The following is a 49,387-nucleotide window of genomic DNA, read 5'->3' as shown; positions in this document are numbered from 1 at the left end:
CCACATTATTGGCGTTCCCGAATTTGAGGAGGTCGTGCATCGCCAGGGCATGAACATCGTCGCTCTGGGCCCTAAGAAGATTCTGATGCCAGCTGGATGTCTCAAACTCAGGGAACTCTACAAGAGTCATAACATTAAAATTGCATCCGAGACTCCTATCAATGAATATATAAATGCCGCAGGGGGTATAGCATGCGCAACGGCAATTCTCTCCCGGCAGTTGCGATAGGAAGGCCTGAAGGATAACCTTATTGCATATTGAAAACTCGAGAGATTAAATCTACAACCGAAAATTGCAGAAACTGCCCAGTCTGGAAGCAGAGTTTGTTTTCATCTCTCAGCAACGAAGCCTTGGACGATCTCTCGCAGTCCAAGACCTCTGAAATCCATAAAAAAGGTGAGCACTTTTTTGAAAAAGGTGAAACAGCGGGTTACATCCATTGTTTGCAGAGTGGCAGCGCGAAAGTAAGCCTTTCTCCGGCCACGTCAAAAACACAAAGTATCGTGAGAATAGCCGGGCCAGGAGAAGTTCTTGGTTACAGATGCGTCTTTTCTTCCCCAACTTTTCGAGGAACAACAACAGCTCTCAGCGAATCTGTTTCCTGTCGGATCAGCACCAACACCATCATTAGACTTATCGAAATCGATTCAAAATTCTCCCTTGAAATTCTACGTAGAATGGGATTGGAGATCGCAAGAGCTGAACGGCATCTTCAGTCCTTTTGCCAGAAAAGTGTTCGAGAGCGCCTGGCTGAGGCCCTCCTGATCCTAAAGGATAAATTTGGCGAAGAAACTTCTCAAGGATGGCGAATCAGTATTCAAATGACAAGAACTGACCTCTCTAACTGGATAGGTGCCGCCAAGGAAACCATCATTCGGTGTCTCAAAGATTTTACTGATGAACGTTTGATCAAAAAGAAAAACCGGTCTCTTTACCTAAAAGACCTCTCGGCACTGACTGAAATCAGTGGCTCTCCGCCGGAGGGCTGACTGACGGAACTTAAACTGGCCTGCTTGATTGTTGTTCCAAACTCCAAGGAGTCCCTAGCTGAACCAAATCTCAGGAGTCCAGGATCTTCAAACATGCGTCCGGCAGCAGCGCTCCCTTTGTGAGCACTGCACCAAGCCGAACTCGATCCTGAACCCCTGAGATTTAGTTCAGCTAGCTCCCTATGTCTTTTGGACATAACAGAATCACCGAAGGCTTGCAGGCCAGCCGCTGTATTAATGTCGGATGGACGCCGAATCAAGAGACGGATCTCTGAACTTCCCACCGTCATTCGGAAGTTTCATTAGCAATGTTTCATCTAAGAGGGATCATATTGATCTCTATTTGGATTTTTACAATCACCAGATCATTTCACAGTGAAAGCTTCGAAAAGAAAGATCTAGATTTTTATACAGCGGCTGGCCCGCAAGCCTTCGGTGAATCTGTTGTATCCAAGACACACGGAGCTGGCTGAACTAAATGTTAGGAATTCAGGATCGAGTTCGGCTTGGTGCAGTGCTCACAAAGGGAGCGCTGCTGCCGGACGCATGTTTGAAGATCCTGGACTCCTGAGATTTGGTTCAGCTAGGGACTCCTTGGAGTTTGGAACAACAATCAAGCAGGCCAGTTTATACCGAGCTAATAAACGCCAGGTATCAGCCGATATTTCACTCGCTCACGATAAGCTCGATATTCCTCAAACTGCATCAAAAATCTTTCTTCGCAATAGGTTCGGGAAAGATATATGCCCGTCCAAAGTAGGTAGGCAAAAACATTGATCAGTGTGTAAGCCTCCGAGAATTTGAAACAAACAACACCAAAAAAACCAATTTTACAAAGAGTGGCTGGGTGACGAACAATGCTGTATAGTCCCCGAGTTTGAATGGCCTTATAGGATAAGTTTGAAGTTGAAAAATAAAGCGAGGTCCCCGCGCAAAGATAGCCAATCAAGAAAACCAGACCGATCAGGTCCGTTGTCACCTCAAACCACCTGCTCTCTACAACATGAAAGACTGCTGAATTGTAATCCATTAAGCTCGGAACAAAGGTCGATGTTCAAAAAGTAAAGGGCACATAACAGCTCAGGGTAATGATCCAATGGAGAGGATAGGAGTCCATCATCTTGAAACGCGTCTTGGTAAAGTTCGATTCCCAGAAATATCCAATTGACGCATTGTTGGCGTCAATGGCCCACACCAGAGTTGTCAGAAAAGAGATGATAACGGCGTAATCCCAGGAATTTTCAATGAGAGCGTTCGCGGTTTTTTCCTGGGCATAGATGAGTTGCCCCAACATGACCGGTAGAAAGTGCAGTCGCAATAAGCTTGAGATAAGTAGACTTCGGTAGGATCTGTGGTGAAGGAACCTTCTCAAGGAGTTCCGAAACCGACCTCGACCCAGCTGACGAAAAAAACTGAGCGTTCTCAAATACGGATCAGAAAAAACATTTCTAAAAGAATAGCGATATTTTTCGGATAAAATAAAATAGGGAAGGCCCGCAATCAAATGGCATTTAAGATAAAACTCAAAGAATGGGACCACGCTCTGAAAATTCTGTACATAAAAGGAATGATTCCGATAAAGAAGGATTGGCGCATAGGAAATGGCCGACCAGAAAATATACTTTCCCAAAATTTTAAGGGGCTGCTCGAGCCATTTCCTATTCTGATAGGTCGCATTGTCTCTTAAGATGGCAATAAAACTGTAAATTCCGATCAGAAAAAAAACTGAGATGAAATAATAGTCTGTCGCAGGAAGAGAGCTAAAGACAAAAATGCTATCGCTAATGAAAAATGTCAGTGCAACGCACAAGAACCCAACCCAAGGATCAATCATTGTCTTCCACCCGCCCGTGCCCGCTATTGTATGCATCCAGAGCACCAGAAGCCAGTATTACCACTTTTAAGCCTGGTCTAAAGTTTGGAAAGACAAAGGCCACGTGATCAAAATACAAAGCCCTGCCGTGGCGTAGGGATTTTTAGTAGGTCAATGTGCAGGAGTCCCCCATAACGTGCTTATTTTTTCCAACGCCAACCCCCATCTGTGAGGAGTACCGCATAATTTTTGCCATAATAATCTGAGTTTAAAACACCATTGGGCCAAAATATACTGGGAGGAGAGGGGTTGGTCAATCCTGGCAAAATAAATTGAGCCCCAAGTTCTGCCCCAATTTCCCAGACGTCGTAAAGGTAACTGCTTGTCTCCAAGCCCTCTTCAATCGCCTGCAATTTTAAAAAAATTTTTGATAGATTTATCCTCGCCGACGCTTTCCCTCCTAACTCTTCGCCAAAGCAATTTATATGAAACACTTGCGTAGGAAGTTCCTCAAAGGATCGGTTATCAGGAGAAAAAATTAACTCGTTATCCCCTTCTAGTTTCGGGCTGTGATCCTGCAATAATTGGTGTCAAGAATTTCACCGATTTGATACACTTCATCAAGCAATTTCACATTGTTTGAGTCAAAAATGCCCTTTCCGCGAAAACGCACGGTAATGGCACTTGCGTCACTTGAATGAGTGGTCTTTTCCTCATAATCGTCCGGAAAAAAATAGGATTCTATCGTCAAGACCCCATCTAGAGATAACGTCATTGCCCCTCTATTGGTATATGAATAAAGAGTTTCGTTTTGCAAATCTACTGCTTTAATTGAAAATTCTCGAGAAAAACTAGGGCGTGTCTGGATTTTGGCTGAGCGCGTTTAGTCGTTGAAATTTCTGGCGATCGTTGGAAAATCTTTGTGTGAAAGCACGGAGGTTTTTTATGGCTCGAAGGGTTTTAACGGACGAGATTTGGTTCCAGTTGCTGGCTGTGATGGAGTCAAAGGGATGCTACGACTCGAAAAATGCCCGCGAGGTGATGGAAGCCATCATCTGGAAACTACGCGTGGGAGGTCCTTGGCGAGATATTCCGAAAGAATTTTGCCCTTGGCAAACCGCCTTTGACCGGTTTAACCGCTGGGCCAAGAAAGGCCTTTGGACAAATTTTTTTTCTGCATACGAGGCGAAATTGATACGGAGTGGGTATTCGCCGACGGAAGCTACGTCCGCGCTCACCAGCATGCAAGTGGAGCTCGGGCTGGGGAAGAGCGAGCCATTGGACAATCTCGCGGAGGACCTACAACCAAGATCCACATGGTCTGTGATGCGCATGGAAACCCGATCGATTTTGAAATCACTGGGGGTGGAACTCATGACTCTCAAGCAGCCCCCAAAATTATTCGTAAAGTCGGCAAGGCCGAAAACTTCATCGCCGACAAAGGCTACGACTCGGAAAGCATCCGCGAAGAAGCGCGCGGCCAGGGAATGAATCCGGTCATTCCGAGAAGATCCAATAGCAAAAAGCCCAATCCTGAGTTCGATTCTTTTCTCTATAAAATGCGCCACTTGGTCGAGAATCTTTTTGCTCGCCTGAAGCATTTTCGGAGTATTGCGACTCGATTCGAGAAACTTGCACGCAATTTCAAAGCACTCGTTTATCTTGCCTGCTCGATCGTTTGGCTCAGGATCGGCAAATGACTTCGGTGCGCTCAGCCAAAATCAAGACACGCCCTAGAATTCGGCGAATCGAACTCTCCCTGCTGGCTTGGAACTTGACTACTAGAATCGGTAAACTTCTGATCAGAACAATTTTGAAATAAAAATGCTACAATTGCAGCACTTAACAAAAACCCCATGATTTTGGCAAAATTTAAAAAAACAAATTTTATTCTATACGCTTGCATTGAATTATCCCCCGTATCAATACGACTTAATTAGAACTATATCTGACTCGCTTGCAATCTGAGTGCCGTAAAAATTCTTCTAATGCAGTCAGGTCATTCAAATAGTTAGAAGAAAAATCTGTCTCACTCAGTGAGTGTCTCATGGGTTCTTTCCCAGTAACGCCGGAGGTTAGGACCAAAGTAAAGAATTAAAAACCAATAATTTTTGGAGCGACTGCGCGGAGAAGGTCGGTTGTTCCTGTCCTGGCCAGGAGCCGCTTGTAACCCTCGAAAACTTTCGTTTTCGAGGGTCCAAGAAGAAAGAGAAATCTCGCATCCAAGCTGTGCTGATGGTTTAATTTTGTTGTGAAACCAAAAACTTCAACCACGGAGCAACAGCATGGATGCGCAACCTTCAATATACATTCCCCAAGTTTTTCGATCTTTTCAAGGATTTATTGTCAGAGACATAAAAGAGTGGACCAAAGATCAACGGTTGGAGATTCATTTAGAGAAGGTTAAGGACAAGGAGCATTTCTGTTGTAAATGCGGGTGCCAGTTGGGCCGGCAAGATGGTCGTTATTGGGTGACAGCACAGCATATGAGGATTATGAGTTGGTCCGTGACGGTCAGTTTTTGGCGGGAAAAACGGCACTGTTCAAGTTGTAAAAAGATCCGTTCTGAAGCCATTGATTTTATCTCAGATACGACGCCCCATGTGACAAAGGATTTAGCGTTTTGGATCAATCGGCTCAGCGAGATCACGTCAGTTCTACAAGTTTCAATTCTAGAAAGTCTTGATAAGAAAACTTGCTACAAGGTAGACAAGCATTTGCTGATGAGATTTTTACAGGGCTATAAGATACCAAACGTCACGCAGATCTCAGTTGATGAGGTCTATGCGAGAGGCCGCAAGCAGCTTGAAGTGGGCGAGACAAGGGATGATTTGTTTTTGACGATTATAGTGGACATAAAAACCCATAAGGTTGTTTGGGTTTCCCAAAGTCGAAGACGGGAGGCCCTTGATCAGTTTTTTGTTTTGCTTGGAAAAGAACAGTGCTCAAAAATTGAGGTGGTGGCAACGGATCAGCACGAGGGATACGGGGCAAGCGTCAGAGAGCATTGTCCGAACGCAACCCTTGTGTGGGATCGCTTTCACTTGGTTCAAAAGTTCAATGAGGCTCTCAATGAGGATCGAAAAGTCGAGCTCCAGAACGTGGACACGGAGGGCCAGATGGGTGATTTGATGAATGGGAAATACCGCTATATCTTTCTCACGAAGTCGAAGAACCGCACCTCGAAGGATCAGTTGCATATTGATGAGGTGATGAAGCGCAATGAAAAGATGGCCAAGATGGAGCTCATCAAAGAGAGGTTCCATCAGTTTTTCGACTGCAATTCAAAAGAAGAAGCCGAGATTTTAATAGCGGAAATCTACCAGTGGTCACAAGACTGCAACGCCGGGAATATTTTCAAGTGGATCAAAGATATCCGGGAAAAGCAGACGTTTTGGAACTATTTCAAGTTCAAGGTCACCACGGGCCTCTCAGAGGGGATTAACCGAGCCATTAAGGGGGTTAAATGGCAAGCCTATGGGTACAAGGATATGGCCTATTTTGCCCTCAAAATCATGCAGAAGTGTGGCTACCTCAATAGCCGTTTTATCTGGGCCTCCGTTTAAAAAGGGAAAGAAGGTGTCTCATGTAAAAAAGGTGATCATCTGTATCGATTATGATGTCCCAAGGGCTCTGCAAACATCTTAACAGGTTTCTGGCTGGCAATGTTCTTGCTCCATATTCGTCAAAAGAACATCTGTTCAGATTTGAACATCTTTCGGAGGTCTCTCAGTCGTTGCCATTGGTGTGATGACCTTTCAGAATTGTGGCAAGATGAAAGCAATTGATTTATCCTCTCAGGGAAACCCGAGCGGAATGCCACGAGGAAGTGACGGCTTTTTTAGTGATTTAGTGGATGTGGAACGCTTAAGTTTTCCCGGAAATCCCAACTTTAGTTTGCCTGCAGTGAGTGCCAACGGCCATAGCTTTGGGATGGTCGAGTTTTTATTGGCACTTCCATCGTTCGATCTAGGGTTCCCTCATCTTTAAGTTCTCTCAGTCCCATCAAAGAAGTGGCAGTCGGAGCTTTGTATTCCGGAGAAAGTCTTCAGTTTTCTGGATTTACTCTGGTTATGCAGGGAGACGGAAATTTAGTTCTCTATCAGGACGGCCAGGGAGGAGGTGCTAAATGGGCAACGGGTACAAACGGAAAATGCACGAGATGTTTAGCTGCTTTTCAAGGAGACGGAAATCTTGTAATTTATGAAACCGATCTGAAAGGTTCTCCATTGAAGGATGTTTTCAGCTCCCGCACGGGGGGGACGCCCGGTGCGAGATTTTTCTTCTATTCTGCTCACCCCTATTTTGCAATTATGAATGAAAGTGGTAAGGCCGTCTATTGGGGTGGCAGTGAGTCAACGTCCGGTTGGGCAGCAAAAATTTTTCGCCCAGAGTCGTTAAGCAAGTCTATTCCAAAGGACGATGGCGAGGTAGCTGCCAAAATGCAGGAGGCGTTTTCACCTCCTTACGAATGGGCCGTTGCAGGCAACAGTCTCAGCAATCCAAATGCATTTGAGGACAAAGAGATCCTGCCAACCTCGGATCTCAATGCCTTGGCTCTCATGCCGAATTCGAACTACACGGAAAACCCCTTTCGATCTGACGAGTCTGGGAGTTCAGTCGATAATGGTCCTTATTTGACCTACAAAGCGTTTATTATTTCTCAAAATGATCCACAAAAAAGTGGCAACTACCGCTTGGGGCTGACTGACTTAACTATTGTTGTGAAGAATCCCTACTCAGAATCAGCGAGCATTCATCGTATGATGACAAATCGACGGTTTTATGATCTTTATCTTGAAATGTCAGAAGGTCTCAATCAAGGTGGCGACTATGATCTCGGAGTGACTCCAGATGTTTCGGGTAAGTTCTTTGTTCCAAATCTGAATAGCGGAGTCAAGTACGCGGAGGAGCATTTTTCTGATTGCACGAATCGAATTTGTCCTCAAAATGATTTTCAGAATCCGTCGGTTCCATTGTTTTCAGGAAAGGCCATCTATTTCAAAGGCGACGGGCTCATTACGATTAACAACCCCTCCGTCACCGGATTTGAACTTCTAAAAGACGCCGAAGATCTGACGATTTCTTTGGCTGTACGTCCAATAAAAAATCTTAACAATGGCGCGGAGAGCAGCAACGATTATAGATATCTTATTGATAAAACAAACTCATTTAATATTATCCTAGAAGAAACTCGACAAATCCAAACATCCATTTTTTTAAGAAACCCGACAACACTGTGATCCAGATTCGCTCTGAAGCTATCGGACCAATTTTACCGCCGCCAGCCGCTACACCTGTCAGAATTCAGTTTTTTTCAATTTTGACTTCGGAAATTTCAAAAACTCTTTCAAACAGTGATTTCGTGGAGAATTTATATCGGGGGTTACTCGGACGAGAGTCAGATAAGGGTGGTTTGGACTTTCACAAAGGAAAGCTCGATCGCAAAACTCAATCAAGGGAAGACTTGTGACTCGAATTTGTCAAATCTAATGAATTCGTAACAAATGTTTTCAAAAAGGAGAATCGTGCATGGGTTAAACACGTTTATCGCTCAATTCTAAGAAGAGACGCCGATCCACGAGGTGAAAATGCCTATACGAATGTTCTTGATTTAGGTCACATGACCCGATCTCAAGTAATTTCTGAACTTTTGAAATCCGCTGAGTATAATAATCTAAAAAATAAAGACTGAGGATACTTTAACTCCCCCCAAGGCGTATTGCGTTTCAGGCAAAATAGCTGGCTTTCTTCGGCAGCCCGCACGCCTACCAGTATCCAAACCAAAGGCCGGACTGGAAACCGCAAATTGAGTCACCTTGTTAATATTTCAGTCAGGCTCAAAAAAAACCTCTTTTCATATAATTACTCGATCCCTCGACTTGTATTTCCTATAGAGGACCGCTCATCTGAGATTCTGCTGAGAATCAGTTCTGAATAGAAGCACCCATCTCGCTTATAAAAAGTAACTTTTTGCCTTGCTGATGAGACTCCAACCTTCTGAAATGACGCCCCTATTTTCCCGTCTCCCCCAGATCCTCGACGAATAAGACAAATAACAGGAGTACCTTGGTACAGTCCTTGCTGAGTCTACTGTAACGCTATAACAGAGGTTTCCTCATGCTTAATCCTTACCGGTTCTTCGCTATATTTTGTTGCTTTGCGGTTGGCACGGGCGCCCTTGCAACCCCTAGACAAATCGTCGATGTGCGCCCCTTCCTGCGCGGCGAAATCAATTCACAACAAAGATCTGAAAAGTTAACTGAAATGGGAGAGAAGTTACTGATCTCCTATTCCTTTATGTACGCAGACAGAATTTTTGATTTGGCGCTGTCATTTGATCAAAAAAACCGAAAGGCACAGTTTTACAAGCACCTTGTCTCTGTTTACACCCCCTTTAAAGGATTCTTTGCTCGGATTAAGCCGATTATCGATACCTACAAAGGAACTAATAACTACGGCACAATCCAATCTGAAATAGAGCGATTTGGAAAGGGCAATCTGTTTCGCTATTTGACTGAAAATCCTGACGCCCTCCCTCTCGTCAAAAACGAATTGGGTTTTCAAAGAATTGCTGAGGCCCACCAGCAATCACTTCTGGAAGTCAGACGATTTCTCGCCAATAATATGGATCTAAAATTTTCCATGGCGATCCCGTCGCTTGTTGCAGAAGTCGATGATAATCCTTTTCAAGGCAAATTGCTTGATGGCACCAGTGCGCTTTGGCGTCTATGCGATGTAAAGGTTTTGGGAGAGAATATCTATCAATTGGACGAGTGCCCTCTTCTAGAGGTAAAATCAGTCCAAGTAGATCGAGTGGACCTAGAAATTTTGCGCATTCTGATTACCAATCAACTATTAAAAACGGTGCTGACCACCTCCTACCAACTCAATGGATACTTTAACATAAACCAACGTCGGCATCGGCTGGATAAAGTAATGTCAGATCAGGAATATGTTCGATATTTTAACTCCATTCCTGAGTTCGGAATATTAAAATCAAGCCAAAAATTACATTTAATCAAAGAATTGGGAGTGGACCTTTATTCAGCATTGTCATGGTTAACTTCGAATACAAGGCATTCCTGCCCTGATGGCGGATTTACGCAAAACCGGGCGGTGAGGCCGAATCAATATTTTGGCATGGGTATCTTTTGTATTGATGGGAGCCAAACGGTTCAGTCAATTGATCGGCCAAATATTACCGAGATCTCTATGAGTGAACTCTTATCCAGCTCCTGGAAAATTCTCAATGGTGGCTCTTTTTACGTGGGAGGACAAAACGAAACCGGACAAATTGTCACGACAAAAGCCCAACTCATACCATTTTTAAAAAATCCCCCTTCAAACATCAAATCGCTCCTACCAATCAATTTCAATGCCTGTGGCAACGGCATGAAGGTAGACGAGGAGGCTTGGAACATACTACTTCCAGATCGCAAAACGACAGATTTTCTCTCTGAAATAGGAAGGCTTGGTTTAAAATGCGACGCCAATTAAAAATGATATTTGGAATTTTCCTCATGGCATTTTCAATTCAAGCCAGAGGTGCGACTGAATTTATAAATGGAGCAAAGTTCATCAGGTGCAACAAGGCCAATCAGTGCATCGAGTTGTCTTCGGATCAAATGCAAAGAACCTCAATGTTTCCGATTCTCGCGTTTGGCATGAGTCAGTTAAAAATATACGAAATGAAGGAAGGTACGAAATCTTCCAATTTGATTCGCACTTGGAAAGCGAACGAAGGCTATATTGATTTATCGCTCAACAGAATTGTTTTGCGCCAATTGCAGCAAGTAAATGATCGTCAAGAACAATTGGAATTGATCTATTTTATTGATTCAGGAAAGACCCTTTTGCTTTAGATTTCGATGGAGTTAAAATGAAAAGACACTCGTGTTTCAATTTTTATTTCGCTGTTGTTTTTATTTTTGTGCTCTTAACTGAGGATCACATTCACGCACTTGAGCTCTCATCTGATCAAAAGTTGAACATAGAAATGACGGCCGCTTATCTCAATTCGCTCTCGGCAGGACAAACAAGAAATAGAAACGGCCAAGGTCTATCGATTGAAAATTCTGTCATCAGTAAAGGAATTGATCGGATGAAATTCCTCGGACTAAAAGTCGTCGTCGACACTTCAAACATCGCTCCAGAAGTTTCTGTGTTAGGCGAAGATTTGAATTCCCACGTAGAAGAGCTTTATATCCAGGAATTTCTTCGTGCTCGCCCAAAAGGAATGCCCTGGCTGCCTCTGAGCTGGACAACAATGGGTCGATCCGATGTTGAGAGCAGCTTTCGAACAAACAGCAGAAATCTTGAGTTGATTCTGGCAAAAATGTACAAACAATCTCCGGTTCATCAAGACTATTTACTCAGAGGATACCTCTTTACCGGCCTTGTCCCTCACGGCAATAGCAACGATCTTATCAATAGATTGCGTATCGGAGCTCTTGAACTCGCAGATCTTGATCCTACATTTTTTGATACCAGGGCCGAAATACATCAGGACCCGAGTTATGGGACGACGACAAAGGTACGCAATTACCTAGCGAAGGTGACTAACCCTGAATTCAAACGAAGAGGGGAGCAAGTCTTAGCAGATCTATTGACCCTTTTTGGCGATGCGGGAGTCAATGAGTTTTTGACTACTTACGATTTAGAATCCAACACAGCATCTGCGGAATTCAGACGCCTGTCAACCACACTTAGATCAATAAGTGAACTCAAAGAAGTCCTTCGAACTGCCACCAGTCCAGCCACAGTTGAAGGAATCGTTGAAAGAACTTTGAATATACTTGATGGATTGAGCCGGCAGTCTATCCATAACGCAGAACAGATTCACTCCATTGGTGAAAAGACAGGAAACAACCAGACCGATTTTGCCGATTGTGCAATTGATCGGACGATCAATTGCATCTACGAATTCTTCGACCTTTCTCGACTTCTCCAAAGGGAAATATTCAGTCTGGGATTTTTGCTTCAACAGCAGATTTCAAAACATGGGATACCCTTCACTGTCGTGCAAACTGTCCGCCTACTGAAATCCTACTTCTCTGCAAACGTCTCATTAGGGCTCTCTTCGCCAGAGGCTATCGCCGAATTTGAAGAATCTATCGCTCAATTGATGGCTTCCACCAAAATCCAGACGAGTCAGTTCAATATTGCAGTCTCCATTATTGAAAGCGAAACACGAAGTGCCCAGCAAAGAATTAGGGATATCTTCAATCCCTTGATCGAAAAATACACCCAATTTGTCGAAAAATCAGAAGCTGAACTCGTCGTTGATGAGATCCTAAGATCGAGTACGATTCAACCAATGGAAAATATTCTTCTTAATTTGAGTTCGAAGATTGCCCAGTCCTCAGGAATCCGATTTACACTTAATAAGGAAAATTTAAGCGTGCCATTTAGAATCCTAAACCAAGGAATCTCCAAAGGTGTCGTTTATTATCCATCAGAATCTGAGCTCGACGATCCTGATTTTTATTGGAATCCAAATGGTATCTACTTGCTTCGAAAGACTTCAGCACAAATTCATAAGGTGGCTGGCATCATCATCTCGCATTCAGGTTCACTCATTTCACATGTGCAGTTGATCACATCAAATTTGGGAATTCCCAACGTTTACATGCCATTTTCGACTTTAGAAAAAATCGCACGTGAGGTCAATGGAAAACAGATTCTGTTATTTACTTTAGAAAATGGCGAAGCGTCTATCAAGAATCTCGATATTGTCAATACAACAGAAACCGAGGTCTACCATAAGTACAATCAAGTGAAATTTCAGGAGAAAATTAAACTACAATTGCCCACTATGGAAGTCTTTCACCCCGTCACCCTAGATGCGCTTCGCTATGACGACAAGATTGCTGGTGGAAAAGCCAAAGGACAGGGTGAGTTGGCGCAACTATTTACCAATACGGTGCCGCGCGGAATCGTACTTCCGTTTAGCGTCTATTGGCATCATATCAACCGTAAATACCTGGACCCAAAAACCAAAAAAGAGTACAGCCTCTACGATTATATCAAGGCCTTACTTGCTGACAGCAGACTAAAGGGTGATTCAAAGGAAGCCAGCGAATTTCGCCGAGATGTCTTTTTGAAGATTCGCCGAGCCATCAGCCGAATCAAGCTCGCTCCTGAACTCGAATCCTACATCATCACCAAGTTCACCACTCGAGCCCCTAAGGGCCAGGTCGATTTTTATGAACGTGGTGTTTTTGTTCGCAGCGATACGAATGCGGAAGATCTTGCGACCTTTGTTGGCGCGGGTCTCAACGACACTGTTCCAAACGTGCAAGCAATCAACCCAGGACAGCGAGTTTCTCAGGAAGATTTGCACTTACAGCATGCCTACAATGTAATGGAGGCGATTAAATCCGTTTGGGCGTCTCCATTCACAGAGAAGGCCTATTCCTGGCGCAAAGAACTCATTGAAAATCCCTGGGATGTCGTCCCCTCTGTTCTCATCCAAGTGGGAATAAATTCTGAAAAGGCCGGAGTTATGATCGTGGGCGATCCTCAGTCCACAGACTTCGGTGACTTGATTTACATCGCGGCCAATGAAGGAATAGGCGTCACCACGGTCAATGGAGAGAAATCACCCGAGGTTGTCACAGTTTCTCGTACTACCGGGAGAGTTCAAACAGCCCGAACAACAAATGCAAAAGAGAAGTGGGCGCTTAAGGCCTGGCCCCACTCTGGTCTTATGAAGGTTTCTGCCGGAGTTATCAAACCTATTATTACTGAAGATGTCGCCAGACAACTCGCCAAAATGGGTGATGGGATACAAAAGCAAATGGCTTCAAAGTATGGTTACAAAAATATGAAATGGGATCTTGAGTTCTGTGTCTTAGGAAACAAAGCCTTTCTCGTTCAAGTGCGACCTTTCATGGGCAACCAAGTCTTTCGAAACCTCGCTTTGCTAAAAACATTGGAATCTAAAGATGAGACTCGCCGGGCGGAGAATGACCGATCCATTTCCGCAAACGACATAGTCGTCGAGTTAAACCAATAGGGACATTTTATGATTATTTTAAATTATACATTTATCTTGTTTTTTATTTGCGTCGAATTCGGCACCTCCTTTGATATTGCCAAGGCTGCGGAATCGACCACGAAAGTTCCGAGCGGATCCAATTATGTCTTTAATTCAATACTTGTCGATCCGACAGCAACGGATGATCCTGCGGGGTATGAAGTACGCCCTTTTTATATTTCAATCTTTGAGGCGAGTTGTCGAGATAAACGAGCTGTTCTAGGCGAAGGCACCTCTTGCTTTAACCAGTACCCTCCGGAGTTGGCCTCTTTCATTTCAAGCGACTGGAAATCCTTTCCTGATGAAAAAGTGGATCTGGATTACCCAGCCTATTTTGGAGTTGAGAATAGGAAACCATTGGAGGCTATTGAATTTTGTAGATTGCAGGGCGGACGCTTACCGACCCCAATAGAGTGGACCCTCGCGGCATTGAACATCCATGAAAATAAAAATGCCACTCACTATTCTGATCGCCTCTTTGACTTCCGAGGAGTTCCAACCAGCAATATTGGCGGAAGGGTCAATAGGCCCTCCAATGACGATAATTATAAATATTTTATTCCTGCGCCCGCTGTTGTCACTGATTTTAAAGCACTTGGGATAGATATCAGTGGCACTGTCGGAATGACGGGCAACTTTCCTGAATTAGCCATCAACCCAGAGGCAACTCAAAACCAAAACTCCAGCTCTCCCATGTTTTCTTGTGGGTTTTCCTACGACGCAGACCACGCCCAAATAACTCAGGCACTTCAAATAGGGGGACTTTGCCAAGATGCCTGGGGAAGACCCCAGGGTGTGCGTTGCGTATTTGATTATTCTTCAGAAGAGACGATCCAGGTTTTTGATACCACAAAGGTCAAGGGACATCTTCGGGACTATATCGAAAAAAGGCAATCACGATTGAAAGAGAAAATTTTAAAGGGGGAAAATAATGGTTCGGTCGTTGGATTTTTTCCCGGACTTTTTGTTGATCTGAGAGGCAGCTCACAGCCCCAGAAACTCGAACTGCCACGACTTTCTCATTCTCCAGAACTGGCCTCCGAATTCGTAAAGAAAGTACTCAATTATCAGCACTCATCTCCAACTCCGTCCCAACAAACACAGGACGATGCTGAAGCATTCACCATCAAATCTGATGGCTCTTCTTCGGACACAATCGTGCCTCCAAGAGAGCGGCTCATAGAGCCGCCGGGATACAGAAAATGAGAGAATTGTCTTTTTTATTTCTCATTTCCTCCGCTTTCTGCGCAACTGGTGCAACGGCGCAAGAATCCGCCATCGCCTACTCTCTAGGATCCGGTACAGCAGACAGCTCTATCCAAATCAAGGCAGAAATGTCGAAACAGTCTTTGATGCCTCATCAAGAGATAATCTATCTGCGGGAGGCGATTGAAAGAGCGCGGACTGTAATAGGTCACTCCCCTGGAGTGTACGTGTTCTCTACCTCTAAAAAACTTAAGCCTCATGAGATCGACTTTCTCAATCGTTTGAGCAATCAGAGTATCCACTATCAGATTGTGGTGCCAGAAGCTCAATCCGTCGCTATATCAACCGGCAATGGTGATTTTCGCTCGGATCTCCAAACCTTGCCATCAGCAGATTCAAAACTGGAGGACTTAAAAGTGAGGCTTGCTGCCCAGGTAGCGAGTGAGGCAAAAGTACCGACGGGGCTGGAGTCTTGGTGGAAATCAGTTTATTCCCGTCCCACCAAGGGAGAGCTATACCAAGGTGTGACTCTCGCCGCTTCGAACGGACTGATTGCCGGAAGCATCTGGCTTTCCCTTGATGGAGTGAGCCCTTGGGTCGCTTCAGCCATGACGGCTGGAATTACCTTTTATGAGTTAATTTTTGCGACCCATATTCGGACTTATGATAATATTGTAGGGCGTTTTCGCAATACTCAGACACGCCATCAATTTAATTTTGAAGATCGCCACTCATGGAACGAAATTGCAATTCGCTTTGCACACTCCACATTTATGTCTTATGTCTGGAGAGCTCTGGGCGGAGCAGTCGGCTCCGCCCATTCTCTTCTCACTCTACAAGGAAATATAGAAGTCTTAGTCAATGGAATAGCGAAATTTCCAGGTTATTGGCTCGGAGCTGCAAAAAGTCACAATTTGAGTAGAAAAGCCTCGGCATGGGTGGGCTTCCCATTATTTTTGTTAGGACCAGTGTTGTCCAAACTCGATCTATTTGGAGTGAAAATGCTGGATCTCGTTCACTTTGACCCCATAGCCATAGGCAATGTTGTCATTTATCAACCGAGCCTCCCAATTATTGGACTAGCCGTTCTCTATGGAGGCACAGCCGCGCTCATTCACTGGGGTCCCAATCAGGCATTTGAGTCCTTTGCAAATCGAATGAATAACCTATCTGCCAGAGGTGAAGCCGCGCTGAAATCAGTGGTGGGGATGTTTCATTTTAGAAGCCCTCTGACCTCATGGACTGGTCGCCTTGTTAAAAGCTGCAAATCTCTCCTTTTAAATCAATCTATCCCTGCTGGAATGAAGGAAAATATATGAATAAGATATCCATCCTCCTTGTCGTCGGAATGGCCCTTGCATTTGATGCATCCGCGAAACGCCAGATGATGTCAACCAACGAAGGTATTGTTTTGATTGAGGGCAATTCCATAAAGTTCGGTGTCCTCGGCAAAATTCTTCACGCAAACTCGCCGTCCTCGACTGAGCCCCAATTCAAGCGGTCCTCAGAGTTATTAAATAATCCCTCTGTGAAGGAAGAGACGATCATAAGTGCCCTGGATCGAATTTCCGAATTCCATCCCATTCTAGCAAAAAAATTGATGGATGAATTTCAGAAGGAGAACTACCCTATTAAATATATCGAACTTTATGACGATCCATTGCCCCTCCCAGAAGAATTGAAAGCCTCGAAAGCAAGTCGCTTGTTTATGTGGAGCGATATTACAAATTCCTACCTCGTCGATAATCACCTCTACGTTCGCCTGTCTAGCCTGGAGCAGGCAAAAGTATCACTGTATATTTTTCTTGAACAGCTTGGCTTTATGACTTCAACTGAACGTCTCGAAGCCTTTGTTGATTTCGTTTACTCATCAAAAGCGAGAACAATGGACAAAATCTCCTCTGTGGCCATCGCCGAAGAGGCTCTTAACCTAAGACTGGGCGAACTTCCTTCCGATATAAACGAGGCTTTAAACAAAAACTGGCTAAAAGCTGATCGATCAATCCACATCGACTCAAAAACTGAGTGTTTAATTGCCGCTGACTTAAGCAAAGACAAACAAATCGAAGGAGAAAAAGACAGATTTATTTCACTTCTTGACCAACAGGGGAATCAGAAAGCACTTGTGATCCCCGCTTATGAGCTTGCCTATGTTTACCCTCTCGCGGAGGCCATCGGAACTTTATCCTCCGCCCACCAGTACCAAAATTTGTATGGCAAAGGTCTCGAGGGAACCGTTGAAAAAGCAAAAAATCGAACAGATAGAATCTGTTTCAAAAGAGTCCCCTCACCTAAAAGAAAAGAGTTTGTAAAATTAGAAGCTCTTGTTTTTGATTTTTCCGGACAAATTGATGAACTCCCTCAGGCTCTAGATAATTCGATTGCGCAATACACAAATTATCGAAACAAGCTGGCCGCGAATTCTCTTCTTTCTGAATACGGGCAAACCAACAAAGAATATCTCAAATCTGAAAACCCGGATGAGCGAGAAAAATTGGGCGAATTTCTCAATGGTCTTAATATACAAATATTAGGTGTTGAATCCGGCCTTGCAGGATCAATATTGAACATTGATTCTAGCAGAATCAAAAAGGCTTTCGAATCAAAAGGCAATAGATTTAACTATAAGATAGTCATATCATTTGCAAACAAAAGTGGACCTACACTTGAGCTAAAGGACTCTCCAGCTGAAGAGAGGAAGACGCAATTGCCCCATCCCTAACCCTTGCCGCTACTTTATAACATGACTCTCAAGGCTAACTTCGTTGAAGAGCTCCCCTCCCGCCTCAAAGTCACTGATATTTTGAAGAGTTGTCTGCGCAATATTGGCAAGGGCCTCTTCTGTTAAAAAAGCTTGGTGGGAGGTTAGAAGTGCATTGGGAAAGGTCAACAAACGGGCCAGTTGATCATCTTGAAGAATCTGATCCGACAGGTTCTTAAAAAAGACTCCTTCTTCTTCCTCATAAACGTCAAGACCCGCATAGCCAATGTGTCCAGATTTTAAAAACTGAACCAGCGCTGGAGTGTCAACCAATGCGCCACGACTCGTATTGATGACCATCACGCCCTGCTTCATCAAAGAAAAAGATTTTTCATTCAAAACATGCCGTGTCTTTGGAGTCAATGGAACATGCAAGGAAATGATATCAGACCTTTTCAAGACCTCATCAAGATCCAAATACTGAACACCCATTTCTAGAAGATCAGCATTTTTGTTCTGATCATAGGCAAGCACTTCGCAACCAAATCCACTCATGATCTTTGCCATCACCGAACCAATACGGCCCGTACCAATGATACCAACAGACTTCTTATACATATCAAATCCAACCAATCCTTCGAGCGAAAAATTGCCCTCTCTCACTCGATTGTAGGCCCGATGAATTTTTCTGTTGAGAGACAAAATCAGCGCCACAGCATGCTCAGCAACCGCATATGGCGAATATTCTGGCACCCGCACGACCCGAAGACCAAAATCGCGAGCTGCCTCAAGGTCAACGTGATTGAATCCAGCCGATCTCAAGGCAATCAATCGAGTCCCCCCTTTTGAAACCGCCTGGAGAGTTCCTCTGTTCAAACGATCATTCACAAAGGCACAGACACAAGGATAACCTGCTGCCAGAGTCGCGGAGGTCTCAGTCAAACGCGCTTCAAAATAGGTTAGGTCATGTTTCTCTCTGAGTCTTTCATTTTCTGCCATAAAACTGGACTTTTCAAATCCGTGACAATCAAAGAAAGCAATTTTCATGAATTAACGCCTTTCAAAAGATACATTTGAGATCTTCGCTCTGCATCTCTCTGTTAAAAAAATCTTGAGCGAGCGCCGCTCTCGAAAGCAGTACCGCATTGAACCTCATTTGAAAACCCTCAAATGCGAGGCTTGAAATTTCTGGAATACCAAGGACGTATTTACTTCCCAGGCATATTGATCGAGGGGCCGGCGGGCGGGGATTTGACGACTTCTGGATTTTTTCGTTACTCTTCTTCATGATAGGGGAAGGCTGCTTGGTCACTCCTGGAGAAACAACCTTGATCACCACACGACGGTTTTTTTCTTGATTTTTTGCAATAGGCTCCCCCGCACTATTTCGATTCACGTAGGCCGGCCTCGACTCCCCATAGCCCATTGCCACAAGTAAGTGAGAAGGATAATGACTCGCCTCGAATTCTTTTACGACTGTGGCCGCTCTTGCAGCACTCAACTCCCAGTTGGATGGATACACGACCGTCTTAATTGGGGAATCATCGGTGTGTCCAGCAACCATGATTTCAGCGCCTTGAACATTGGTCCTGACAATATCGACCAGAACCTTCATTGAGTGCTTTGCGTTATCAAGCATGGTGGCTCTTCCTTGTGGAAAGAGCAAAGCGCTCCGAAATGTTATTTCCAAGCCATCCTCCGGCTGAGTGACTTCTATTTGGCCCAAGCCAGGGATGTCCTTTATTTTTTCGGCTAATTTCTTAATCTCATCTGCGACTTCATTATCAGGTGGAACATAACTTCCTGCAAAACTCTTTGAAATGCCCTCTTTCATCTCTTCCTTAGAGGATTGATCGGCTTTAGCAAAGACATACAAGAGAACAAAAAAACCAAACAAAAGTGTCATCAAATCCGAATAGGAAATCAACCAAATCTCATCTCCTTCGGATTCGCCCTCATGACTGAGGCCTTCAAAATCATCCTCTTCAAAACTATTCTTTTCCAATATCAACACCTTCAAAATAGATTCATCTCACCTAAAAATTCCAATTGTCACTCATTATGGCTAGGCTGATCGACTCACCGCCTTCCAATCCACCCGTTCCTGCGGCAATAGAAATGAATTCAACTGCTCCGCAAACAGAATCCGATTTTTCTTCTCAAGAATGAGCTTAATTCCTTCCACAATAATTCGATTTTTAAGATGAATCTCACGGGCGCCATCGGCCAGATTTTCACCTATGGGCAGTATGATCAAGTTGGCAACGGCTATTCCGTAAAGAGTGGCAACCAGGGCAACAGACATGGCGGGACCCACATTTTCTTCAGCTCCCGGCTTCCCAAGTGTCTGCAACAGAGCAATCATTCCTAACACCGCACCCATCAATCCCATAGCGGGTGGAAACTTGCCAATGGCCTTAAACTTCCTTGCGTCCTCCGAATATCGAATGAAAATGGTTCTGGCCCTCAAACTGAGCAGGTGATAAATTTCATCTGGGCTCAAGAAATCCTCAATCAATACATCAATTGACTCCCTCAAAAAGGGATCACTGAGTCGTGCCCGAAGCCCCTGCAATTCGGCTGGATTTTTACGGTACACTTCTGAAACTCTGATTAAATCCTGAATGACAACAGAGTAGGCGATTTTTTTTCCACGAATTACCCGGAGATAAAATACCTTTAACATGAGAAATATTCGATCCATTTGAAACGAAATCGCAGTTACCGCAACGGTCCCACCCAATACGATAAGAGCGGCATGGGGATCCAAAAAACTTCGACTATTATCTGTCGAGGTAGCAACGCCAACCACGAAAACAAGGGCCGCAAGCGTAAAGGATAATATCGAATAAATATTCATGACAACCTCAATTGATGGTTAAGCCAATCGTAAACTTGACAACCGTACCGTTGACTGCGACCGTTGAAATTCCAAATCCTCGAGAAAAGGATCCATTGACCTGCATTCCGATATTTGTACTCAACTTGTGAGTCCATCCAGCTGTAATACCACCTTCTAACAAGGTTGACTGAATACTGAGAGAACTGGTCAATTGATCAATTGTTAACTGAGCCGCCCCAAACTCCCAACCAAGATAGTACTTATTCCTCGTTGCGACGTTGACCTTGTCAAAGCCAGATCGGAGTTCATAGTCCCTCGAGCGAGAAAGAAAGTAATATTTGCTTCCTAAACCCGCGTACATATATCGAATAATGGAGGTCTCCGGTTCGACCGTAATAATTGACCTGACGATCAAGGAATGTCGAGCATCATCTGCATACTCCGCCTCGGCATCCACCCCAGTTACCACGCTAAACTCACCGGTTTCGGCCCCTCCAAAAGTTCCATTCACCATACCCATTCGCAAGTTATAGGTTAAGTCATTGGCAACCGCCTGATTCCAGTTCAAAATGGATATGAAACCAAATACAATCAGGACCCAATTATTGACCAACCTAAGCCGCACGAATGACCCCCTGTGCTTCTGTCTGAATAGCGAGGGCCCATCGATCAAGTATTTTGCTGATCTGCTCTTCGTACTCAGAGCTCTGAGTAATCAAAGCACGCGTTTGCACAACGAAATTTTTCAAATACACTTTTCCGTTTCTCTTCAACTCTCTCATCCGATTGTCCTGCTCTCTGATAACAGTCAGCTCCTCCTCCAATATCTCTCTCGTTTTGCCCCCACCAAATAATTCAAGAAGCTTATCGGCATGGACTTCATCAGATGCGGCAATCAATTCGGCCCGACTTGAAATTGACATTTGATCGAGGGACCGACGAAGCAAATCGGTCGGCAGAGAAAAAATTAGCTCAGCAGGAAAATATTGCAGAGCGAGCGATTTGATCTCTTCCAAACCATTTTGACTCGCGTACGCAATAAATAGAGACCGCTCCTTATCCAAGCTCATCTCTGACATCAGAGCCGGGATTTTCCCAACGAAGGGAGACACTATCTGTTGTTCTTTTCTTACCTGCATAACCAAGAGATACAACTTTCCTACACTATCGAGCATTTTGGCTTTTGAGAGTTGGATACCCCTCGCAGACAGTTGTGTGACCACTTCTGGACTCAAATGATCAATAATACGAGCAATTTGTGCAGATTGCATAAAAGTGATCAAAGTTGCACCAAGAGAGACATCGCGACGAATGCATTCGATCGCCTCTGCCAATGTCACACTGTATAGAACTGCTTTCACAGACGGATCTATGTTTTCTTCAGGGGCTAACATATTCGAAAACAACTCTCTTTCAATGAATCTCAATGCCTTCACTTTGCCACTTTCAGAATCATCAGATAATAGTTGTAAACTCCATAGGCTTCTTTCTTCATCAGTTAAGCTCTGAAGCAACAGGGCAATCTGAGATACATCAATATTTCTTGAAATAAAATTGAGCGCATCGGCAGCTCCATCAGATTGGAAGCGAATCCATTTCTTAACCAGCAAACTCGTCAATTCCGGTCTGGATACCATCACTTCCTTGAACTTGCCCAAAACCTCCAAATGAAGTCGGTCAGTCATTTCTGGATTTTGAACCTCTGCTTTTTTGACAACCGCTGCTTCTTCTTCCTTATTATAAGTTGCTCTTAGCATGGTCTCTTCGCGTTTAGACTGCTCAGAGAGGAGATTTAAGCGTTTTGTTTCGATACTTTGATAACTTCTCGAAGCGAGAAAAATGGCCAAAAGAAATATAAGAGCGCAAAATACAATTGCCAAAGGCAATTTTAGCAGCATCAGCTTATCCGAAAGCGTCTCTTGCGGCTCATTCTTGTCATTCTCACTTTTGTCCTTCTCTGCACTTCCAGGTTCTCGTTCCAGCTTCTCGCTCTTTTCATCCTTTTGAACCTTCAAAAAGGCAATTTTACTCACTCGAACATTGACACGCGGCCGCACTGAGGAATCAGAAAAGTCTCGCAAAATTTTTCGAGCGGCCCTTTCTTGTTCGGCGCTCACTGACTGGTCCAACATCAATCGCAATTCAATCGTGGCCAGAAGGTCCCTAAAATTAAAGGCCCTCTCTCCCTTACCGCTCTCAAGATCATTCGCCCGGGTCAGATTTTTGTTGAGTGGTCCGTTTTTTACTTGCCACATTCCTAGCTTTGTTAAGGGGAGCACATACTCATCTGCCTCTGGGGCGCGATCAGAGAAATTTGCCAGCGGATTCTCTGTGAAATCTTGATCACGATCGTTTACTTCTTTTTTCGAATCCGTCTGCTCAGGCGGGTGAATCAATTTGTCAATTATTTCAGAAGATTTCAAGATCACATCCACTTCGAGAGCGTAAGATGTTCCTACCAATATCGAGTCTAGGTTCTTTCGAAAGCGATCTTCCAATCGCTTCTCATAGGCAAATCTGTAGGACTCAATGCTACTGTTTTCCATGGCGTGAAGACTGAAAGTACAAGCAGAGAAAAATCCAAGACAAATGGAGGCCATAATCCAAGATGGAGTGGTTCTTCTTCGGAAACCTCCAAGTTCGGATATTTCATTGTCATTCGATTCACTCACTTTCAACTCTCCTCTTTATTCTATCGAATTCGAAGTGTTAGCTTCGTTGGTCTTTGTCAAATTTTCTAAGTAGCGCTTCATATTCAGGGTCTCTGAGTTCTCCGGATTTAGCCTCACAGCCTTTGTGTATGCATCCAGGGCTTTTGGAATATCCTTCTGGATGAAAAATATTCCCCCTTGCATCTCGTGAACCGCGGCAATATTTGGCTGACTTGCTTGCAGAAGTTTAATCATTTCCAGAGCATCCTCAAGTCGTCCCACCTTTACAAGACGCTGGACTTCAAACAGGCTATCGACTGTTTGATTGATTGGCCGACTTTCATCTTGATCCTTGCTCGGCTCTTTCAGTTCAATCGAAAAATTGATGTCGAAATTTCGAGGAGATTCAGAAACAATGATTTCCTTCTGAGCGAATCCTTCCTTAGAAATTTCAATCTGAATGGGTCCATCACCACCGAGCCGACCAGAGAGTTCTTTGCCAGAGATCCTTAAAGGCGACTTTCCGATAGACTCGTAATTCTGACCTGATCCGGTCCTAGCCCTTATGTCGGCTTGCGGAGGAGTGGTGGAAATCACCAATTCTCCTGTTGAACAGGACTGCCCAGCCATGACTGCCAAAAGAAATAGAGCAATCGTGAATTCATTCCACGACTCTTTCAAATGTGAATTTTTCTTCAATATTGAACTCATCTCATGTTTCTTCCATGCAACAAATCATTGAACATTGCAGATACCGATTCTGATCGGCTCTTTGATTGCTCATTTTTAGACAGAATCTAAAATTGGACCTTTTCTGTGCTAGACTGATCGAAGGCCCACTCGCAAGACCAAGGCTCAGTTATAGTTTGACGCTTCACTGCCGATAAAAACAATGAGGGGAAGGAGTTGCTATTACTGCCGTCAAAGCAAAACAAATATTTGAGATTTCCGTTTTGGCTCTTCTTGCCACTATCGTTATTCTATTCAGCTTTCTTTACATAAAATATGAAGACATAGTGCTCGAACCAAGAGTCAGAGAGGCCATACAACGAGAAAAGGTTGGCATCGCGCTAAGAAATACAAACGTCTCAAAAAGAAGGTACTCTGGGTCTTTGACGTATTTCAATTTGCCAAAAGGTGGAAATATTAACAACGGGGATACGCTCTTTACGCAACAGCAAGCAAGTGTGGATATTCAACTTCAAGGTGGATCCATCATTCGCGTCAATCAGCTGTCACTCCTAATTGTCGGCAAGCGTGGTCGTTTTTCCAAAATCTTTCTTGGGGACGGAGAGCTCACTGGAACCTTCGCTGAGAACGATCGTCTTCTTTTCGATGTGGACGAGCAGGAAATTGAGGTTTTTGGTCAACAAGGTGATCAGTTTTGGATCAGTAAGAAGGGCAACGAGATCCCCTTTGTGGCCGGTATCAAGGGTCACCCAAAAGTTAAACTCAATGGCGTGACGTATTCAATCGAGAACTCAAAATTAAACATGGGCTCCAAGCCTGAAAAAAAGGATCTAGACAATTCAAAGGGCAAAAGTAATACGGCTTCAACTGACAAATCCCCCACCACCATTCCTTCGAAGAAAGACCTTGTTGCAAAGCAAATAGACAGTAACAAATTGGACAGCAGCGACCTTCCATTTGATATCCCAACTCCCTACCCTCCGAACGATCAACTCTTTTTTCTGAGAAGTCGCGGTGAAATACTTCTTCTGCCAAAGTCCAAATGCCTATCGAGTTGCAAACTTAGCCTGATCAAAGACAAGTTGAGTTTATCGAAGTGGGAATTTGATCCAAATCAATCTCCAGCGATCAAACTCTTTCTGCTGCCATCAGGCCAGGGCCGATATCAGTGGGAGCTTCAAGATGGAAAGGATGCGACTTTGGGCGAGTTCGAGGTCCTTGTTTTCACCCAAGAGTCTGTTGCGCAAGCCCTCAATCAAGGGCGAAATTTTGAGCTGCTAGACTGAAGTGTCTCCGTTTTTATGAAAGATCATCGTCTGTGGCAGCAACCTGGCTAATCGTCGGAACTATTCTGAACACACTGTTTTGTAAATTATTTGTTAATTATTGAAATGCGATTCTAAATTCAATTTTCTGTGGTAATATTTTATCATGTTGTTGAGGCTTGAACTTCTTTGCATTACTCTCATTTCATTTTTGACGTTGTACCTTTGCATATTTTTTTACCACTCACAACAGCAGTTGGGTTTTATACTATTAGCAATAGGCTTTCTTGGTTCTGTTGTTTATTTGATCCGGATAATTTTTGAATATTTTGGACTCAGTCAAAAGGGGATCCCATCCATCGAGGCTTCAAACGCAGAAGCCAACACCGTGACAGTTCCTTCTGCTCCCGCCCCCACTCCCGCCCGAATGATGCTTGAGATAGGACCAAACAAGTTCCATTCACTTTCTGGAAGCTTGGCTAAGGGAACAGATTTCATTGACCAACATGAATTGATTAAATCGAGCCTTTCGGCTGAATTTCAGGTCAGACCTCCAACGACAGTGGTTCAAAGCGATTTGCAGAGCTTGGATTTGCTGATTCAGTCCATGGGTCCCCAAACGCACAAAACACTTATCATTGCCAATTTTGCCAAAAGCGAAAAAAAGGACCATTTGATTGCTCACCTCGACGATCTCAGGTGGGTCAAAACTCGTCTGACCTGTCATGAAATTTATTCGAATGTCGATCTGATTCCACATTTTGGTCCCATTCCACTCGGCCTGAAATTAGACGATTTCAAATCCTTTCTCTGTTACCTTTTTGTCGAGTACTCCAAAGTTGTGTTTTACTTAAACGCTGAAGACAGCCAATGCTTGAGAATGAAGCTGAAGACCCAATTTAACAGGGTCAGTGAACCCTCGTCACCTCTGGTCGAACCAAAGGTCGAGCAATCTTGGCTGTAGCATATTTCAATAAATGTGAAAATTTGCGTTGCGCAATTTGAACTCGATCAAGGTACAGGCGTACATTAGCTGCGTAAAGCTGACTCAACCATATTCCCCATTGTGTCGATAAATTTCTTGTATGAATTTCTCCTTGCGAACAAAGATTCTATTTTCCATTATGTTGATACCTTGTTTGGGCTTGGCTTTTCTCGTCTTTGTTACTTTAAGGTCCTTCTATGAGGATCGGCTCGCCTATATCTTCGATGCTTCTCTGACTCAAACGCGCCTCCAATCAGAAATGACACATTCCCTGATTCAGAAGGTCTCTCTCCAGATCAACAAGACAATGGAGAATCACAGTTCTTTAGAAACCGGTGAGATTAAGACTTTAGAAGGAAAATTTGTCAAAATAATGGGAGAGTCTCCTCTTCGCGCGATCGATTTATTTTATGTGGGCAAAGAAAGTAAAAATGTCCGTCGCATTCTCTCTGCGCGGGGAACAATTTCAGCCGATACAGCGCCTCAGGAAACTCAGGAACAGATCAATGCAGTCGCATCTAGGGCACTGAATGAACTGGAAACTGCTAAGGGTCCCGTGTTTCAGTCAAATGGGAATCCTGAATCAGTTAGTATGTGGTTTCAAACCCCATTCATCAAAAATAATCCGGATTTTGCAGTCGTAGGAAGGGCAAACATTGATATATCTGATTTGAGTCGAATGTATCCCGGCCAGCTGGTCACCCACTCCTTCTGGTTTAATCATCTCGGCAAGCCCCTATTTGCAAGTTTCCAAATGAACTTGGAAACCACGACTCAAATTGCGCAGAATATCGCAGCAAACCCCGGAAGAAGCGGCTCCTTTCTTTTTAGCCAGAATGGGTTAGATCCACATATTGTTTCTTTCAGTCGAGTTGGAGACCTTAATATATTTACCTCCAATCTGACTCTCAAACGCCTAGCCCTTGAGCCAGTTAAACTCATTGAAAGCAGAATTATTCTTTTGTTTGTCATCGTTCAGTGTATCACGATTGCCATTGGAATCACTCTCTCCCGAAGGCTGACCAAAGCCCTTCGTCAGCTTCTCCTGGCAGCCGACTCATTTTCCAAGGGAGATTTTGCTGTAACTATTCGTATTCAAACTCGTGATGAAATTTATCAGTTGGGTGAGAAATTTTTAGAAATGGTCCAAAAGATGAAAAAACTCCTTTCCGATACCCGAGACCTGGGAAGGATGGAAGCCGAGCTAAAAACCGCACAAACAGTTCAACAGACAATCTTTCCGAACCCAGAGTGGATTTCAGACACAATTGCACTCTATTCCTTTTCTGAGCCTTGCTCTGAATGCGGAGGAGATTTTTGGTTTCATGAGAAAATTGAAGATTATCTATTTGTGGGAGTAGGAGATGCCACTGGTCATGGGGCTTCGGCAGCCCTCATTACCAGCGCCTCTCGCGCGGCGATCTCCGTGGTGCTAAGAAATCGGATTCTTGAACCAAATAGAATTCTTCATTTTCTCAACCTCGCCATCAATGACACTGCAAAAGCGCAAATCACCATGACTCTCTTTTTGCTTCGAGTCCATCTCCCCTCCGGAGAAATGGTCTATGCAAATGCGGGACATGAACCCGGACTTCTCGTCAATGGAGAAGCCAAATCCATTGCAAAGAAGAATATTTCGATTTTGTCAGATGGGCCAATTCACGCTTTAGGTCGTGATCTGAAAACTGTCTATGAACAAAAGACTTTGTCTCTTGTCAAAGGGGATATTCTGACACTCTACACTGATGGGATATATGACCTGACAAATCCTGAGGGTGAGCCCTGGGGAGAGAGGCGCTTCACCCAAGCGTTCCTAGAGGGAGTCAAATCAAGCACCGCCGTTAGAGTTTGTGTAAATAAAATTGTTGATATCATGAGTGAATTCAGAAAGAAATCCCCCTTAATAGATGACGTGACTCTCGTTATGATAAAGAAGCAAATATGAAAAATGAGATTCAAAGAGGACAGAAGAAGATCCTTAAGAAAAAGGTACTTGTCATTTCTATTGGAGCGATTCTCACAGTCCTATTCATTGCTCTTTCGTTTTTGTTTGGTTACAAATATTTTGGCGCAAGTAACAAAAGTCAGCAACCCAAAGTGGATGCGAGCTATCTCCAATTGCGACCGAGCTTTCATCCTGACTCCGTGCTCAATCTCAAATATCAAAAGGGGACTTTTATTAAGGAATTCCATCGTCAAGATCGCGATGGGGTCTGGCAACCGGAGGTTTATCCGCAGAGGATTCAAGGAATTTTGAATCTGCTTGCGCAAATCCATTTTGAAAAGCTGCCATCAGATACAGATTATGAATCAGTATTTACGATTCAATTCAGCGATTCTCAGGTTTGGAGAGCGGGTTGGAAAGGAACATCACTAAAGTGGATTGATGGTTCGATGAAGGGATACGGAACTCAATTGATACCATCACATTTATTATTGATGTACAACGGAACCAACACCTTTTTTCCACGCGAATACAGTTGGTGCAAATCCCGCCCAAGCAAGTTTGAGTTCCTGGCCGATCCGGCCAGGAAGAAAATTCTCGTCAACTCAAATGGGAGCTGGAAACTATCTGGTTATCAAGCCAATGCCAATAATGAAAAACTGCTCACTAACAAAATAGAGAATTGGTTGAGTCTGTTTTGCCAACTCGAAATCACCCAGGCGATAGACAATGAATATATGTCTCATTTTGAGTTTCTGCCGAAGCTAAAAATTACTTTCTCAAACAAGGAAAGTTTTTCTATTGAGCAATCTCAATACAATACACAAGTGTTTATGTTCGATGGAAAAAATCAGGATGGTCAGCTCATTCTTCTGTCTGCAGAATTTGCAAAGGCCTTTGCGCAACTCATGGATCTTGTCTCATTAAAATAATGAGCTCAGATATTTCTCGTATTGAGTGACTCAAAAAAAAATAAATCGCTACTCGCGGTTCTTTCGGTTAACCTGAAAAAGCTCGGTAACCAATTGTGCAGAGGAAATCCAAGTGGTACGTATGATGGGAAATTCCTTATTTAGAATTTTAATCGCTGTTGGAATAGTGGCCAACTTGGTCGCATGCAAATCAGAGAAAGGCAGCGAAGAGGTTCAAAATAAGGAATATGGTTTGAATCTGAAGGTTATCGGGGGCGATAACCAGTATACAGCTCCGAATCAACTCTTCAGCCAACCACTCATGATCATGGCCTCCAACGTCGATGGAAAGCCGGCCTCCGGATTGGATATTGATTTCAGCATTCTGTCTGGCGCCGGATACTATCTGACTCTTTCCCAAACAAAAACGAGTGCAGGAGGAACCGCCTTCACTGAAGTCAGAGCACCCAGCGAGTTCGATGTGAAGGGAATTGTTGAGGCTCGGGTCAGGGGCACGAATGTCTCAGTTACATTCAATTTGTCTTCAAATAATAGCGTACCTGGTTTGCGTTTTTCTCTCGAAACAACATCGGGAACAACGGTGTCGGCCGGTGATACCTTTGGATTTATATTGAAATTGGTTGATAGCGACAATGTTGTATCGGATTACAGCGGGACTATAGTGACCATCTGGAATGTCATCACGGGGCCCACTTGGACTGGCACTCAACCACAAAATGTTCCAACGGCCTTTGCTTGCACTTTTAGCCACGGGATTTGCGTGTTACCTGTGAACACTGTTCTCGTCGATGCAAGAAATGTCACCACGATTTATGTGGGCGATGGCAATGGTGGCTACATTGATGTTTTTGCCTACGACATCACTGTCACAGCCAAGCCCGCTTCTGCCATTGTTATTGCGGACAACACTGGCGGTCCAGCGAATGGGGCACTTCCCGTCAAAGACCGCGTGATCACAACAGACCATGCTCCGATCAATCTGACAACAGCCCTGGTTGATTCGGTCGGAAACTATATATCAGATGGTGGCAGTGCAACTTGGACCAGCGATAAAACTGCCATTTCTGACTACTTCTCAGGCTCGATTGGAACTTCGGTTGTCTATTCGCCAACCAAAACCGTTTCTTATCCGGCCTTTGGTTACATTTATGCGAATGTGGCCGGCTACCCTCAAGTGGCGAGTGGCAAAATCACCGTGGATCCAGGAGTTCCCTCACGCATGGAAGTATATTCAAAAGACGGTTCCATCAATAAGACGGGCGGGCAGCCATTCCGGCTAGGGGCTCGTGCCGTCGATGCCAAGGGCAATGTTGTCTCGTCTTCGACAGCAAAGCCCGCTGGATACACAGGATATTTTAATGTCAGCACTGTCTGGACCAACCATCTTTCTGGCACAACTCCGAGTGGAGGCGACGTCCCGATTAGAAGCACGATTGTAACTTACAATGGTGTTGACTACCCGGTAGACCTCACATCCAAACTATTCAATCCATCACCTACACCCTCGTTTTTCGTTCTGGGAGAAATGCAGGACTTGTTGGCTGCTGATGAATATATCTTCTTGTTCGACGCGACCAGCGTGAGTCCAAAATTCACAATCTCAGCGGATGCGACCGCAGATTGGCCGGCACTCAATGGCGAGATCACAATGAACATGACTGTCGGTCCGCCAAGTCATATTGGACTACGCAAGGCTTCAGGCGATAGTGATTCCTATTGTCCAGCGGTTTGGACTGGTCCTCCGAACATGAGGGGCGGACTCTATTCGAAGCAAGTTTTATCAGGCGCAACAGGAAAATCTGATTGTCAATTTGGCTTTGTTGCTGGTGTGCCCTCTGATTTTCATTTTGCACTTGAGGATGCAGGTGGCAATTTTATTTCCAACTTCAATGTGGATGTGAATACAACCGCAACGACAACCGGAAATTTTTCTCCAACCTCGAGCACACCCTTCTCGACCTTCTATAAAGAGAATGTTGATGATATCGACTTCTCAGTTTCTGGGACCTATGCCTCTGTTATGTATTGGGGACATTATGAGGGCAAAGTTGCAGAGGCCGCTCTCCACCACATCAAACTCAGTATTATTGAAAATCCAGCCTACTATGGACAAGTCTTGAGTCCAAATGGATCTGTTCGAACCACCCATTCCTTCGGTGTGGCCGCGGTATTTTATGACGAGTTTGACAACTGTCTGCACCAAGCTTCTGGCGGCTCAGTTAATTTCTCTTACTCTCCCGCCGGCCCTTTTCAACCTTCACCTGATCTCAGCACCCCGGCCTACATGCCGCCACAGGGAGCCGTAGCGGTGGGCATGATCAATAGCCCATACACTTGCGCAGGGGTGAGTTTTACCGTTGGCGGGAGACTGCCCAATATCAGCGACTCGGGTCTTCAGTTCACGGCCACTCACTCGGACCCTGCTGTTCTTGGGGATACCCGCTCGGTCACAATTTTACCTGGAGCCTTGGCAGTTGTTGATATTCGCACGGCCTACGGAGCGGGAGGAAGTTCGGTCGTTGGAACGCCCATTACGATCACCACAGACAATAACACCACTTATTATGGATCGGGCTTTGATACCTTGGGCAACTTTGCCTCTTCGCCAATTTTATCCTGGGAGCTGGTTACGCCTTCCGATCCAACGGCAGTGACTTACAACGACACAGGTTCCTCCACTTTCATTCAACCCTTAAGGCCAATGACAGCCGCCAAATTAAGAGCCACATACGACAGGCCGAATCCGCAGGCCGATCTCGTCGTCGAAACGGGTCTATTCACTGTCAATGCAGGTCAATTGGACAATGTTCTGGTCGAAGTCCCTCCAGGAGCCAAGAGCGCCGGGGTCCCCTTTGCCGTTAATATTCATCTGCGCGATGCCAAAGGCAATGACCTGAATTATGCAGACGATTTAAGACAACTCAACTTTGCGGTATTGAACAATGCGAACACTCGATTAAACTACAATCACTCGCAACCTCTCGATGGTCTCTTCTTGTTTAGCGATGGAGTGGCGTCCGGCTTGAATTTCACGCTCTACAATTCAGCGAGAACACCAAGAATTCAAGTGACCAGCACAGAGGGAGCCTTGTTTGCGGGAGGTAGCACAGCCCCTATCACTGTGACCAGTCAGGCCGTTGATCACTTGCATGTCCTAAGTGAGTTCAACCAGATCAGTGCGGGTGGAACCAATACTTTCACTCTTTTTGCAGATGACATTTGGGGGAATGCAATCACTTCAGGCTTAGGTTCTGACATGAATGTTCAATTTGATCTGACAACTCCCTTGGCGACGAGAGATATCATCAACACGACTTTAACCAACACTCTCCCCGCAAGTATTGCAGGAGCCACCGACACCACCATACAGGGACAGCTCACAGCGGGCACTGCGACGGTGACCATGACTTCGACCAAAGCGGGAATGCAAAACATTGATGCACACGGTCTGAGTGTGGTCCTGAATGAAGCCAATAATGTTGAAACCCCAGTTGAAATCTTACCGCTGCCTACAGTGAGCAGTCTGCAATGGAAAGTCACAAAGGAACCTCCAAGCACTCACAATGCGAGTGCCACCACGCCAATTTTGCCATTTACAGCTCAATTGCTCGATGCTTATCAAAACGTCATCTACACAAATAACTCAGATGATATTCACGTTGCCGTTGTGGGTTCGCAGCCCTTCTTCTCTGGAACAGCCACCAGACAAGTGGCCAGCGGTGAAGCCCAGTTTGATGATCTCAAATACACTCGCGCCGAAACGATCACTCTGAGAGCTGAATACCAACCAGATCCGACTAAAAAAGTCGAGAAGGTCGTTAATGTCAATGTGAGTGGAAATCTATCTACCTTAGTGGAAATGCCCAATCAGGTTTTCACTGAAGGCACAGGGGACATTGCCACGGCCCTCACTGGCACGCCATTTGGGGGAGGCAGTCAGATCAATGCCGGAAGCAATTTTAATATCAAGGTTCGCCTGGTGGATGAAGCCTTTAACACCCTCACGACTTTTAACGGTGGAACAGTCACTCTGAGTTCTGCCACCGATCCTTACTTGATCGCAGCACCCGCCAGTACGAGCTTTAGCAGTGGGGTGGCCAACTTCAATGTCACCGTTCGTCGAACTGGAACACATCAAATCTTGGCGACGGCGGATCTGACTCCAAATAAAATTGCCTCCACCGCCTTCACAGTCGATCCCATTGCGGCCACTCAGCTCGTTGCCATTTTGCCTGGACAAACTCTGTCTTCTGGCGCGCCTGATTTGGCCACGGCGATCTCTGGCACTCCCTCCAACACATTGGTGTCAGGAACGCCCTTCACAGTTGATGTTTTTGCGACAGATCCCTATTTCAACCAAAATCTTTCGGCTTCAGGAACCTCCATTTCTCTTGTTACCAGCGATGCAAATGACTCCCACCCCGGAAATCAAACTTTGGCCTCAGGACTTGCCACATTTAGCGTCAACAATCTGACTGCCTCACTCACGCACACTCTGACTCCGTCGGGCACGGGATTGACTGGCAACATTTCTGAAACCTACGCCATTAAGGCAGGAAATGCGACTCAGTGTATTGCCAAACTCCCTGGACAAACGCATGTCCCTGGAAAATCAACTTATGTTCTGGCTTTAACGGGAGCCGTGACCAACCGAACAGCCGGCACCACCTTTAATGCCGAAGTTTATGCAGTAGATGCCTATTTCAATATCGATAGCACCTATGCTGGTAGCGTCTCGATTGATACCCCATCCGATCCCACAGACACTCCACCCGCCGGGACATCGTTCACGAGCGGACAAAAGACGCTCACGGTTGATCCCGTGACCGCTTCGAGTGGCCAGTCTTTGACGCTCAGTTGTCCTACGCTCTCCGTAAACAATCCAGCCAGCTACAATGTTGTTCCAGGAGCGAAAGCATTTCTCATTTCTCTGTTTCCTGACTATCAGACATTCAATCCAGGCCAGACTTCTCTCGCAAATGCCGTCACTCCTCAGACTGCTCAGAACCGCAATGTCGGCACTGGATTTACTGTTCGAGTGATTGGGACGGACAATCGGTACAACATTATCAATGACAGCTCGACGACTGTCACTTTGAGTTCAAGTGATGCCAATTTCATTGTGAGCCCCAGCTCTAGCGCCCTCGCGAGTGGACAGAGGGATTTCACTTTGACGAACTATCGAGCCGGGAGCGGATACATCGCTCAGGCCTCAGGTACATCTTACGCTGGGGCCCCTTCTACCACCTACAATACGCTCCGTGGAACGCCGTCTAAGATGCTGGTCATTTTGCCAGGTCAGACTTTTGTTTCCGGTCAGGCGACTTCCGCTGCAGCTGCGAGCGGCACTCCCTTCAATCAAACTGTTGGGTCCAATTTCCCATTTAATATCAGAATTATTGCGACCGATGATTATTACAATCAGATCACCGACGATAGCAGTTCAGTGGTCGCTCCCCTCCCCTCTGGAGGTCCGTGGACAATGACAAGTGCTTCCCAGCTCACACTGGCAGGTGGTGAAGCCACGTTCCAGGCCTATCATACCGGTGGCGGAGTCGGGAGCTTCACGGTCAATCCATCGCAAGTGAGTGGCACCAACACCTATACGGGCGTTCTTTCGAAAAATTACCAAGTTCTCGCAGCACTTGGAGATCCGACGCTCAGTTTGCAAGACGCCATCACGAGCTCAACCAGCTACACTCGCAGCGTTCTGTTGAACCCCGGCATTGGCTCCGATTCAACCGCTTCTTATTGGTGTTTGAGTGAAACACAGACCACTCGACCCAGCTCTGGAACAAATAGCCGATTGACCTGCACTGGGGGTGCTGGAGGCGACATTGGATGGAACACCAGTCGCCCTCCATCGATGAATGTGTCGAGCGGCGATGGATCCAAAAGCGTTTACCTTTGGGTTGCCGATTCCGCTCAAAACGTGAGCCTTGGCACCGTCAACGATACCATCACATTGGATGCGACAGCTCCTTCCAGTCCCACCATTTCGGTCTCTGACCCTGTCACTTTGTCAACGACGTTCACAAAGACCTCGACTCCGAACATTTCAATCACAGGAGAACCCGCCGATATCAGTCAGTGGTGCGTGATTGAACAGCCTGCCGCAAGTGCCGCACCCTCACAACCTCTTTATAACAATGCTTGCTGGGGCACAGAACCAAGCCAAGTCACTTTGGGTGCCTTGGGCAGTCGAAAAGTCTATGTCTACCTCAAAGATTTGGCTCAAAATGTTTCGTCGACGGCCGCGGTTCACACCATGTTTTATGATACCTCAGCTCCAGGCGCCTTTACCATCACAGGTGTTCGTGGCAATTCAGACACAGTTGCGGACAACCTCCTCGGAACAACCACCAATCCAACCGTGGAGTGGTCAGCGGCCAGCGACGCAAGCACGGTGACATACAATGTCGTTATCAAAAATCTTTCTAGCACTGTCATGTGTTCCGGACCTACAACAGCGACCTCGCTGGCCTTGGTCGGCTGTGGGCTAGCAAATGGAACCACTTACACAATTGAAATCGCTGCAACAGACGAAGTTACCAACGCCTCCAACGCAAGTAACAATGGATACAGTTTCAGTGTTGATACGACCGCACCAAATGCCTTTTCTGTCACGGGTGCCACAGGTGGTTCCGACGTGACAGCAAATGATTATTTGACATCGGGAACCAATGTCACAGTCAATTGGAACGATACAAGTGGCGAAGACAGATATGATGTCACAATTCTCAATAGCAACGACACGGTCAAGTGCACGTTGCAATCAGTCGCTGCGAACGCAGTCACGGCAGCTTTTGGTGGATGTGCCTTGACCAACAACGTGACGTACAAAATGAAAGTGGTCGCTTATGACAATGCGGGAAATTCAACCGAGGCCACGAATTCTCCCATGCTTTTCACCGTGTCCATCGCGGCCAGCAATTACCTCGTGCAACTCACCGCCGGCGGAAACAAAGTCGCAGGAACAGCTTTTGATCTCACCGTTACCGCTCGAAAACCCGATGGAACCACAGATACGAGCGTCAACACTCCCAGAAACGTGACTCTCACAACCACTGCCGGAAACGGACTTGGCACTTGCGGATCGGGCGATCTGACACCTCTATTTCCCACTGTGATCAATTTTGCTGCGGGCGTGGGAACTGCAAATGTCAATCTCAAGAAAGCTGAAACAGGAGTTTCGATCACTGTCACCGACGATGTTTCATCCTGGACCGGCACTCTCACAGGAGTCAATGTTGACGCCAATGTGGCGAACTGCACGAGAATTGCCGACGCGGCCTCAGCTGCTGGCGCCGTCTTGACCACATTGAACCTCTCCATCGATCAAGAAGCCAATCTGTACTCAAATCAATACGATCTTTATGGCAATTTTGTGATTGCTGCGAGCTCTTCTTGGACTGGAACCGGAATTATGCAATATGTTCCACACCCCATCACAGGAAGCCAATCCAAAATATCTGGAAGCAGAGCCGGTGCTGGCACCGTCTCTATTGGCGGTTCAAGCGTGACTGTCAACGTCACGACTGGAAGTGCCACATGGACAATTGCAAGCCAAGATTCAACAGGAAATTACTTCTTGAGCGCAGCCTCACAAACTGCTAGCCATTTTTGGGAACCAGTGATGGACGTAAGTTCCGCCTGGAGAACGGCTGGAACACAGAGCTGGTATTCAGAGAGCCATGTCGCCAATGTGCGCGGTTCACGAGCCGAATTCCCCGCTCGAGTCATGATTCTCGCTTCGACCAATAATTTGGACATCGTCGATCTCACGAGCAACAAGTTGTTTATGCGATTCAATATCGGTGTGGACTATGCGATCGACTCCGATCTTGGGTCGATTTCAGAAGTCGTGGCTAAAGAAGGTAAGATCTTCGTTGGAATGCGCAATTCCGGAGGAGGAACTGGCGGAGTCATCCTTCTGGATTTCGCCAACGACCAAATGTTTCAAATTTCTAACACCGTCACAAAATCCAACAAGAACCTGAGTCAGCGCAATTCAGCTGGCGTCTGGTCGGTCGACACAAGCTTTGCGGCCCTCATCAACAAGCCCGTCAATGATTTGGATGTCATCGAACTGAGCGGAAACGTTTATCTTGCGGTCGCGACGGACAATGGTCCTTACTTGTTGAAGGTCAATTCTACCTCGACGGCCTACACAAACACAGCTTCGACCGGCAAGATCCAGAGCATTGCGCTCAGCACAGCCGGCGAACTCTACTATGCGGAACAAAACCTAGGTATTTATCGCTCCAATCTGAGCCTTCCGTTGGCAGCCAATTTTTCTGCCAACTACACCTACACGCGATCCACCAACGCAGGCCTCGCTGGCCTCGATTTTAGTCAGCTGGCTCTCAGTCAGAACACTTCAACAAATGGGAACAATACTGTCCTGATCGCCTCTCCTCGTGGACTCTCGGTGATTGACGAGAATTTTACCAACAACACCTTGGCAGATCTCCAAAATTTCAGCTACACGGGCACTGGAAGCCTTCCCTTCAGCGGCATCCTCAATACTGATGGATCATCGGGCTACATCGTGGCAAGTGGAAGTGGCTCACTGACCAATACGCTGACAATCGAAATGTGGTTCCGTCCCGATCAGTTGATTAACTCTGGTTCTGGCTCACCCGTTCTGATGCTCCGAGGAACAAATGGAGTGAACGGCTCCTACGGATTTGATTTCTTGTCCGGTCGTCTTGAATTTTGGGTCAGACATTCTGGCGCTGATTATACCGTCACTTCCTCTGCAACCAGTTGGAATGCTGGTGCTTGGGTTTATGTCGCTGCAACTGTCAACGGCAGCAGTGGCATGAAAATGTGGGTGAATGGCACATTGCAAGGAACAAATGCGGTTAATCTGAGCACTTGGGATGCTGACGACAATAGCCTTTACCTGGGAGGAGACGGCACTGACTACTTCAATGGAGCGATCGATGAATTCCGCCTCTCCAGTAGTGTTCTATATTCCACCGCGTCGATCACAGTTCCATCTAGTGCTCTGACTTCAGCCGGTGCTGTCTATCACTACCATTTCGATGAAAGCGATGGATTGACAGCGACGGCGAGTGCCGGTGCAACCGGAACCTTAAATGCCGGAGCTTGGTTCTCAAAAATGCTGTTGGCAGGAACCGGGCATGCGGTTGCAGACATTCAGCCTCACACGAGTGGCGCGATTGCAGTGGGTGAGGTCGTCACTTCAGGCAGTGCGGGGGCGCGAAGCAGACTTTATAACTTGCAATCAACTGGGGCTTCCCTCATTGATTCGGACACGGCGATTCATGCTTCTCACATCGAGCTGACACGAAAGATAACACTCACTCAAAAAGATTACTTCTATGCTATTCCATCCTCAGGTGCCACATTGAAACGACACTAGCCGGAGTCGGGACGACTTTTTTTAGTACAATCGGTCCAGACCGACCGAATAGCTTTGGCATGAAAAGAGAATTCTTTTAGTATGGAATGAACAAACGAACGAAGCCACACAACTCTGGGGTTCCATCATGTCGAGTTTTGTTCCGCAAAAGCCATTGCAAAAATATTCACTTTTCACAAGACTCCTCCTGAGATCTCAAAAACGACGATTTGGACAACATCTAATCCCCACAATGCAATGGGGCAAACTCCCCGTCCTTCTCGGACTTTTCACAGGCTTCTATCTCTATTTCAATCGTAAATCCTCTCACCTTGAACCCCGAATGAGATCCCTCGTGATGTTGCGGGTGGCACAAATCAACTGGTGTAACTTCTGTATCGACCTCAATTCACTTATCCTCATCGAACGAAGTGGATCACAAGATTTGGTGAATGAGTTAGAAAACTGGCATCACAGCTCGCTTCTCTCTGAAAAAGAAAAAGCGGCGCTCACCTACTGTGAAGAAATGACGGATTCCAATAAAAAGGTCAGCGACAAAACGCGGGAGAAGTTGAAAGCTCTGTTCAAGCCAGACGATATTGTCGAGTTGACTGCTCTTATCGCTTACCAAAACATGTCGGCGAAATTTAATTCTGCTCTGGATCTGCCAAACCAAGGGCTTTGCTTAAGAAGAAAATAAATCACCTAACTATTTTGAACTGGCCCGCTTGATTGTTGTTCCAAACTCCAAGGGTCCCTGACTGAACTAAATCTCAGGAATTCAGGATCTTCAAACATGCGTCCGGCAGCAGCGCTCACGTTGTGAGCACTGCACCAAGCCGAACTCGATCCTGAACCCCTGAGATTTACTTCAGCCAGCTCCCTTTGTCTTGGACACAACAAATTCACCGACGGCTTGCGGGCCAGCCTCTGTATTAATGTCGGATGGACGCCGAATCAAGAGACGGATCTTTGAACTTCTCTGCTCGGGAGTGTCACAAAGGTGGGTGGCTAAATTCTTAAAAATCAGTCGCACCACCGTCGCCCTGACGAAAGAGGCCCTGCAAGAGAGGAGTTCTTCAGCAATATTTCATCTAAGAAAAATCATATTGACCTCTATGTGGATTTTCACAATCACCAGATCATCTCGCATTGAAAGCTTCGAAAAAAAAGATCTAAACCTTTATACAGCGGCTGGCCCGCAAGCCGTCGGTGAATTTGTTGTGTCCAAAGGACACAGGGAGCTGGCTGAAGTAAATCTCAGGGGTTCAGGATCGAGTTCGGCTTGGTGCAGTGCTCACAACGTGAGCGCTGCTCCCGGACGCATGTTTGAAGATCCTGAACCCCTGAGATTTACTTCAGCCAGGGACCCTTGGAGCTTGGAACAACAATCAAGCGGGCCAGTTCAAAATAGCGATTTCGACCATTGAATCAATTCTAGCTGCTCGGGAAGCAATGCCTCGCTGGTAGGAAAAATTTCGGCAAGACGAATCAGATCATCAATCGTATCAATATCAAAATTTTCTCCAATGAGATCGACTTCTCCAAACCCCGTGAGATTCTGAATCAGCTGGAACGCTGTTTTGCTAGTGCTGTACTCCACATTCTGCCAAGCCGAAGAGAGCACCGAAAGACTGCCCCCAAAAAAATAAAAGCCGCCGTCAAGGGTCTCGCCCATCACAAATTTTTTCTCTGAATGTTTTTTGGTCAAACGAACCCCCTCCAAGAGCGCCTCGATCTCAAGATGGGGCGAATCGGCACCCACAAAACAAACGTAGGAATGGCTCATTAAGAGACTCTCGTAAACAAAACCCAGGCGAGCACCAAGTTCTCCAGATCCTTGATGAACAACTGGAAACGAGGCCCATCTCTTTGCCTTGTGCCCTTCGGGTTCAGCCACGGCCCAATAAATTTGGAGGTCCGGAATTCTTCTTTGCAGCTCTCTTCCTAAGGCCGCCGTTGCCGCGAGAGTATATTCATAAAATTGGAGCGCTTTCTCGCGCCCAATAGAAGCAGCCAAGCGGGTTTTGACAGGAGACAATTCCGGAGTCTTTACAAAAATTGCCAAAGCACCACTTGAATTGCTGGAAGAATTTCGCTTCATCGAAGATTTCATGCTCATGAGATTCTGTCGCGCTTGAGTAAAGCCATCAACTCCGGTATGGCCTGCCTTGCTGTGAGTTTCAAATGGAGGGCTGTGGTTTTTAACCAACCCTCGACGCCATAGCGCCTGGCACTTGTCGAGAGGGGAGCTCTCACAGATCTGACTTTGACTCCCTTTTGATGAGCCCGCCAAATCAGAAGATGATCTTCACCGTAGGGGGCTTTTTCGCAAAATCCTCCCAAGTGATTGAAGACATCCCGATGCATGCAAAAGGCCTGATCTCCAAAAGGTAAGCCCAAGAGGCGAGAGCGGAACCAAACACCAAAACGGTTCAAAACCATCATCCAGGGGCCATCATTGAGAAATTTCAAATCAAAAAAATAAAGGCAAGTCGAATCCCGTTCGATAGATTCTCTGAGTTTCCTCACGGCGGTTCTGTCCATCTTTGAATCACAGTGAAGAAACCAGAAAAAATCCGATCTGGCGGCCCGAGCGCCTGAATTGAGCTGTTTTGCCCTTCCTCTGAGAGAGTAAATCCACCTCACAGGACAAAGCAATTCCGCTTGCTTTGCCGCTTGCTCCAGCTCACTATCAAGAGAAGATTCTGACACAATCAAAATCTCGTCGTCCTTGTCCAATACGGCTAAATCGGGCAACAATTCCTTCCAAAGTTCGTCTCCCTCAGCGATAGGAATAACAACCGAAATCGATTTTTTTACCAAGTCTAACAACAAGATCCCACCCCACTGATGTCAGCGGCTCCCCCCGAACTCGCCCCAGGAGCGCAATCAAAAAGCCCATAATGAGTCTCTTGGCCCCCCGCAACTTTGAAAAATTCTCCGTAGCGAGTGTCTCGTAACATCGCAGCGGTATTTCCACAGACCAGCATGGGCTTGCCTCGTTCAAAAACATGATGATCATCTAAGATAAAAGCAAACGGACTGTCAGATATTCCGCCAAGATAAGTGGCGACCTGCCCGTAGTCTTCACAACGATCTTCAAGAGGGAGTTTAAATGCTCTCACCGTCATGGAATAAAACTCGATCAATCCCGCTTTTCTCTCGATTTCTGGGTTAAGAAGAGAAATTCGAGAACGCCCCATCAGGCGATAGTCCTTGCAACCAATTTGAAAAAGGAGGCGACGAAAATCTTCAGTATAGAGAGCTCCCCCGAGACACTCTCCCAAAAGAACCGGATCTTGAGTGAGCTCTTTTGGAATTCTTCGACTTGAAAAGACATCATAAAAATAGAGTTCACCTCCTGGTTTTAAAACTCGAAAAATTTCCGAAAAAACTCTCTCCTTGTTTGGAGAAAGGTTCACCACGCAATTGGATACAACAACATCGATCGATTCACTCTTGATGCCGGCATCTTCTAAATCTTCGATATAGCCTTTGATGAGCTCAAGGTTTGATTTCGAAAATCCAAATTTCTGGCTATGATAGTCGATGTGCCTTTTAGCAACATCGATTTGCTCTTCCGTCATATCAATACCTATCACCCGACCTTTTGGGCCAACAAGCTTTGAGAGAATAAAGCAATCACGACCAGTTCCACTCCCCAAATCCAAAACAGTCTTTCCCTCAAGTGCATGGGGAATGGGCGACCCGCAGCCGTAGAATTTGTCTTTTACCTCATCGTGAATGTCCTTTAATATTTCTCGCAAATGAAATGGCATGCTCTCTGTCGGACAGCAGGCACTTGTCTTTAAATCCAAACTCGAGTTTAAGATTTTTCCATAATACTCTTTAACCGATTCTAAACTTTGTGTGATTTGGTCCATTTCAATTCTCCTATTTTTATTTTCTTTCTAATTTCTAAACCAGCGCACCGGCACAAGAACTTCCAGATCCTGCGGTACAGGCATAGCAGTGATTTTCATATCTAATCAAATTCCCATCGAAGTCATCAAATGACGAAATATCCCAGACAGTGTGACGGCCAGCTTCCAAGGGCAACTCCAACATTTGATTGAAATCACAATCAAAAAGCTCGCCATTCCAACTCACAGACAAAAGACTTCGACACATCACTCCCTCTGCCACAGCTGGGTTAAAACTGCTGGACAGTAGTTCCATGTATTGAGTCAGTTTTCCAGCCCTTTCCAGGTCAGCAAGAAAACGCCTGATCGGCATGTTCGTGATGGTTAGGAGCCGATTGAATTCAATTCCAAACAATTCCTTCAGTTCAGCCTTATAGGCACACTCAAGTTTTTTTTGATCAGGTGGCAAGAAGGGGCCCAAAGGATTATAAACAAGATCGAGAACCAAGTTTGTGTCTTGCTGACCATAGCCGAGTCTGTTGAGCAGTTTCAATGCTTCAATGCTTTTATCAAAAACACCCCGACCTCTCTGTTTTTCCACATTCTCTTTCGAATAACAGGGAAGGGAGGCTACAACTTGAACTTGATGTTCCTTTAGAAAATAGGCCGTTTCCTCCTGTCTTGGCTCATAAAAGACCGTGAGATTGCAGCGATCAATAATATTTTTTCCAAGGCTTTTTCCCGCACTCACCAACCTGCGAAAGTGGGGATTTAACTCCGGAGCCCCTCCTGTGAGGTCCACTGTGTGAATCGTTTTCGACTTTTCCAACAGTTCAATCACACGATCGACTACGTGTCCCTCCATATTTTCGGTGCGCTTGGGTCCTGCTTCGACATGACAGTGATGACAGGCCAAGTTGCAGAGCCGGCCGATATTGACCTGCAGTGTTCGGAGCACACCGCGCTTCATCTGAAGCCCATGAGTCGCTAGATTTTTTTCAAATGATATCACGATAGATTTTCCCTATTGTAACGGACACCTTAAGCTCTCCTCCATTTGTGGTACTTTGATAAAAACTCCAGCGCTTTTTTGGGGGCGTTCGCTCTTTTCCACAGACCAGCTGCGTATTTGTTTGCCTCCGAAAAAGTGGGATAGATATGAATGGTCCCGAGAATCTTGTTCAGGCCCAGTCCGTGTTTCATGGCTGCCACATACTCGGCGATTATATCACCCGCGTGGCTCCCCAGTATCGTAGCTCCTAAAATTCGATCGCTTCCCGGATGAGTGAGTAGCTTGACAAATCCATGAGCTTCTCCTTCGGCGATAGCCCGATCCAAATCATCAATTCCATAGCGGGTCACTTCGTAAGCAATCCCCCTCTCTTTGGCTTCGATCTCGTTGAGCCCAACACGAGCCACTTCGGGATCTGTGAACGTGCACCAAGGGATCACTCGATAGTCCACCTTGTACCTCTTAAATGGGCTAAAGAGCGCATTGACGGCCACATACCATGCCTGATGGCTCGCAGTATGGGTGAATTGATAAGGGCCCGTCACATCTCCCACCACATAGATATTTGGATAATTGGTCACCCTGAGGTATGGATCAGCAACAACGGTTCCCTTTGAGGAAATTTCAACACCCAATTCCTCAAGGCCAAATCCTTTCACATTGGCCTTGCGACCCAGTGCTATCAAAACCTCATCAAATGGAATTCGTACTTCTCTCCCGAGAGACTCGCACACAAGAACTCTTTCATTCTTGTCATTCTCAGTTGATTCAAAACGCAAGGCTTTGTGGCCAACCAAAACAGAAACACCCTCACTCCGAAACTTCTCCGTAACAAAGGATGAGACCTCTTCGTCTTCTCGATTCAGGATCCGAGGGGCCATTTCAACAAGACTGACTTCTGATCCAAAACGGGCAAAGCTTTGAGCCAACTCACAACCGATAGGACCACCTCCAAGGACAATGAGTCTCCGAGGCAAAGTTCGCAAACTCCATAGATTGTCACTTGTCAAATAGGGCACATCCGACAGGCCTGGCAGGGATGGCACCAGCGGAGAGGCTCCCGTTGCCACGACAATATTTTTTGTCTTCAGAGTTTTTCCATTCACTTCCACCTCGTAAGGAGAAAGTATTCTCGCTGTTCCCTGAATGCATTCGACACCCATTTTAGAATAGCGCTCAATCGAATCGTGTGGTTCGATCTCCTTGATAATTTTTTGTACGCGTTCCATCACTTTTGAAAAGTCCATTTTAGCTGATGGACTTTCAAATCCGAATTCCTTCGCACGCTTAAAATAATTGAAAATTTTGGCGGAGCGAATCAGAGCCTTGCTGGGAACGCAGCCGGTATTCAGACAATCTCCTCCCATCTTATGTTTTTCGACGAGAGCCACTTTGGCTTTGATTGCGGCTGCGATATAGGCCGACACGAGTCCTCCGGACCCCCCTCCGATCACGACCATATTGTAATCAAAGGATTTTGGTTTTTTATACTTCCTGAGATATTTTCCGGATCTATACATTCCCAGAAGCCACTTAGAAAAGAGAGGGAGAACTCCAATCAATGAAAATGAGAGAAGTATTTCAGGAGAGAGAATGCCATTGAGCGATTCGATCTTCGCGAGTTGTGTGCCAGCATTGACGTAAACAAAGGTCCCTGGGAGCATTCCGATTTGGCTGACAAAAAAGTAAGTCAGAGTGCGAATGGACGTCAATCCCATGACCAGGTTGATCAAAAAAAACGGAAAAATCGGCACAAGCCTCAGCGTAAAAAGATAAAAGGCTCCCTCTTTGTTCATTCCCTGATTCACACTTGCAATTTTGTCTTTGAATTTTTCTTGAATCAGGTCTCGAAGAAAAAATCGAGACGCAAGAAAGGCCAATGTCGCTCCCAAGGTACTCGAAAATGAAGCCAGAGCAATCCCGACACCCAAACCAAAAATAGCCCCACCGGCAAGAGTGAGAATAGTCGCACCAGGCAAAGAGAGAGCGGTCGACAAAATATACACGATTGCAAAAATAACAGCCACAATTGCTGGCCGCTCAAGATAGAAAGAATGAAGTGAAGCCTGGTGTGCCTTCAGGCTCTCCAAAGACAGATACTGACCAAGATCGAACCATCTGTAAGCCGCGAATAGAACGCATAAAAGCGCCACTAGACCGACTCTTCCGCTCAGCTTTTTTGACATATGACCCCCAAATCGATATTTGCTGTTTTGTCATCATGTGTAAACTGCTAAATGAGTCATCCACAAAATTTTTAACCCAAGCTGGCACGCTGATTGCTTGTGTTTTGCCTTTGAATCATTTTATTTCTTTGATCCAAAGGGAGTCTCTAATGAAGAAGTTTTTTATCGCCTCCGCCCTGATCCTCGGTTCTGTCTCTGCGTCAGCAGAAAGCACAACCACCATCTCTGTGCAGTGCACTTGTTCCTATACCTCCGAATACACTCAAAAAATTTTCCAAATTAGTGGGACCAGCACGGACAGCTCAGACAGCGAAATTGCTGGATGTCTCATCGAAAATGGAAAGGTGCTTTCCGGCTGCTTAGCCGCTAAAATGAATGCGCAATCCCGCTGCTGGGATAAGGCCGTTCAGGCGTCGGAAGGATCTTTTCAGTCGAATAGTGCGGCAGCGCACATTTTAGAAAACACCTGCTTTGGAGAAATCAACACCACTCCCTGATTGAGAAGGGAATTTTGTTGGCCAGAACAACTTTGCGCCAATAGGACAACCAAGAATTTCCCGTCGCTTTCTTTTTCTTCTCTTTCATTTCATTTAGCTCCGTGGCATGAAGAACTCAGCCATTGACGGGGCGTTTTGTCGCGATGGAGGAGCTTATGGACAGCCATGAACAGGTGTTTTGGCATGCGTTAACAGCAGATGATGCTGTCAATCGATTGCGATCTGATGCGGCGCAAGGTCTCTCTCAGGACAATGCAAAAGAGCGATTATTAAATTTCGGCGGAAATTTCCTCGATGAGGCCAAGGGGCGAAGCCTCTTTAAAATGATTCTGGATCAATTTTCAGACTTCATGGTGCTGGTTTTAATTGCCTCAGCGGCCATCGCAGGCTGGCTGGGTGAACCAGAAGATACGATCGCTATAGCCGTGATCGTGGTACTCAATTCTGTTCTTGGCTTTATTCAGGAATACAGAGCCGAAAAGGTCATGGAAGCCCTGAAAGTGCTTGCCACGACTCAGACCAAGGTTTTGCGCTCAGGAAGTCCTGAGTTGATTTCCTCCCGCGATCTTGTTCCTGGAGACATTGTTCTCCTTGAAGCTGGAAATATTGTTCCCGCCGATATGCGACTGATCACAGCTATCCAGTTAAAGATTGAGGAAGCTGCCTTAACGGGGGAGTCACAACCATCGGAGAAAATCTCGGAAGTGGTATCAAAGACCGAATCGCCAATTGGCGATCGGCACAATATGGCTCACAAAGGAACACTGGTCACCTATGGGCGAGGTGTGGGAGTTGTTGCTGCAACTGGAATGCGCACCGAACTCGGCCGCATTGCCACACTTTTACAAACTGAAAAGGATGCCAAAACGCCGCTGCAGAAAAGATTGACACGATTTGGAAAAATCCTGGCTCTGGCCGTGATCGCCCTCTGCGGAATTATTTTTTTAGTTGGTGTTCTTCGGGGCGAGAAGCCTTTGCTTATGTTTATGACTGCAATCAGTCTCGCCGTCGCAGCCATTCCCGAAGCCCTCCCAGCAGTCGTCACGGTTTTGTTAGCTCTTGGCGCCAAACGGATGGTCAAAAAAAATGCCCTCATCCGCCGGTTACCGGCGGTCGAGACACTGGGCTCAGTCACTTACATTTGCTCCGACAAAACAGGGACTCTGACTCAAAATCAAATGCAGGTTGATTCCTACGCCTTGAATCACCGCGTGATAAGAGGATCCCTCCCAGATTCCGTGAGCGACAAAACTGAGAGAGAACTGATTTTGAGGGCCATGGCGCTCAATAGCGATGCCTCTGTTGATGCCAGCGGAGAACTTCAAGGCGATCCAACGGAGACGGCTCTCTACCGAGCCGCTCAGAATTCCGGATTTGTTAAATCCGAGATTGAAAAGCACCTGCCAAGAATAGACGAAGTTCCCTTTTCCTCTGAACGCGGCAGGATGAGCACAATTCATCGCGATTTATCGGGACAAATTCATGTTTTCACAAAAGGCGCACCTGAACGCGTTTTAGCTTTCTGTCAGCAGCAATCGAAAAATGGCGATCTTGTTCCACTTGATCAAGACCTTGCGCTGGGTACAGCAAACTCAATGGCCAAAGAGGGACTCAGAGTGCTTGCGTTTGCTCATCGGCGCTTGGATTCCCTTCCCTCTGAAACCAAAAGCGAAACTATCGAAACGAATCTTAGTTTCCTGGGCTTTGTTGGACTCATTGATCCTCCTCGTTCGGAAGTAAAAGAAGCAATAGATTCTTGTCAGACCGCATCTATTCGTGTCGTGATGATCACTGGCGACCATCCTGCTACCGCCCTAGCGATTGCGCGAAATCTTGGAATTGTTAATGAGTCTGATCGCATCCAGGGCCAACATGGTCCCGTTATTACGGGTCAGGAATTGGAGCTCCTATCTCCCGAAGAATTCGAGTCTCGTGTCGAAGAAATCCGGGTTTATGCTCGCGTTTCTCCAGAGCAAAAAATATATGTCGTTAAAACACTTCAGAAGATGGGTGAATTTGTCGCCATGACAGGGGATGGCGTCAACGATGCTCCAGCGCTTAAGAGCGCCAATATTGGCGTGGCTATGGGAAAGATGGGCACTGATGTCGCACGAGAGGCAGCTCACATGGTTCTTCTTGACGATAACTTTGCAACCATTGTAACAGCCGTTCGCGAGGGACGAAGGATATTTGACAATATTCGTAAATTTATCAAATACACACTCACAAGCAATTCTGGTGAAATCTGGATTTTGTTTTTAGCACCCTTCCTAGGACTACCTGTCCCGCTCTTGCCGATTCATATTCTTTGGGTCAATCTTGTTACAGACGGTTTGCCAGGTCTCGCTTTAGCTGCTGAACCCGAAGAACTGGGAATCATGAAGCGTCCACCGCGCAGACCCAATGAAAGTATTTTTGCCCACGGCCTTTGGCAACATGCCGTGTGGGTCGGCCTTTTCATGGGCGCACTCAACCTTGCTGTCATGGCCTGGGCCTATCATTCTGGCTCCTCTCATTGGCAAAGCATGGTTTTTACAGTCTTGACCTTATCTCAAATGGGGCATGTGCTTGCGGTAAGATCCGAGCGTGAGTCATTTTTCAAACAAGGATTTTTCTCCAACTTTCCGCTCTTGGTGGCAGTACTTATAACCTTTGGTCTACAGATGGCGACTCTCTATGTTCCACTTTTAAACTCTGTATTTAAAACTGAGCCTCTCACAGCCTTTGAGTTGATTGTTTGTCTCGCCATCTCTCCCGCAGTCTTTGTGGCCGTAGAGATTGAGAAGTGGCTGATCCGCCACGGGCGAATTTATCAGGTCAATGGACTCAATGGAATTAATTAGCTTAATGAGCCAAAAGTCATTTTGCGAAATGAATGTGTGAAAAAAATTTCGCCATGAAAACATCTCAACTTGGCCGACACTCTCTGTCTTTGGTCTTGACGGAGAGAAATATTCTGTTACAAGAAAAATTCAATCTATTGAGGAGTAAGTATCAGACCACCTCTTCCGGACTTCATCTTTAAGTACGCGGCAGAAGCCACAAATACTGGACTTGTTGTAACCGACAATCGATTGGCTGATAATCCCATCATTTACGTTAATCCCCATTTTCAAAAACTGACGGGCTATAGCGCAGACGAAATCATCGGAAAAAACTGTCGATTTCTGCAGGGCCCTGAATCTGATAAAACAGTGGTTCGCGAATGCCATGATGCAATCCATTCGAATGTCCATTTTAGAGGAGAACTTGTAAATTACCGTAAGGACGGCTCACTCTTCTGGAACCATTTGACAGTTAGCCCAGTAAAGGACGAGGCCGGGAATGCTCTATTTTTCGTTGGAATTCAGCTGGACGTTACTGAGCAAAAAATGGCCCTCCTCGAGAGAGACAAA

At 45.7% G+C, this 49,387-nt stretch carries 39 protein-coding genes and 1 pseudogene (1 of these 40 only partly in view); 24 read left to right on the top strand and 16 right to left on the bottom strand.

Going from position 1 to position 49,387, the window contains the following annotated elements:
• Positions 1-324 precede the first annotated feature (324 nt).
• Entirely contained in the window at positions 325-990 is a 666-nt protein-coding gene (locus tag IPL83_03950; protein MBK9038309.1) for a Crp/Fnr family transcriptional regulator, read from the top strand.
• Here IPL83_03950 and IPL83_03945 read toward each other — a convergent pair.
• A complete protein-coding gene (locus IPL83_03945) occupies positions 933-1,280 on the bottom strand; it encodes a hypothetical protein (protein MBK9038308.1) in 348 nt (115 codons plus the stop codon). The genes IPL83_03950 and IPL83_03945 overlap by 58 nt on opposite strands.
• A gap of 154 nt (positions 1,281-1,434) precedes the next feature.
• On the opposite strand from IPL83_03945, the gene IPL83_03940 reads away from it, so the two are divergent.
• A complete protein-coding gene (locus IPL83_03940; GenBank protein MBK9038307.1) occupies positions 1,435-1,767 on the top strand; it encodes a hypothetical protein in 333 nt (110 codons plus the stop codon).
• A gap of 277 nt (positions 1,768-2,044) precedes the next feature.
• Here IPL83_03940 and IPL83_03935 read toward each other — a convergent pair whose 3' ends face one another.
• From IPL83_03935 to IPL83_03925, 3 genes are all read right to left on the bottom strand, one after another.
• Positions 2,045-2,860 carry a hypothetical protein gene (locus tag IPL83_03935; protein MBK9038306.1) on the bottom strand — a complete coding sequence of 272 codons (816 nt, stop codon included), beginning with the start codon at positions 2,858-2,860 and terminating at the stop codon, positions 2,045-2,047.
• A 143-nt stretch (positions 2,861-3,003) separates the two neighbouring features.
• Entirely contained in the window at positions 3,004-3,297 is a 294-nt protein-coding gene (locus tag IPL83_03930; protein MBK9038305.1) for a hypothetical protein, read from the bottom strand.
• 62 nt (positions 3,298-3,359) lie between these two features.
• Positions 3,360-3,578 (bottom strand): hypothetical protein, encoded by a 219-nt coding sequence (locus tag IPL83_03925; protein ID MBK9038304.1) that lies wholly within the window; start codon positions 3,576-3,578, stop codon positions 3,360-3,362.
• A gap of 170 nt (positions 3,579-3,748) precedes the next feature.
• Here IPL83_03925 and IPL83_03920 point away from each other — a divergent pair.
• From IPL83_03920 to IPL83_03865, 12 genes and pseudogenes are all read left to right on the top strand, one after another.
• Positions 3,749-4,503 (top strand): IS5 family transposase gene (locus IPL83_03920; protein ID MBK9038303.1). Its coding sequence is split into 2 segments (ribosomal slippage): positions 3,749-3,980 and positions 3,980-4,503, totalling 756 coding nucleotides; the frame shifts between segments, so codons are not numbered across the junction.
• A 585-nt stretch (positions 4,504-5,088) separates the two neighbouring features.
• Entirely contained in the window at positions 5,089-6,369 is a 1,281-nt protein-coding gene (locus IPL83_03915; GenBank protein ID MBK9038302.1) for an ISL3 family transposase, read from the top strand.
• A gap of 208 nt (positions 6,370-6,577) precedes the next feature.
• Positions 6,578-6,793, top strand: coding sequence for a hypothetical protein (locus tag IPL83_03910; GenBank protein ID MBK9038301.1), 216 nt, complete (start codon positions 6,578-6,580; stop codon positions 6,791-6,793).
• 38 nt (positions 6,794-6,831) lie between these two features.
• Positions 6,832-8,046, top strand: coding sequence for a hypothetical protein (locus IPL83_03905; GenBank protein ID MBK9038300.1), 1,215 nt, complete (start codon positions 6,832-6,834; stop codon positions 8,044-8,046).
• On the top strand, positions 8,043-8,276 hold the full coding sequence (locus IPL83_03900) for a DUF4214 domain-containing protein (protein MBK9038299.1): 234 nt from the start codon (positions 8,043-8,045) through the stop codon (positions 8,274-8,276). Before IPL83_03905 ends, IPL83_03900 begins: the two co-directional genes overlap by 4 nt.
• A 6-nt stretch (positions 8,277-8,282) precedes the next feature.
• Positions 8,283-8,498 (top strand): annotated as a pseudogene (locus IPL83_03895) (DUF4214 domain-containing protein).
• A 425-nt stretch (positions 8,499-8,923) separates the two neighbouring features.
• Complete coding sequence (locus IPL83_03890; GenBank protein ID MBK9038298.1) at positions 8,924-10,303, top strand: hypothetical protein; 1,380 nt, start codon at positions 8,924-8,926, stop codon at positions 10,301-10,303.
• A gap of 23 nt (positions 10,304-10,326) precedes the next feature.
• Entirely contained in the window at positions 10,327-10,668 is a 342-nt protein-coding gene (locus IPL83_03885; protein MBK9038297.1) for a hypothetical protein, read from the top strand.
• A gap of 17 nt (positions 10,669-10,685) precedes the next feature.
• Complete coding sequence (locus IPL83_03880; GenBank protein MBK9038296.1) at positions 10,686-13,823, top strand: hypothetical protein; 3,138 nt, start codon at positions 10,686-10,688, stop codon at positions 13,821-13,823.
• Positions 13,824-13,832: 9 nt separating this feature from the next.
• Positions 13,833-15,050, top strand: a complete 1,218-nt coding sequence (locus IPL83_03875; protein ID MBK9038295.1) for an SUMF1/EgtB/PvdO family nonheme iron enzyme — start codon at positions 13,833-13,835, stop codon at positions 15,048-15,050.
• Positions 15,047-16,369: a hypothetical protein gene (locus IPL83_03870; protein MBK9038294.1), complete on the top strand. Its 1,323-nt coding sequence runs from the start codon at positions 15,047-15,049 to the stop codon at positions 16,367-16,369. The genes IPL83_03875 and IPL83_03870 overlap by 4 nt, the downstream gene beginning before the upstream one ends.
• Positions 16,366-17,772 carry a hypothetical protein gene (locus IPL83_03865; GenBank protein ID MBK9038293.1) on the top strand — a complete coding sequence of 469 codons (1,407 nt, stop codon included), beginning with the start codon at positions 16,366-16,368 and terminating at the stop codon, positions 17,770-17,772. The genes IPL83_03870 and IPL83_03865 overlap by 4 nt, the downstream gene beginning before the upstream one ends.
• A 9-nt stretch (positions 17,773-17,781) precedes the next feature.
• On the opposite strand, the gene IPL83_03860 is transcribed toward IPL83_03865, so the two are convergent.
• From IPL83_03860 to IPL83_03835, 6 genes are read right to left on the bottom strand one after another with little or no spacing between them, the layout of a single operon-like run.
• Complete coding sequence (locus IPL83_03860; protein ID MBK9038292.1) at positions 17,782-18,798, bottom strand: 2-hydroxyacid dehydrogenase; 1,017 nt, start codon at positions 18,796-18,798, stop codon at positions 17,782-17,784.
• A gap of 13 nt (positions 18,799-18,811) precedes the next feature.
• Positions 18,812-19,771, bottom strand: a complete 960-nt coding sequence (locus IPL83_03855) for an OmpA family protein (protein ID MBK9038291.1) — start codon at positions 19,769-19,771, stop codon at positions 18,812-18,814.
• A 45-nt stretch (positions 19,772-19,816) separates the two neighbouring features.
• Positions 19,817-20,611: a MotA/TolQ/ExbB proton channel family protein gene (locus IPL83_03850; protein ID MBK9038290.1), complete on the bottom strand. Its 795-nt coding sequence runs from the start codon at positions 20,609-20,611 to the stop codon at positions 19,817-19,819.
• A 7-nt stretch (positions 20,612-20,618) separates the two neighbouring features.
• Positions 20,619-21,218, bottom strand: coding sequence for a hypothetical protein (locus IPL83_03845; protein ID MBK9038289.1), 600 nt, complete (start codon positions 21,216-21,218; stop codon positions 20,619-20,621).
• Positions 21,208-23,265, bottom strand: coding sequence for a hypothetical protein (locus IPL83_03840; protein MBK9038288.1), 2,058 nt, complete (start codon positions 23,263-23,265; stop codon positions 21,208-21,210). The genes IPL83_03845 and IPL83_03840 overlap by 11 nt, the downstream gene beginning before the upstream one ends.
• Positions 23,266-23,280: 15 nt before the next feature.
• Positions 23,281-23,955 carry a hypothetical protein gene (locus tag IPL83_03835; GenBank protein MBK9038287.1) on the bottom strand — a complete coding sequence of 225 codons (675 nt, stop codon included), beginning with the start codon at positions 23,953-23,955 and terminating at the stop codon, positions 23,281-23,283.
• A 305-nt stretch (positions 23,956-24,260) separates the two neighbouring features.
• Between IPL83_03835 and IPL83_03830 the strand changes: the two genes are divergently transcribed.
• The 6 genes from IPL83_03830 to IPL83_03805 all read left to right on the top strand — a co-directional run bounded on the left by IPL83_03830 (position 24,261) and on the right by IPL83_03805 (position 39,131).
• Positions 24,261-25,220: a hypothetical protein gene (locus IPL83_03830; GenBank protein MBK9038286.1), complete on the top strand. Its 960-nt coding sequence runs from the start codon at positions 24,261-24,263 to the stop codon at positions 25,218-25,220.
• A 145-nt stretch (positions 25,221-25,365) separates the two neighbouring features.
• Complete coding sequence (locus tag IPL83_03825) at positions 25,366-26,163, top strand: hypothetical protein (protein MBK9038285.1); 798 nt, start codon at positions 25,366-25,368, stop codon at positions 26,161-26,163.
• A gap of 121 nt (positions 26,164-26,284) precedes the next feature.
• Complete coding sequence (locus IPL83_03820; GenBank protein MBK9038284.1) at positions 26,285-28,129, top strand: SpoIIE family protein phosphatase; 1,845 nt, start codon at positions 26,285-26,287, stop codon at positions 28,127-28,129.
• A complete protein-coding gene (locus IPL83_03815; protein ID MBK9038283.1) occupies positions 28,126-29,061 on the top strand; it encodes a hypothetical protein in 936 nt (311 codons plus the stop codon). Before IPL83_03820 ends, IPL83_03815 begins: the two co-directional genes overlap by 4 nt.
• A gap of 112 nt (positions 29,062-29,173) precedes the next feature.
• Positions 29,174-38,452 carry a LamG domain-containing protein gene (locus IPL83_03810; protein ID MBK9038282.1) on the top strand — a complete coding sequence of 3,093 codons (9,279 nt, stop codon included), beginning with the start codon at positions 29,174-29,176 and terminating at the stop codon, positions 38,450-38,452.
• A 127-nt stretch (positions 38,453-38,579) separates the two neighbouring features.
• Complete coding sequence (locus tag IPL83_03805) at positions 38,580-39,131, top strand: carboxymuconolactone decarboxylase family protein (GenBank protein MBK9038281.1); 552 nt, start codon at positions 38,580-38,582, stop codon at positions 39,129-39,131.
• Positions 39,132-39,136: 5 nt separating this feature from the next.
• Here the strand turns inward: IPL83_03805 and IPL83_03800 are convergent, their stop codons facing one another.
• Positions 39,137-39,331 carry a hypothetical protein gene (locus IPL83_03800; GenBank protein ID MBK9038280.1) on the bottom strand — a complete coding sequence of 65 codons (195 nt, stop codon included), beginning with the start codon at positions 39,329-39,331 and terminating at the stop codon, positions 39,137-39,139.
• Positions 39,332-39,438: 107 nt separating this feature from the next.
• Here IPL83_03800 and IPL83_03795 point away from each other — a divergent pair, with 107 nt between their 5' ends.
• Complete coding sequence (locus IPL83_03795) at positions 39,439-39,861, top strand: hypothetical protein (GenBank protein MBK9038279.1); 423 nt, start codon at positions 39,439-39,441, stop codon at positions 39,859-39,861.
• On the opposite strand, the gene IPL83_03790 is transcribed toward IPL83_03795, so the two are convergent.
• The 5 genes from IPL83_03790 to IPL83_03770 form a co-directional block, all read right to left on the bottom strand.
• Positions 39,837-40,535, bottom strand: coding sequence for a DUF2064 domain-containing protein (locus IPL83_03790; GenBank protein ID MBK9038278.1), 699 nt, complete (start codon positions 40,533-40,535; stop codon positions 39,837-39,839). The genes IPL83_03795 and IPL83_03790 overlap by 25 nt on opposite strands.
• A gap of 14 nt (positions 40,536-40,549) precedes the next feature.
• The gene (locus IPL83_03785) at positions 40,550-41,269 is read right to left on the bottom strand and encodes a TIGR04283 family arsenosugar biosynthesis glycosyltransferase (GenBank protein MBK9038277.1); all 720 of its coding nucleotides are present in this window, start codon (positions 41,267-41,269) and stop codon (positions 40,550-40,552) included.
• Positions 41,260-42,318, bottom strand: a complete 1,059-nt coding sequence (locus IPL83_03780; GenBank protein ID MBK9038276.1) for a methyltransferase domain-containing protein — start codon at positions 42,316-42,318, stop codon at positions 41,260-41,262. Before IPL83_03780 ends, IPL83_03785 begins: the two co-directional genes overlap by 10 nt.
• A gap of 34 nt (positions 42,319-42,352) precedes the next feature.
• Positions 42,353-43,267, bottom strand: coding sequence for an arsenosugar biosynthesis radical SAM protein ArsS (gene arsS, locus IPL83_03775; GenBank protein ID MBK9038275.1), 915 nt, complete (start codon positions 43,265-43,267; stop codon positions 42,353-42,355).
• A gap of 71 nt (positions 43,268-43,338) precedes the next feature.
• Positions 43,339-45,495 (bottom strand): FAD-dependent oxidoreductase, encoded by a 2,157-nt coding sequence (locus tag IPL83_03770; protein ID MBK9038274.1) that lies wholly within the window; start codon positions 45,493-45,495, stop codon positions 43,339-43,341.
• Positions 45,496-45,644: 149 nt separating this feature from the next.
• Here IPL83_03770 and IPL83_03765 point away from each other — a divergent pair, with 149 nt between their 5' ends.
• The 3 genes from IPL83_03765 to IPL83_03755 all read left to right on the top strand — a co-directional run.
• Positions 45,645-45,992, top strand: a complete 348-nt coding sequence (locus IPL83_03765; protein MBK9038273.1) for a hypothetical protein — start codon at positions 45,645-45,647, stop codon at positions 45,990-45,992.
• Between the two features lie 155 nt (positions 45,993-46,147).
• Positions 46,148-48,835, top strand: a complete 2,688-nt coding sequence (locus tag IPL83_03760) for a cation-translocating P-type ATPase (GenBank protein MBK9038272.1) — start codon at positions 46,148-46,150, stop codon at positions 48,833-48,835.
• A 231-nt stretch (positions 48,836-49,066) separates the two neighbouring features.
• Positions 49,067-49,387, top strand: partial view of a PAS domain-containing protein gene (locus IPL83_03755; protein ID MBK9038271.1) — the start only. 714 nt of this gene lie beyond the right edge of the window; only the first 321 of its 1,035 coding nucleotides appear in the window; its start codon is at positions 49,067-49,069; its stop codon lies beyond the right edge, outside the window.

The organism is Bdellovibrionales bacterium, from assembly GCA_016716765.1.
In the GTDB taxonomy this organism is placed as follows: Bacteria; Bdellovibrionota; Bdellovibrionia; order Bdellovibrionales; family UBA1609; genus JADJVA01.
This window is presented reverse-complemented; position numbering and strand designations above follow the sequence as displayed.

Coding starts and splice junctions, on each gene's coding strand:
- IPL83_03850 (MBK9038290.1), bottom strand. CDS start 20,611: ATGAATATTTATTCGATATTATCCTTTACGCTTGCGGCCCTTGTTTTC.
- IPL83_03925 (MBK9038304.1), bottom strand. CDS start 3,578: ATGACGTTATCTCTAGATGGGGTCTTGACGATAGAATCCTATTTTTTT.
- IPL83_03880 (MBK9038296.1), top strand. CDS start 10,686: ATGAAAAGACACTCGTGTTTCAATTTTTATTTCGCTGTTGTTTTTATT.
- IPL83_03825 (MBK9038285.1), top strand. CDS start 25,366: ATGTTGTTGAGGCTTGAACTTCTTTGCATTACTCTCATTTCATTTTTG.
- IPL83_03780 (MBK9038276.1), bottom strand. CDS start 42,318: ATGGACCAAATCACACAAAGTTTAGAATCGGTTAAAGAGTATTATGGA.
- IPL83_03860 (MBK9038292.1), bottom strand. CDS start 18,798: ATGAAAATTGCTTTCTTTGATTGTCACGGATTTGAAAAGTCCAGTTTT.
- IPL83_03790 (MBK9038278.1), bottom strand. CDS start 40,535: ATGAAGCGAAATTCTTCCAGCAATTCAAGTGGTGCTTTGGCAATTTTT.
- IPL83_03935 (MBK9038306.1), bottom strand. CDS start 2,860: ATGCATACAATAGCGGGCACGGGCGGGTGGAAGACAATGATTGATCCT.
- IPL83_03890 (MBK9038298.1), top strand. CDS start 8,924: ATGCTTAATCCTTACCGGTTCTTCGCTATATTTTGTTGCTTTGCGGTT.
- IPL83_03875 (MBK9038295.1), top strand. CDS start 13,833: ATGATTATTTTAAATTATACATTTATCTTGTTTTTTATTTGCGTCGAA.
- IPL83_03805 (MBK9038281.1), top strand. CDS start 38,580: ATGTCGAGTTTTGTTCCGCAAAAGCCATTGCAAAAATATTCACTTTTC.
- arsS (MBK9038275.1), bottom strand. CDS start 43,267: ATGAAGCGCGGTGTGCTCCGAACACTGCAGGTCAATATCGGCCGGCTC.
- IPL83_03815 (MBK9038283.1), top strand. CDS start 28,126: ATGAAAAATGAGATTCAAAGAGGACAGAAGAAGATCCTTAAGAAAAAG.
- IPL83_03870 (MBK9038294.1), top strand. CDS start 15,047: ATGAGAGAATTGTCTTTTTTATTTCTCATTTCCTCCGCTTTCTGCGCA.
- IPL83_03885 (MBK9038297.1), top strand. CDS start 10,327: ATGGCATTTTCAATTCAAGCCAGAGGTGCGACTGAATTTATAAATGGA.
- IPL83_03770 (MBK9038274.1), bottom strand. CDS start 45,495: ATGTCAAAAAAGCTGAGCGGAAGAGTCGGTCTAGTGGCGCTTTTATGC.
- IPL83_03865 (MBK9038293.1), top strand. CDS start 16,366: ATGAATAAGATATCCATCCTCCTTGTCGTCGGAATGGCCCTTGCATTT.
- IPL83_03945 (MBK9038308.1), bottom strand. CDS start 1,280: ATGACGGTGGGAAGTTCAGAGATCCGTCTCTTGATTCGGCGTCCATCC.
- IPL83_03835 (MBK9038287.1), bottom strand. CDS start 23,955: ATGAGTTCAATATTGAAGAAAAATTCACATTTGAAAGAGTCGTGGAAT.
- IPL83_03915 (MBK9038302.1), top strand. CDS start 5,089: ATGGATGCGCAACCTTCAATATACATTCCCCAAGTTTTTCGATCTTTT.
- IPL83_03910 (MBK9038301.1), top strand. CDS start 6,578: ATGAAAGCAATTGATTTATCCTCTCAGGGAAACCCGAGCGGAATGCCA.
- IPL83_03765 (MBK9038273.1), top strand. CDS start 45,645: ATGAAGAAGTTTTTTATCGCCTCCGCCCTGATCCTCGGTTCTGTCTCT.
- IPL83_03820 (MBK9038284.1), top strand. CDS start 26,285: ATGAATTTCTCCTTGCGAACAAAGATTCTATTTTCCATTATGTTGATA.
- IPL83_03760 (MBK9038272.1), top strand. CDS start 46,148: ATGGACAGCCATGAACAGGTGTTTTGGCATGCGTTAACAGCAGATGAT.